Origin of the sequence: Psychromonas arctica DSM 14288, from assembly GCF_000482725.1 — a bacterium.
Classification (GTDB): domain Bacteria; phylum Pseudomonadota; class Gammaproteobacteria; order Enterobacterales; family Psychromonadaceae; genus Psychromonas; species Psychromonas arctica.
Map to the genome: position 1 here is coordinate 219,289 of NZ_KI519478.1, position 50,673 is coordinate 269,961.

47 protein-coding genes (1 of these 47 only partly in view) are annotated in these 50,673 nt (G+C 37.0%); 18 read left to right on the forward strand and 29 right to left on the reverse strand.

From position 1 onward, the window contains the following. Positions 1–1,093: the 3' portion of a 5-(carboxyamino)imidazole ribonucleotide synthase gene (locus H592_RS0114445; protein ID WP_028869386.1), read on the forward strand. It extends 56 nt beyond the left edge of the window; only the last 1,093 of its 1,149 coding nucleotides appear in the window; its start codon lies beyond the left edge, outside the window; it ends in the stop codon at positions 1,091–1,093. An 80-nt stretch (positions 1,094–1,173) separates the two neighbouring features. On the opposite strand, the gene H592_RS0114450 is transcribed toward H592_RS0114445, so the two are convergent. Beyond that, entirely contained in the window at positions 1,174–2,187 is a 1,014-nt protein-coding gene (locus H592_RS0114450) for a class I SAM-dependent rRNA methyltransferase (protein WP_028869387.1), read from the reverse strand. A gap of 257 nt (positions 2,188–2,444) precedes the next feature. On the opposite strand from H592_RS0114450, the gene aroE reads away from it, so the two are divergent. The 10 genes from aroE to coaA all read left to right on the forward strand — a co-directional run bounded on the left by aroE (position 2,445) and on the right by coaA (position 9,758). Beyond that, entirely contained in the window at positions 2,445–3,263 is an 819-nt protein-coding gene (gene aroE / locus H592_RS0114455; protein WP_028869388.1) for a shikimate dehydrogenase, read from the forward strand. A gap of 6 nt (positions 3,264–3,269) precedes the next feature. Then, a complete protein-coding gene (locus H592_RS0114460; protein WP_028869389.1) occupies positions 3,270–3,548 on the forward strand; it encodes a DUF1488 family protein in 279 nt (92 codons plus the stop codon). 34 nt (positions 3,549–3,582) lie between these two features. Next, positions 3,583–3,846: a YihD family protein gene (locus H592_RS0114465; RefSeq protein WP_028869390.1), complete on the forward strand. Its 264-nt coding sequence runs from the start codon at positions 3,583–3,585 to the stop codon at positions 3,844–3,846. A gap of 38 nt (positions 3,847–3,884) precedes the next feature. Then, on the forward strand, positions 3,885–4,085 hold the full coding sequence (locus H592_RS0114470) for a DUF4250 domain-containing protein (RefSeq protein ID WP_028869391.1): 201 nt from the start codon (positions 3,885–3,887) through the stop codon (positions 4,083–4,085). Between the two features lie 130 nt (positions 4,086–4,215). Then, complete coding sequence (locus H592_RS0114475) at positions 4,216–4,584, forward strand: hypothetical protein (protein WP_028869392.1); 369 nt, start codon at positions 4,216–4,218, stop codon at positions 4,582–4,584. Positions 4,585–4,920: 336 nt separating this feature from the next. After that, positions 4,921–6,324, forward strand: a complete 1,404-nt coding sequence (ccoG, locus tag H592_RS0114480; RefSeq protein ID WP_028869393.1) for a cytochrome c oxidase accessory protein CcoG — start codon at positions 4,921–4,923, stop codon at positions 6,322–6,324. 73 nt (positions 6,325–6,397) lie between these two features. Continuing rightward, on the forward strand, positions 6,398–7,387 hold the full coding sequence (locus H592_RS0114485) for a serine/threonine protein kinase (RefSeq protein ID WP_028869394.1): 990 nt from the start codon (positions 6,398–6,400) through the stop codon (positions 7,385–7,387). 51 nt (positions 7,388–7,438) lie between these two features. Further along, positions 7,439–8,047 (forward strand): thiol:disulfide interchange protein DsbA/DsbL, encoded by a 609-nt coding sequence (locus H592_RS0114490; protein ID WP_028869395.1) that lies wholly within the window; start codon positions 7,439–7,441, stop codon positions 8,045–8,047. Between the two features lie 108 nt (positions 8,048–8,155). Further along, entirely contained in the window at positions 8,156–8,800 is a 645-nt protein-coding gene (locus H592_RS0114495; protein ID WP_245600436.1) for a uridine kinase family protein, read from the forward strand. Continuing rightward, positions 8,793–9,758: a type I pantothenate kinase gene (gene coaA / locus H592_RS0114500; protein ID WP_028869397.1), complete on the forward strand. Its 966-nt coding sequence runs from the start codon at positions 8,793–8,795 to the stop codon at positions 9,756–9,758. The genes H592_RS0114495 and coaA overlap by 8 nt, the downstream gene beginning before the upstream one ends. 68 nt (positions 9,759–9,826) lie before the next feature. Here coaA and glpX read toward each other — a convergent pair whose 3' ends face one another. The 3 genes from glpX to H592_RS0114515 form a co-directional block, all read right to left on the reverse strand. Continuing rightward, positions 9,827–10,837, reverse strand: a complete 1,011-nt coding sequence (gene glpX, locus H592_RS0114505; RefSeq protein WP_028869398.1) for a class II fructose-bisphosphatase — start codon at positions 10,835–10,837, stop codon at positions 9,827–9,829. Between the two features lie 71 nt (positions 10,838–10,908). After that, a complete protein-coding gene (locus tag H592_RS0114510) occupies positions 10,909–12,129 on the reverse strand; it encodes an aspartate aminotransferase family protein (protein ID WP_028869399.1) in 1,221 nt (406 codons plus the stop codon). Positions 12,130–12,193: 64 nt separating this feature from the next. Then, positions 12,194–12,778, reverse strand: a complete 585-nt coding sequence (locus H592_RS0114515) for an anthranilate synthase component II (protein ID WP_028869400.1) — start codon at positions 12,776–12,778, stop codon at positions 12,194–12,196. Positions 12,779–12,857: 79 nt separating this feature from the next. Here H592_RS0114515 and H592_RS0114520 point away from each other — a divergent pair, with 79 nt between their 5' ends. Further along, positions 12,858–13,769: a TIGR01777 family oxidoreductase gene (locus H592_RS0114520; protein WP_051369193.1), complete on the forward strand. Its 912-nt coding sequence runs from the start codon at positions 12,858–12,860 to the stop codon at positions 13,767–13,769. A gap of 1,284 nt (positions 13,770–15,053) precedes the next feature. On the opposite strand, the gene H592_RS0114525 is transcribed toward H592_RS0114520, so the two are convergent. The 6 genes from H592_RS0114525 to rpmH all read right to left on the reverse strand — a co-directional run bounded on the left by H592_RS0114525 (position 15,054) and on the right by rpmH (position 20,136). Beyond that, positions 15,054–15,956 (reverse strand): porin, encoded by a 903-nt coding sequence (locus H592_RS0114525; protein WP_028869402.1) that lies wholly within the window; start codon positions 15,954–15,956, stop codon positions 15,054–15,056. Between the two features lie 268 nt (positions 15,957–16,224). Beyond that, positions 16,225–17,592: a tRNA uridine-5-carboxymethylaminomethyl(34) synthesis GTPase MnmE gene (gene mnmE, locus H592_RS0114530; protein WP_028869403.1), complete on the reverse strand. Its 1,368-nt coding sequence runs from the start codon at positions 17,590–17,592 to the stop codon at positions 16,225–16,227. Positions 17,593–17,722: 130 nt separating this feature from the next. Further along, the gene (gene yidC / locus H592_RS0114535) at positions 17,723–19,390 is read right to left on the reverse strand and encodes a membrane protein insertase YidC (protein WP_028869404.1); all 1,668 of its coding nucleotides are present in this window, start codon (positions 19,388–19,390) and stop codon (positions 17,723–17,725) included. A gap of 14 nt (positions 19,391–19,404) precedes the next feature. After that, on the reverse strand, positions 19,405–19,668 hold the full coding sequence (gene yidD, locus H592_RS0114540; protein ID WP_028869405.1) for a membrane protein insertion efficiency factor YidD: 264 nt from the start codon (positions 19,666–19,668) through the stop codon (positions 19,405–19,407). Further along, on the reverse strand, positions 19,635–19,991 hold the full coding sequence (gene rnpA / locus H592_RS0114545) for a ribonuclease P protein component (protein ID WP_028869406.1): 357 nt from the start codon (positions 19,989–19,991) through the stop codon (positions 19,635–19,637). The genes yidD and rnpA overlap by 34 nt, the downstream gene beginning before the upstream one ends. Before the next feature lie 10 nt (positions 19,992–20,001). Further along, positions 20,002–20,136: a 50S ribosomal protein L34 gene (gene rpmH / locus H592_RS0114550; protein ID WP_028869407.1), complete on the reverse strand. Its 135-nt coding sequence runs from the start codon at positions 20,134–20,136 to the stop codon at positions 20,002–20,004. Positions 20,137–20,650: 514 nt separating this feature from the next. Between rpmH and dnaA the strand changes: the two genes are divergently transcribed. The 5 genes from dnaA (at position 20,651) to H592_RS0114575 (ending at position 28,868) form a co-directional block, all read left to right on the forward strand. Further along, positions 20,651–22,027, forward strand: coding sequence for a chromosomal replication initiator protein DnaA (gene dnaA, locus H592_RS0114555; RefSeq protein ID WP_028869408.1), 1,377 nt, complete (start codon positions 20,651–20,653; stop codon positions 22,025–22,027). A gap of 14 nt (positions 22,028–22,041) precedes the next feature. Further along, positions 22,042–23,145: a DNA polymerase III subunit beta gene (gene dnaN / locus H592_RS0114560; protein WP_028869409.1), complete on the forward strand. Its 1,104-nt coding sequence runs from the start codon at positions 22,042–22,044 to the stop codon at positions 23,143–23,145. Positions 23,146–23,190: 45 nt separating this feature from the next. Next, positions 23,191–24,273: a DNA replication/repair protein RecF gene (gene recF, locus H592_RS0114565; RefSeq protein WP_028869410.1), complete on the forward strand. Its 1,083-nt coding sequence runs from the start codon at positions 23,191–23,193 to the stop codon at positions 24,271–24,273. Positions 24,274–24,280: 7 nt separating this feature from the next. Next, entirely contained in the window at positions 24,281–26,710 is a 2,430-nt protein-coding gene (gene gyrB / locus H592_RS0114570; RefSeq protein ID WP_028869411.1) for a DNA topoisomerase (ATP-hydrolyzing) subunit B, read from the forward strand. Positions 26,711–27,020: 310 nt separating this feature from the next. Continuing rightward, on the forward strand, positions 27,021–28,868 hold the full coding sequence (locus H592_RS0114575) for a methyl-accepting chemotaxis protein (RefSeq protein ID WP_169727665.1): 1,848 nt from the start codon (positions 27,021–27,023) through the stop codon (positions 28,866–28,868). A gap of 190 nt (positions 28,869–29,058) precedes the next feature. Here H592_RS0114575 and H592_RS0114580 read toward each other — a convergent pair whose 3' ends face one another. The 3 genes from H592_RS0114580 to glyQ all read right to left on the reverse strand — a co-directional run bounded on the left by H592_RS0114580 (position 29,059) and on the right by glyQ (position 33,629). Further along, positions 29,059–30,312, reverse strand: a complete 1,254-nt coding sequence (locus H592_RS0114580; RefSeq protein WP_028869413.1) for a valine--pyruvate transaminase — start codon at positions 30,310–30,312, stop codon at positions 29,059–29,061. Positions 30,313–30,642: 330 nt separating this feature from the next. Further along, the gene (gene glyS, locus H592_RS0114585; protein ID WP_028869414.1) at positions 30,643–32,709 is read right to left on the reverse strand and encodes a glycine--tRNA ligase subunit beta; all 2,067 of its coding nucleotides are present in this window, start codon (positions 32,707–32,709) and stop codon (positions 30,643–30,645) included. A gap of 14 nt (positions 32,710–32,723) precedes the next feature. After that, on the reverse strand, positions 32,724–33,629 hold the full coding sequence (gene glyQ / locus H592_RS0114590) for a glycine--tRNA ligase subunit alpha (RefSeq protein ID WP_028869415.1): 906 nt from the start codon (positions 33,627–33,629) through the stop codon (positions 32,724–32,726). A gap of 771 nt (positions 33,630–34,400) precedes the next feature. Here glyQ and H592_RS22455 point away from each other — a divergent pair. Beyond that, the gene (locus H592_RS22455) at positions 34,401–35,105 is read left to right on the forward strand and encodes a DUF2161 domain-containing phosphodiesterase (protein ID WP_037071887.1); all 705 of its coding nucleotides are present in this window, start codon (positions 34,401–34,403) and stop codon (positions 35,103–35,105) included. Positions 35,106–35,108: 3 nt separating this feature from the next. Here the strand turns inward: H592_RS22455 and H592_RS0114605 are convergent, their stop codons facing one another. The 16 genes from H592_RS0114605 to mioC form a co-directional block, all read right to left on the reverse strand. Then, positions 35,109–36,956, reverse strand: coding sequence for an Lnb N-terminal periplasmic domain-containing protein (locus H592_RS0114605; RefSeq protein WP_028869417.1), 1,848 nt, complete (start codon positions 36,954–36,956; stop codon positions 35,109–35,111). 57 nt (positions 36,957–37,013) lie between these two features. Next, on the reverse strand, positions 37,014–37,496 hold the full coding sequence (locus H592_RS0114610; protein ID WP_028869418.1) for a DUF3015 family protein: 483 nt from the start codon (positions 37,494–37,496) through the stop codon (positions 37,014–37,016). 491 nt (positions 37,497–37,987) lie between these two features. Continuing rightward, positions 37,988–38,407: a F0F1 ATP synthase subunit epsilon gene (locus H592_RS0114615; RefSeq protein WP_028869419.1), complete on the reverse strand. Its 420-nt coding sequence runs from the start codon at positions 38,405–38,407 to the stop codon at positions 37,988–37,990. Between the two features lie 15 nt (positions 38,408–38,422). Then, a complete protein-coding gene (gene atpD, locus H592_RS0114620) occupies positions 38,423–39,820 on the reverse strand; it encodes a F0F1 ATP synthase subunit beta (protein WP_025565305.1) in 1,398 nt (465 codons plus the stop codon). A gap of 30 nt (positions 39,821–39,850) precedes the next feature. Next, on the reverse strand, positions 39,851–40,717 hold the full coding sequence (gene atpG, locus H592_RS0114625; protein ID WP_028869420.1) for a F0F1 ATP synthase subunit gamma: 867 nt from the start codon (positions 40,715–40,717) through the stop codon (positions 39,851–39,853). A gap of 47 nt (positions 40,718–40,764) precedes the next feature. Continuing rightward, on the reverse strand, positions 40,765–42,306 hold the full coding sequence (gene atpA, locus H592_RS0114630) for a F0F1 ATP synthase subunit alpha (RefSeq protein ID WP_028869421.1): 1,542 nt from the start codon (positions 42,304–42,306) through the stop codon (positions 40,765–40,767). Between the two features lie 12 nt (positions 42,307–42,318). After that, on the reverse strand, positions 42,319–42,852 hold the full coding sequence (gene atpH / locus H592_RS24010; protein ID WP_028869422.1) for a F0F1 ATP synthase subunit delta: 534 nt from the start codon (positions 42,850–42,852) through the stop codon (positions 42,319–42,321). Positions 42,853–42,863: 11 nt separating this feature from the next. Beyond that, positions 42,864–43,334, reverse strand: a complete 471-nt coding sequence (atpF, locus tag H592_RS0114640) for a F0F1 ATP synthase subunit B (RefSeq protein ID WP_028869423.1) — start codon at positions 43,332–43,334, stop codon at positions 42,864–42,866. A gap of 38 nt (positions 43,335–43,372) precedes the next feature. Next, positions 43,373–43,630, reverse strand: coding sequence for a F0F1 ATP synthase subunit C (gene atpE / locus H592_RS0114645; protein WP_025565310.1), 258 nt, complete (start codon positions 43,628–43,630; stop codon positions 43,373–43,375). 87 nt (positions 43,631–43,717) lie between these two features. Continuing rightward, positions 43,718–44,518, reverse strand: a complete 801-nt coding sequence (gene atpB, locus H592_RS0114650) for a F0F1 ATP synthase subunit A (protein ID WP_028869424.1) — start codon at positions 44,516–44,518, stop codon at positions 43,718–43,720. Then, a complete protein-coding gene (locus H592_RS0114655; RefSeq protein ID WP_028869425.1) occupies positions 44,502–44,912 on the reverse strand; it encodes an ATP synthase subunit I in 411 nt (136 codons plus the stop codon). Before H592_RS0114655 ends, atpB begins: the two co-directional genes overlap by 17 nt. A gap of 229 nt (positions 44,913–45,141) precedes the next feature. After that, a complete protein-coding gene (locus H592_RS0114660; protein WP_028869426.1) occupies positions 45,142–46,050 on the reverse strand; it encodes a ParB/RepB/Spo0J family partition protein in 909 nt (302 codons plus the stop codon). 1 nt (position 46,051) lies between these two features. Beyond that, positions 46,052–46,846: a ParA family protein gene (locus H592_RS0114665; protein WP_028869427.1), complete on the reverse strand. Its 795-nt coding sequence runs from the start codon at positions 46,844–46,846 to the stop codon at positions 46,052–46,054. 29 nt (positions 46,847–46,875) lie between these two features. Continuing rightward, positions 46,876–47,502, reverse strand: coding sequence for a 16S rRNA (guanine(527)-N(7))-methyltransferase RsmG (gene rsmG, locus H592_RS0114670; RefSeq protein ID WP_028869428.1), 627 nt, complete (start codon positions 47,500–47,502; stop codon positions 46,876–46,878). Beyond that, positions 47,502–49,391 (reverse strand): tRNA uridine-5-carboxymethylaminomethyl(34) synthesis enzyme MnmG, encoded by a 1,890-nt coding sequence (gene mnmG, locus H592_RS0114675; RefSeq protein ID WP_028869429.1) that lies wholly within the window; start codon positions 49,389–49,391, stop codon positions 47,502–47,504. Before mnmG ends, rsmG begins: the two co-directional genes overlap by 1 nt. Before the next feature lie 370 nt (positions 49,392–49,761). Beyond that, complete coding sequence (gene mioC / locus H592_RS0114680) at positions 49,762–50,223, reverse strand: FMN-binding protein MioC (protein ID WP_028869430.1); 462 nt, start codon at positions 50,221–50,223, stop codon at positions 49,762–49,764. Positions 50,224–50,673: the final 450 nt, after the last annotated feature.

The window sequence follows — 50,673 nt, forward strand, 5'->3', positions numbered from 1 at the left end:
TGCCCCATTAAATTTGAATGTGCGCGCTTATGATGTGGGCTCAAAACAAGTTATTCATCCGCTAACGTTGCAATCATTTGAGCAAACACTTGAACAGGCTATCGCATTTGTTGATGTGATCACCTGTGAATTTGAGCATATTCCAGATGATGTACTCACACTTTGCTGCGCAAGTAGTAAGTTCTTTCCAGGTAAAGCCGCAATCAAAGCTGGTGGCGACCGCAGTATTGAAAAAGCCCTACTTGGTAATACTGGCGTTCCTTCTGCCCCTTATAAACTGATCACTGAAAAGCAACACTTGGCTGATTCAGTTTCATTACTTGGTTTACCGTTAGTCATTAAAACCTGCCAAGCGGGTTATGACGGAAAAGGCCAGTGGCGCTTAAAATCAGTCGACCAACTGGAGCTGATTTGGGCTGAAATGGCTGAGTTTATTGCTACGGGTACAGAAAGTTTTCCACATAGTATTATTGCAGAAAAGATGATCCCTTTTAATCGTGAAGTATCAGTAATTGGTGCGCGTGATAAAGCGGGAAACATTGCAATTTACCCTGTTACTGAAAATCAACATACGGATGGTGTATTAACCTTATCCTTGGCTATTGAGATGGATCTTAGCATCCAACAACAAGCGATTGATGCATTTAATAAATTATCAACAGAAATGGATTATATTGGTGTATTAGCAATTGAGTTCTTTGATGTAGATGGACAATTGATGGTCAATGAGATTGCTCCGCGTGTACATAACTCAGGTCATTGGACACAACAAGGTACGGCTTGTAGTCAGTTTGAAAACCACATGCGTGCGGTTGCCGGTTTACCATTAGGCGATACTCAGTTGCAAAAAGTCAGTGCGATGATCAATGTGTTAGGTCAGGCGAGTATCAGTGAGCAAGTACTTAGCATCAGTGATGTTAAAAGTCATTGGTATGGAAAAGCACAACGTGATGGTCGTAAGATGGGTCATATTAACGTCTCAGCAGAAAGCAATACAGCATTAGCTGGTAAATTGTTACAACTGGCTGATATTTTACCTGAACAAAATTATCCAGGTATAAAAAGTGCCGCACAACGTTTGTTAGAAAGTTAATACACTCTAATATTTGAAGAGAAAAGCCGAGTTTTACTCGGCTTTTTTGTGTCTACTGATATGCATAATAAGTATAATTATTATAAGGTTAAGGCCACTATTTTTAATGGATGATTATCATCAAACGATGGAAAATCTTGATGGCAATCTAACCATTCAACATGACTTACTTCTCTGCCCTGTTTTTCAACACAACGGACTAAACTTTTAAACCATGCTTCTTTATCAACTTTCGCTACATTGTTACAACACACAATGGTGCCGCCCTGTTTAGTCGTTAGCACTGCCGGTTTAAATAGACTTTGGTAATCATTGACCAAATCCACGGTACCAAATACACTTTTAGCAAAACGAGGTGGATCTAAAAAGACCAAATCAAACTGAGAAGCAGACATTTTAGGATAACTAGGCAGTTTTTTATTATTTCGGCTCGCGACTTTAAGCCCAGCTAACTGGCGTAATGCCGGAAAAGCATCACTTTGAATAAACTGGCAAACTAATTCAACTCCGTTCAACTGCGCATTTTTTTCTCCTGCCGCTAATGCAAAAGAGGAAAAATCAACATTAACCACCCGTTTTGCGCCACCTACCGCAGCAGCAGTGCCAATACCACAGGTATATGAAAACAGATTTAGTACCGTTTTTTTATGACTGTTTGCTTTAACAAACTCACGCCCAACACGCATATCTAAAAATAATAGCGGGTCCTGTCCTTCATGGCGTAGCTTGCTATTAAACAATATGCCATTTTCAGCGATCACTTGATCGGAATGTGCATAAGCATCAATGTCTACATCAAGTTCATTGATAACACGAGAGTTTTTATTAGACCGATCGTTATATACAACAGGTAAATCAGCTGCACTTAACAATACGTTATGGATTGATTGTAGTTCTTCCTCATTAAGTGTTTGATGGAAAGTCTGAATTAACCAAGCGTCACCATAACGATCAATATTAAGCCCGTTAACACCTTCAACCGTGCCATGAAAAACACGAAAACAATCTGTTTTTGGTAAATTAGCGTTTGATAAATTATTAATAAGGGTCTCGCGTTTTGCTAACGCAGTGGTTAATAAAGTAGTTATTGGCATAATCAAAAAACTCAGTAAAGGAAAGTAGCTATTTAGCAGAAAGATATGCCAGATAATGAACCACTATATTAACAAACTGCAAAGCTTAACAACACTAACTTGCTCGAAAATAAGTATGCTTGAGTTAGCAACCTTCAATTATTAAGAAACGCCTAATTTATTTATAATAAAGCGCTGAAAAGTACCTCATAAAATACCCTGAATAACACATACATGATAAATTAACCCTTACTAAATTTATTGAAATCGGAGCTCACATGGATCAGTACGCTGTATTTGGCAATCCAATCAAACATAGTAAATCGCCTTTTATCCACACTTTATTTGCTAATCAAACACAGCAACAGATGTCTTACGGTATTGTTGAAGCACCGGTTGAGGGGTTCACTGCAGCAGTTCAAGCCTTTTTTAATAGTAATGCAAAAGGCTGCAATATTACTGCCCCTTTTAAAGAAGAAGCTTTTCAGTTTGCACAGTCATTAACGGATCGTGCACGTTTAGCCGGTGCAGTAAATACACTAAAGAAAACTGATGACGGGTTAATTATTGGTGATAACACTGACGGTGCAGGGTTAGTTTTAGACTTAAAAAATAACCATGTAAACCTAACCGGCGCACGCATTTTATTATTAGGCGCTGGTGGCGCTGCACGTGGTGTATGTAGTTCGCTTTTAGCAGAAAATCCTGCACAGTTAACGATTGCAAACCGTACTTTTGAAAAGGCTGAAACCTTGGTCTCTATTTTCAAAGCATTAGGTAATATTAATGCCTCTGAATTTAGTGATTTATCAGGTCCATTTGATCTCATTATCAACTCTACCTCAGCAGGTTTACACGGTAGTTTACCAAATATATCCACGGCATTGATCACCCCAGAAACAGCCATATATGACATGACTTATAATGCTCAAGTAACGGCATTTAATGCATGGGCAAAAGAGAATGGTGCTCGCTTAACCATTGATGGTTTAGGTATGTTAGTTGGCCAAGCGGCAGAAAGCTTTGCTATTTGGCGCGGTGTCAAACCTGGCGCGAAACAAGTGTTAAATGAATTACGTCATAATTTAGCCGGTTAATTTAATATGAATCAAAGTATTATTTTTGCAGATAACGAATACTATAACGCTCAGTTACAACAAGTAGAGTTTCAAGCTCAATGCCAAGGGCACTTAATTAGATGTATTATCTCTTGGGAAACATTAAAAAAATTAAGTGAGCAATTTAGTATGCCAATAAAAGCTAATGAAAAATTAGCATTAATGTTATTTGATGGCGCTCGTTTTGATATTGAAGATCTCGCAGAAGAGTTAATTAATCAACAAGCTTTTAGTGAGTATGGAGAAATCCTGATCACGGCTTAATTAAGTTATGTATCCATTACAAGGAGTCTAATATATGCAAACTCATCGTATCAATGAAATTTTAGCGCTAATAAAGCCTTATTGGTTAAAAAATCAAGAATTGAGTTTATTAGAAGTATTACAGTTAATAGCAACTGAATCAGGGTTTGATAAATCGGTTGCAGAGTTAACAGATGAAGTGATTATTTATCATTTAAAAATGGATCAAACTGCAAAAGGTGACATGATTCCTGGCATAGCAAAAGATTGTGAAGATGACTTTCAAACTGCATTATTAAAAGCACGCGGTTTATTATAAAACGGACATAGACTTAATCAATAAAAAGGATGAAGGCAATGTTAGAAAATTATAAAAAAATGGATGTTAATATGCTGCTTAGCATCGTTAATATGAAATTAAGAAATGAAAGTGAAACACTTGAAGATCTCTGTGTTACCTATGAAATTGAAAAGTCACTACTAGTAGAAAGACTGGCAAAGCATGACTTTTTTTATGATCAGGAGCACCATCAGTTTAAACAACATTCCCCGCAATAAAGGTCATCAACAAAGCAATCCTAGTAAGTCGGTAATAGGATATTATATCAATAACATCCTATTACCTTATTGATTGTTTTCATTTTAAAAAATACACTTCTATTTCTTTAAACTATAAGTGAACTAAAAAATGAAAAAAATTGCTTTAATTTTATTAGGTGGCGCCCTACTAGCTGGTTGTCAAACTACTAGCTCAGACCTTACTTCAACAGCTAACTCAGCAGCGACCTCTGCCACTGACGGCGCTACTAGCTCTGTTAGCAGCTTAACAAGCAACTTACTTAATACAAACTTCCCTAGTCTAAGTTGCTCTGCAATCAAGCAAACTTTTGTTACTTACGAAGCACAAGCAGCCAACCTTGAGTCAGGTTCAAGCATGCTTACAGCAGCAGGTATCAGCACTGAAAGTACAAAAGTAAAACTAGACAGTGCTTACAACACAGCAAAAGCGACTGCAATACCAGTAATGAGTGCGAAAGGCTGTAGTGAAACACTATAAGCATTAGTATTAAATAAAGCTTTGTTTATTGCGAAGCTTTAATTACTTCAGCTCAAAATAAAGTAAACCATGCAATACCACGATTTTCTTCGTTAAATGATCTATCCCAAAGATTTAAATTTAATAATGATTTGTCTACTGTTAAACAAACTGCGAACTAATCTTCCAAATCAAGCTCATTCAGAGCAAAAATAAGTTAAACAATAATCATTACTATTTATAGCTAAGTATTTATTATAAAGCAGTAATTTGAGCATAGTTTTTGTTTTATCTGTTGCATTTATTCACTCATAATTCCTTTATAATCGCGGTATTATTTACAGCAGGTGTTTACAAATGACGCAGAAAATTAAAATTAAAGAGATCAAGACAACTCATAAAGAAAGTGCCGATCGTTTTAATCCAAGCAATCGTATTTATGTGCGTGCAGCTTACGGCCTTTTTCAGAAAATTCGTAAATTAACAGGTTGGGGTTTAATTCTATTATTCCTCACCATTCCTATGATCCGTTGGGATGGACATCAAGCTGTTTTATTTGATGTTGATAAGCAACAATTTCATCTTTTTAACATGCTTCTATTTCCTCAAGATCTAACCTTGCTGGCATGGGTATTTATAATAGCCGCCTTTGCCCTGTTCTTCTTCACCACTTATTTAGGGCGAGTTTGGTGTGGTTACACTTGCCCACAAACAGTTTGGACCTTTATTTTTATATGGTTCGAAGAACGCTTTGAAGGCACGGCTAATAAACGTAAACGACTTGATCAAATGCCGTGGAGTTTTAATAAAATATGGCGAAAAACAGCGAAGCACACCGGTTGGTTAATAGTTTCATTATTTACTGCCCTTGCTTTTTGCTCTTATTTTGTTCCTGTTGAAACGCTTTATCGTGATTTTTTCACCGGTCAAAGTAGCATGCTTGTTTTATTAATGGTGTTTATATTTACTTTCTCAACCTATGCAAATGCGGGTTGGATGCGTTCTATTTTCTGTATTCATATGTGTCCATATTCACGCTTTCAATCTGCCATGTTTGATAAGAACACTTATAGTGTTGGCTATGATGCGACACGTGGTGAAAAGCGCGGCCCTCGTTCACGTAAAATAGACCGTTCAGAAACTGAGTTGGGTGACTGTGTTGATTGTGATTTATGCGTGCAAGTATGTCCTTCAGGCATAGATATTCGTGACGGCTTACAATATGAATGCATTAACTGTGGTGCCTGTGTTGATGCCTGTGATGAAACCATGGATAAAATGGGTTATCCAAGGGGTTTGATTTCATACACATCAGAACAAATATTGGAAGGTAAAAAAACCAAGCTAATGCGCCCTAAAATCATTGGGTATGGGTTGATGTTGGTTGTCATGCTTGTCTTGTTTTTTGTTAATATAGCCACATTAACCAAAGTAGAGATGGAAATTTTACGTGATAGAACTTCTTTATATCGTGAAAACGTTGATGGTTTAATAGAAAATACTTATACCTTAAAAGTACTCAATAAAACGATTCAAGCACAGACCTACAATATTACTTTTTCAGGGTTAAAAGATGCGACCATGATAGGGCCGAAGCAAGTAACTATAAGCTCTGGAGAAATTTTTACTCAACCAATTTCCATTGCTGTTGACCCTTATGATATTAAAGAGAAAAAAAGAACTATTACTATCAAACTAACTAACGTAGATGATAGCGACGAAGTAATCCAACAAGATGCTTCATTCTTTCTTGGCTTGTAAGTAAATACTGTTAAATTAACCTTATTAAGGCGCGCTAATTGTTAGTTGCGCCTTTTTTTTGTTGGAGAAAAGAATGCAAAACGAACCTTTAAGCTATCGAAAGTTGACACCCGAGTGTCAGTTGGACGCCTTAGCAAGCATTGGAATTTATCCTGAAACAGGTTTATTAGCGTTAAATTCTTATGAGAACCGCGTTTACTCATTTAGTGATGAGAATAAACAGCGTTATGTGGTTAAATTCTATCGTCCAAGACGTTGGAACGAGCAACAATTATTAGAAGACCATGCATTTAGTCAACGCTTATTAGCATCGGGTTTAAATCTCTCTGTACCACTTATGTTTGATGACAAAACCTTACACTCGTTTGCAGGCTATCATTTTGCCTTATTTAATAACCTCTCTGCTCGCACTCTAGCAGTTGATAATATTGATAGTTTATATGATGTAGGTATAGCTTTAGGAAAATTACATAAAATCGGCTCTCAGCATCAATTTACCACTCGACCAAATTTCGATATGGTCACCACCATTGAACAAGCCTTAAATGACTTAAAAAGCTGTGAATATATACCGAATACTGTTAAATCCCCTCTTTTCACTGTCATTGAGCAAATTCAACAAAAAATAAAAGCGACTAATCCTACTAAATTAAAATTGATTGCCATTCATGGTGATGCACATGCGAGTAATATATTGCTAAAAGAAGATCTGCCTTATTGGGTCGACTTTGATGATTGTAAAATGGGCCCTGCAATACAAGATATTTGGATGTTACTAAATGGAGACCGTAGTGAACAACAACTACAGTTATCAATGATTTTAGAAGGATACCAAGAAGAATTTGACTTCGATACCAAACAATTGCCGTATATTGAGGCGTTACGCACAATGCGCATCATCAATTATGTGAGCTGGATCAACAATAGGTGGACAGATCCGGCATTTTCTCGAAACTTTCCATGGTTTATAACTGACCAATACTGGAAAGACTTGCTACAATCCTTGCAACAACAGTTATTATTATTGGATGAAGCACCTTTAACACTTCAACCACAGTACTAATTAAAAATAATAAATACTAATTACGACTCTAAATACAATAAAGGAACAAATATGAAAAAGGTTTTTGCTCTATTAATCGGCTTATTCTTATTACCGTTAAGTGTAAACGCGGCTGATTTCAAAGAAGGCACGCATTATGATGTTATTAAACAAACAGCCACAGAAAAGCCTGAAGTTTTAGAGTTTTTCTCTTTTTATTGCCCACATTGTTTTAAATTTGAACCCCTAATGAAAACATTACAAAGCGAATTACCAGCTGATGTAGCGGTTAAGAAAAATCACGTTAACTTCTTAGGTGGTAACATGGGTCCAGAAGTAACTAAAGCCTTCGCTGCAGCTGATCTATTAGATGTTAAAGAAGAAGTGACTAGTATTATCTTTGATCAAATACATACACAACGTAAACCTATTAATGGTGAAAAAGATATCCTAGCTATTTTTGATAAAGCCGGTGTATCTGAAGAGGAAGCAAAAGGTGCTTTAGCTAGTTTCCCCGTTAACGGCCTTGCTTCACAAATGAAACGTAATACTGAAAACTTTAAAGTTCGCGGTGTACCAACACTGATTGTTAATGGTAAATATAAAGTAAATACAGGATCAGTGAGAAGCACTGCTGAGTTCGTTGAATTAGTGACATTTTTAACTAAAAAAACTGATTAAATCAGGCACTAAAGTATCCTTATCTAAAATTAAAAGCCACTTTAGTGGCTTTTTTCATTTTTGTGGCATAATAGCGCCGTCTAGATAGGGAGATGATCGTTGAAAACCATGTTTAATAATGCGGCACAAATGAAAAGTGCTATTAAAGAACTACACAACCATAAAGAATCCACCAAAGCACAAGTTGTTGCTATTAGTGGTATTGAAGGCAGTGGCAAACGTGCATTAACCGAAAAAATAGCCGCAGCCCTAAGATTAGATGGTTTAAATGTAGCGGTTATTCATACTGATGATTGGGAAGCGAGTAAAAGCATTCGCTTTAACGTCATGAACAGCCCCGAAGAATATTATTTAAATGCTTATCGCTTTGACGAAATGTTTGAAGAGTTAGTACTACCTTTGAAATTATTTGGTAGCATTAAAACATCAGTCAACTTAGACGATGCAGAATGCCCGCGTAAAGTAGATTATAACTTTGATAATATAGATATCATCTTGATCGAAGGTGTTTATCTATTACAAGAGGCGTATTTAGATCTCTATGATTATAGTTGTTGGGTAAAAAGTAATTTTGATACAGCTCTTAAACGCCTACATGAACAAGCTAATATTGAAGAGTCTCAAGAGGCACTGGTTAATCTATTTGAGTTACTAATTAAGCCTGCAGGGCAATACCACCTTTATGCCGATGACCCAATTGGTAACAGCAAATCTATTTATTTCGAAGAAACAAGCGCAGTACCTAATGAGTAATCATGCGGCATTCAACCAACAAAGCTTGCTTAGCGCTTATATGCACTTTGAGCGTAATGAATGGGCGCATTTACGAGACAATGTTAAATTAACGCTGTCAGAAGAGGATATCACCCAATTACAAGGTATCAATGAGTCCTTATCAATGCAGGAAGTGATAGATATCTATTTACCACTTTCTCGTTTATTAAACTTATATGTGGGTGCACGCCAATATCGACATACTGTACGTGATAAATTCCTTGATGCGCATAATGAAAAAGTACCTTATATTATCGGTATTGCTGGGAGTGTTGCCGTTGGAAAAAGTACTTCGGCACGTATTTTACAGGCCTTATTATCACGTTGGCCAGAGCATCCTAAAGTTGCCCTCGTAACAACTGATGGTTTTTTACGCCCTAATAAAGATTTAGTGGCTCGTAATTTAATGCATCGTAAAGGTTTTCCTGAAAGCTTTGATATTAAAGCGTTAATCGAATTTGTCTCAGCGATTAAATCGGGTAAAAAGAAAATAACTGCACCAATTTATTCACACTTAACCTACGATATTATTCCGGATCAGTCATTGCAATTTGAACAGCCTGATATTGTTATTTTAGAGGGTTTGAATGTATTGCAAACTGCGGCATTAAACGATCCAGAACAATCTCATCGAGTATTTGTCTCTGATTTTGTTGATTTTTCTATCTTCGTTGATGCTGATACAGAGCTCTTAAAAACTTGGTATATTCAACGTTTTCTGAAATTTAGAGAAGGTGCATTTACTGATCCAAATGCTTATTTTCATAGCTATTCAAAAATGACTGAACGTGAAGCTATCTCAATAGCAGGCAAAATTTGGGATGAAATTAACGGGATTAATTTAGAAGAAAATATTCGCCCCACCCGTGACCGAGCTAATTTAATTCTAAAAAAATCGATTAATCATCAAGTGAGCCAGGTTAAGTTACGAAAATAATATTTATTATAAATACGATAGATACAAAAAAGGCACACTAGGCGCCTTTTTTATTAAGTAACAAACCGTTAAAGGATAATATCTTTTAAGTTTGGATCTTTACGGTCTAAATAATGTGTTGAATGAATACGGCGCACTGTACGTGATTTACCACGTACCAATAATGTTTCAGTCGTCGCTAAACGTCCGTTAACAGAAACACCTTCTACTAAATCGCCTTTAGTAATACCCGTTGCCGAGAAAATAACGTTATCATTTTTCACTAAGTCTTCAAGTTTTAAGACTTTATTAACTTCAATGCCTACAGCTTCACAACGAGCAACTTCTTCTTTACCAATGCGAATATTCTCTTCTGTCGGCTCTTTAACCATTGGACGAGGAATAAGGCGTGCTTGCATATTACCATCCAGAGCACGTACTACAGCCGCTGAAATAACACCTTCAGGGGCTCCGCCAATACAATACAACACATCAACTTGGTTATCTGGCATACAGGCCAATACAGAGATCGCTACATCACCATCAGGAATTGCGAATACACGTACACCCATACCCTGCATATCTTTGATGATACGATCATGGCGTGGTTTTGCTAACGTAGCGACGGTTAATTCAGATAATGATTTACCTAGGGCAAATGCAATCGCTTTTAAGTTTTGCTCTAGTGAGCGCTCTAAATCAATCGCATCTTTAGCATTAGGACCAACAATAAGCTTTTCCATATACATATCTGGTGCACGTAAGAAGCTACCCTTTTCACCAACGGCAAGTACTGCTAATGCGTTTGATTGTCCCATTGCAGTCATTCGAGTGCCTTCAATCGGATCTACAGCAATATCAACCGCATCACCTACACCAGTACCCACATGTTCACCAATATATAACATTGGCGCTTCATCGATTTCGCCTTCACCAATAACAATTTCACCGTCAATATCTATTTGGTTAAATATAAGGCGCATTGCCTCTACAGCAGCACCATCGGCGGTGTTTTTATCACCTCGGCCTAACCATTTGTATCCTGCTAATGCAGCCGCTTCCGTTACTCGAGAAAATTCTATTGCTAATTCGCGTCTCATCTTATGAGCTCCCAGTTTTTAAATCTAATTGAAGCAAAACGTCATTCATTTACAGAATGACAACCTTGCTCTTAAGTATCTTTATTGACGATATTTTTTACTGCTTGTTTTAATTTCAGCATTGCTTGCTCGATTAAGTCATCTGAAATATTTAAAGCTGGTACAAAACGCAGTACATTTGCCCCCGCCACTAAAATAAGTAGACCTTGCTTAGCAGCCTCTAAAAAGAAAACTTTAGCTTGATCTTGATATTGTTCATTTAATACGGCACCTAACAATAAACCTGCACCACGAACTTCTTTAAAGATAGAAAACTCATCGTTAATGGCTTGTAGGTGTTGACGTATTAGTTTTTCTTTGTGTTTTACACCCGTTAACATTGTTTCTGTGTTAATAAGGTCAAAGGCCTTGCCGGCAACGGCACAAGCAAGTGGATTACCACCAAATGTTGTACCATGAGTACCAGCGGTTAAGTGTTCTGCAAAACAGGTTTTAGTTAGCATTGCTGCTATAGGAAAGCCTGAGCCCAGTGCTTTAGCTGACGTCAATACATCAGGAGTGACACCTAACCCCATATAAGCAAACAAGTTACCAGTTCTACCCATACCTGTTTGCACTTCATCAAAAATCATTAACGCATTATGTTTATCACACAATGCTCTTACCCTTTGTGCAAATTCAGGCGTGATCGGTAAAACACCACCTTCACCTTGCAATGGCTCTAAAATAACCGCACAAGTTTTATCTGAAATGACTTTTTCAAGTGCATTTATATCATTGTATTCAAGGTGCGTAATAGCGGCAGGTTTAGGACCAAAACCATCGGAATAAGAGGCTTGTCCACCAGCAGTAACGGTAAAGAATGTACGACCATGAAAACCTTGGTAAAAAGCGATGATTTCAGTTTTATCTATGCCATATTTATCAAATGCAACTCGACGAGCCAATTTTAATGCAGCTTCATTCGCTTCAGCACCGGAGTTTGCAAAAAACACCTTTTCGGCAAACGTATTATCCACTAATTTTTGTGCCAAGCTTAGCGCTGGCTCATTTGTATATATATTACTGACATGCCATAACTTTTTCGCTTGCTCAGTCAAAGCTTGTATCAATTCAGGGTGGGCATGACCTAAAGCATTAACAGCGATACCACCAGTTAAATCAATATATTCATTATCTTGTTGATCCCACACTCGCGAACCTTCACCGCGCACAGGGATCATTTCTAACGGAGCATAGTTTGGCACCATAACTTGATCAAATAGCGAACGTGTAATGTGAGTGTTTGACATAAAGAGTTCCTTTAACTGGCTAAAACATGAATAAAATGACCTAATAAATGGTTAATATACGCACTTATTTTGACAATCCAAGATCTTGATTAATAAAATTATTAAGCAGCATTAAACCTTGCTCAGATCGAATACTTTCAGGATGGAATTGTACCCCCTCTAAGGCAAACTCTTTATGACGAATCGCCATAATTTCCTGACTCTGGATAACTCTTGCAGAAACATCAAAACAAGCGGGCAAACTCCCTTCCTGCACAATTAAGCTATGGTAGCGAGTGACATCTAATGGGTTATTCAATCCTTTAAATACCCCTCTATTATCATGTTTAATCAATGAATTTTTACCATGCATTACTTTATTTGCACGAATCACATTAGCACCAAAAACCTGCGCAATACTTTGATGCCCTAAACACACCCCTAGGATTGGAATTTGCCCTGCAAAACGCTCAATGGTTGCTAACGACACTCCCGCTTCATTAGGTGTACAAGGCCCTGGGGAAATAACGATATGCTCAGGGTTTAGGTCAGCAATTTCCTGTAAACTAATTTGGTCATTGCGTTTAATGATCACTTTCTGCTGTAGCTCACCAAAATACTGAACTAAGTTATAAGTAAAGGAGTCATAATTATCGATCATTAACAGCATAATTCTGGTTCATCTAAAAAATAAAGATCCATTTTATCATTACTAACGTATGTAGTCCTAATAAGATTAAGGAGTGACTATGAGTAAAGTAACTGAAAATAAAATAAATGTACTGATCACTGGCTCATCAGGTTTAATCGGTAGTTCATTAGTCTCGCTTTTAAACACTCATGGTTACAATGTTTATACCTTAACTCGTACTCCTAATACCTCTTCACCTTATTGGAATATTCAAGCCCAAGAAATACAGCTAAACGGACACCCTAATCCAGACATCATTATTCATTTAGCTGGAGAGAATATAGCGAAGTCACGTTGGACCGATAAAGTTAAAGAAAAAATAAGCAAAAGCCGCTTACAATCAACTCAATTAATGGTCGATTACATCAATAATTCTGCCACACCTCCCACCTTATTTATTTGTGCTTCTGCGATTGGATTTTACGGTAATAGTGGTCAACAACCCGTCGATGAGAAATCAGTTAAAGGTACCGACTTTGTCAGCCAATTAGCATCACAATGGGAATGTGTTAGTCAACAAGTCGATCAAACTAAGACTCGTGTTGTTAATATACGTACTGGTATCGTTTTGAGTAAAAAAGACGGAGCATTAGCTAAAATGCTAACACCTTTTAAAATGGGAGTGGGAGGGAGAATAGGTAGTGGTAAACAAATGATGAGCTGGATAGACTTACAAGACGAGTTGAATGCCATTTTATTTATTATGCAACATCATTCTTTGTCAGGGCCTGTTAATCTAGTTGCTCCAAACCCCGTTGATAACCAAACTTTTTCAGTCATATTGGCCAACACTTTAAAACGACCTTGTATATTCCCATTACCAGCATTGATGGTAAAGATTTTATTTGCACAAATGGGAGAAGAATTATTATTATCGAGCACTAATGTTCGACCAACAAAATTGATAAAAGCAGGGTTTAAATTTAAGTATGAGTTATTAGAAGATAGCTTGAAAAGCCAGTTAGCGTGAATTAAAAAGCAGAAAAAGGAAAGGGCAGCCGAAGCTGCCCTTAATTTAGTCTCTCTATCGAATCCGTGATAGTTGATGCTCCATGCGTTACATCCTTTTGACCATGCCATACTAGGCGTCCACTTCCCAACTCCTTTGGGCTCGTCCTTGTAACATCCGTATTAGATAACATCCTGTTTATCCATCATCTCCCTTTCCTTAGGAGGTGTCCTTCTTTGTCATCTTGACTTAATATCCACAATCCTAGTAGATACTAAAAACTCTATCCTAGAGTGTCCTTTTCTTCCATGACTATAAAACATCCTGTTTTATAAACTCTCATCCTGAGAGGTCCTATTGTCATCCTGACAATGCGATGGTTTGATGTCTACATCCTGTAAATCAACTCCCCGTTTGCGAGATGAATATTACGTCTTTGTTAATTAATAATTGCAGTTTTATTTGCATTAATTATTGGCTTACACGAACAAAAAACAATCAAAAGATTATAAATCAATACCTTAACGTTATTTTTATTTGTATGACTAGCTAAATAAACCTAATAAATAGTGCTATTTCCCCTACTTGCAATGGTCAATGTCTCACAAAAAAATAGTAGAAGAAAAACAGTAAAGCTAAGTAATGCGGACTATTTGATTAAAAAATCATTGCAAATGGGTGAATAGGATCAATTTTTGTTGCTTTATTATGCAGTTAAATCGAAAAATAAGGAGTGCTTATGCAGGTTATACTTCTTCATTTAACACTCTAATTTTGTCAAAATTGCCCTTAAAGGGGCAGAAATACCTCCAATCATCCCAATCGATAAAAACTCAAAAATTGAGAAATCGTGAAGTAATGTAAACTGAAGGGCTAACTAGTCTAAAAAAATAAAGTCATAAAATATGATATTTGATTGTCCCGTTATATATTCGACCGAATTAAATGAACAATCACGAAGAGAGAAAAAGTAGCACCAAGGGGATGTTTGAATAATCGCTAGCTATTAATACTGAATGAAAAACAGAAATACTCTTTTTAATACTTATCTGGATAAATAAATGGTCTATTTAGGCGTTAGGGAAAATGAATGATAGCAAGGCACTGATTGCAGCAACTAGTTATTCTCATTACAAAATCAACAACGAACCTAGGATTCATTTTAACAAGCATAAATGACTAGATAATTTCTTAGATTGGTATAATTAGTAAAAAAATAGTATTGCTACACAGATTGCAATCCTCCTTAAAATAAAACAATCTCGGCAGTGCCGAGATTGTTTATGAATGCTGTTGTAGTTGTCATTAAAAATTATAACGAACACCTGCAATTAATGAATCGTCACTGTCATCGAGGTTGTTGAGTGCGTAGGAAACATAAGTTCGAATGGATTTATTAAATCGGTATTGTGCTTCTATTGCGTAAAAGTCTTCTGTATCTACATCCGCTTCTTCTGCCTGCCCAATAATACCTATCATGCGAAACTCTTTGGTAAATTTATATTGAACGGCTGCTTCTATCGATCTGAAATCATTATCAGCATCAATATCCCCCATCGCGTAGGTAACAGCAACATATAGATTATCTAGTGTATATGCAGCACCTAATGTTGCTTGGTTTTGGTCTGCTTCTGTATCAGTGTAAGAAGCAGCAAGCGCTAAACCAAAATCGAACTCATACAGACCAGAGATAGCATATGAATCACTATCATCAACATCACTCGCCGTATAGTTAGCTTGTAGCGTTAATTGATCCGTTAACTTGTTCGAGTAAAGAAAAGTATTATCTTCTTTATCCGATGAAGCATCAAATACTTGCTGAATACCGGAATGATAAGAAGCAATATCAGTCATGTCAGATACTTGTACATTCGCTGTATCTTGACGACCGTAAGAAAATTTACCAAATTCAGTTGCGAAACCGGCGAATAAATAACGGTTTTTAGCTTCTTCACCTGGTTTAATCTCATATTCCATGAAACCAAAACCTGTTAATGATTCTGAAATTTTAGTTTCACCACCAAAGTTAATGCGAGCGCGACTTTCATCAGTAATCGAGCCTTCATCATTATCAATAAACTCAGCACGTACTTCAGCACGACCACCTACTTTTAGCGTTGTACCGTCTTTGTCATATACTGTTGCAGAGTTTGCCGTTGCTGACACTACGGTTGCTAGAATTGCTGTTGCTAATAATGTTTTTTTCATGATTCATCCGTGTTTTATTTAAAATAATATCTAAGGAATATAATTTTTGTTCAACAGCTAAGTGCTGTTCACGGAGAAGCAGTCTAGGGATTTTGTATGACAAAAATATTACTAATATTAATGATTTTTAAAAAAGTTCAATTTATTTTAAATAATATTTAGGCTTGTTAGAATCAAGTCGCGAGTATTTGTCTTACTTCAAGGCATTAAAATTTTTAAGATAAAAAAACCGCCAGATAGGCGGTTTAATAAAATAGATTTTAAACCTTTATTTACCAATACAGAAACTAGAAAAAATACGTCCTAATAAATCATCAGAAGTAAATTCCCCTGTGATTTCGCTTAAATGTTGCTGTGTTAAACGTAACTCTTCTGCTAATAATTCACCGGCTTGGTATTCTTCAAGCTGCACTTTACCTTCTAATAAATGTTGTTCAGCTCGGTCAATGGCTTCTAAATGGCGTCTTCTTGCCATAAACCCACCTCCAGTATTACCTTGATACCCCATAATATCTTTAAGGTGTTGTTTTAAATCATCGACACCCAAACCAGTTTTAGCCGAAATACGGTAAACAGGATGATTATCATGCTCTGTTGTGACCAATGTTTCACCTGTTAGATCGGCTTTATTGCGCACCACGGTTAAGCCTACATTATTCGGTAAACGATCAATAAAATCAGGCCAGATTTCGCGTGGATCCTCTGCGTCTGTCGTGGTGGCATCCAGCATAAACAAAATACGATCGGCATTATTAATTTCAGTCCACGCTCGTTCAATACCGATACGTTCCACTTCATCAGCACCTTCACGCAAGCCAGCAGTGTCAATTATATGCAATGGCATACCATCGATATGAATATGCTCTCGCATCACGTCTCGTGTTGTACCGGCAATATCTGTCACAATCGCACTTTCTTTGCCCACTAAGGTATTTAATAGGCTTGATTTACCAGCATTAGGTCGCCCAGCAATCACCACCTTCATTCCATCACGTAAAATAGCACCTTGCTTAGCTTGTTCTTTAACGGCGCTTAGGTTGTCTATAATTTTGTATAAATCGCTAGCAATTTTTCCATCACTTAAAAAATCAACTTCCTCTTCGGGAAAATCAATGGAAGCTTCCACATAAATTCGCAAATAGATAAGGCTTTCAACCAGTTCATTTACTTTATTGGAAAACTCCCCCTGTAATGAATGTAAAGCACTTCTAGCAGCTTGCTCTGAGCTAGCTTCAATTAAGTCTGAAATCGCTTCTGCTTGTGCTAAATCAAGCTTGTCATTCATAAATGCTCGCTCTGAGAACTCACCAGGGTTAGCGCTACGAAGATTTTTAATAGTTAAAACAGCTTTGATCAGCATATCCATCACCACTGGGCCACCATGACCTTGTAATTCTAAGACATCTTCACCGGTAAATGAATTCGGTCCTTTAAATAATAATGCAATACCTTGGTCTAGGACTTCATTATTTTGATCGTGAAAAGGCAGGTATTCCGCGTAACGTACTTTAGGTAGTTTACCTAAAACAATCTGTGCAACCGCTTCTGCATCAGGCCCAGAAACACGCACAATGCCAACGCCGCCACGGCCAGGTGCAGTTGCTTGTGCAACAATAGTATCAGTCGCTTTTATCATGTTCTGTTCCTAAAAATAAAGGCAATAAAAAAGGCGACTATTATAGTCGCCTTTTCTCAATGATTAAATAATATAATTATTTATGATGCTTTATGCAAAAGTTAAATAGTTAAATAGTTAAATAGTTAAACTATTTTTTATGTCCTAAACCTTGCTTTTCAAACTGACGGTAAATAATAGTTTGCTGTACTAATGTCACGATGTTACTCATTAGCCAGTAAAGTACTAGACCTGCAGGGAACCACAAGAAGAAGAAAGTAAAGACAACAGGCATAAACTTCATTATTTTCTGCTGCATTGGGTCTTGAACCGTAGCAGGAGACATTTTTTGAATGAAGAACATACTTACACCCATTAGAATTGGCAGTATGTAGAATGGGTCTTGTACTGACAAATCTTGGATCCAGAACATAAATGGTGCATGGCGTAATTCAACCGCTTCCATTAATGACCAGTATAAAGCGATGAATATTGGCATTTGTAATAAGATAGGGAAACAACCGCCTAATGGGTTCACTTTCTCTTCTTTATACATTTCCATCATTGCTTTTGATACTTTTTGACGGTCTTCACCGTAACGATCACGTAATGCTTGGATTTTAGGTTGTAGTAAACGCATTTTAGCCATTGACGTATATTGCGCTTTAGTCAGTGGGTATAACACACCTTTAACTGTAAAGGTGATCAAAATAATTGCCACACCCCAGTTACCAACAATACCTTGGAAGAATAACAACAATTTAAATAACGGTTGTGCAAGCCACCATAACCAACCGTAATCTACAGTTAAGTCTAAGTTCTCACCAACTTGTGCCATTTCTTCTTGTAATTTAGGACCTATCCAAAGGTTAGTAGCAAATTTTTCAGTGCTGTTAGGTGCGATAGTTTTAATTGGAGATTTAAAACCAATGGCCGCATCTTTATTCTGGATAATATTACTGTACAACAAATTATTGTCTGTTGGAGACGGGATCCAAGCAGAAACAAAATAGTGCTGTAACATTGCAACCCAACCACCTTCAGTTGATTTGTTCAGGTTACGTTCAACCATTTCGTCATATTTGTATTTACTGTATTTAGTATCAGTTGTGGAGTAAGCACCACCACGATAAACCGGCATCATTAGATTTGTAGAATGCTCTTCTAATGATTCTTTTAACTGCCCGTATAACTGAACATTGATTTCACTATCTGATTTATTTTCAATAGTATAATCTACATGTACATTGAATTCGCCACGGTTTAATGTGAACGTTTTAATAAATACGTTACCAGCTTGATCTACATAGCGTAATGCAGTAGAAACCGAGTCTTGGCCTTCAGAGATAACATTTTCAGTCTTATCAACGCTATAGAAAGGGCGTCCTTTAGGATTTGCATCCGGGCCTTGCTTTCCAATTAGACCGCTTTGCGCGATGTAGGTAAAGCCATTATCATTTTCTAATAAACGAAATGGAACACCTGAATCTAATGAATCATCATGACCGATTAAATCAGCAACAATGACATCACCACCTACTAAAGTAATTTCTAAACGTAATTGATCGTTAGCTAAAACAGCAATCGCGTTAGTTGATGCTTGTGTTGGTACTTGTACAGAAGCAGTATCATCTGATGAAGTTGGTATATCAGCACTATGATTACTAGTCGATGGAACTGATGATTGTGTTGTAGTGCTTTGTTCAGTCGTTTGCGCAGCAGCAATTGGCTGAGGGTTTTGCTCAACAACCCAGGCTTGATATAGCAAGAAGCTAACAAACAAGAGTGCGAGGAAAAGTAAATTGCGTTGTGATTCCATAACGTATTTTATCTCTAAGGTTTAGGTTTATTTTTAGTAGCGCAACAAGGAGGTACAGGATCATATCCCCCTTCATGAAAAGGATGACATTTTACAAGACGACAAGCCGCTAGCCAACATCCTTTTATCATACCATGACTCTTAATTGCTTCTATCGCATAATGTGAACAAGTTGGCGTAAATCGGCAACGAGGTCCAATCATAGGACTAATAACTAACTGATAACCACGAATACATTTAATTGCTATCCATTGCAACGCTGCACTAATTTTCGCCATAACTTATCCAATACTTTATGAAGTTCTTGATTTGATAAATCAGCAATACCAGCTTTGGCAACGACGACGATATCGATGTTTGGAAGCTCATGTTGTTGAAGGCGGAAATGATCTCTTACAATGCGACGGATACGATTACGTCCTACAGCATGTTTAATGTGCTTTTTAGGAATAGCCATACCAATACGAGGGTGTTCTAGGGTATTTTTTCTAGCAAGAAGAGTTAAGTGTGGAGATACTGCCGGAATAGCATTTTTAAATACAGGTTGAAAATCTTCGGGAGTTAACAAACGTAACTCCCGAGAAAACGAATAATTCACCACGTCTGGTAAATTATGCGCTTAAGCTAGCGCGGCCTTTAGCACGACGACGAGCTAATACGGCACGACCGTTCTTAGTCGCCATACGAGTTCTAAAACCGTGTGAACGCTTACGCTTGATGTTGCTTGGTTGAAAAGTACGTTTCATGCTCTTTTCCACTTATTGTTAAGTACTGTACAGTAGCTAGTTTTTTTAAAAAATAAGCTTAATTACTTCGAAAAGTAACCAGGCAAGAATAATTAAAAGCATTAGCCGATTAAAAAGAGAGCGAATTCTATTGATTGATCGACTAAAAGTCAATCAGAGATGCTTCTTTCTGGCAGATTAAATTCATACTCCTTAGAAATTGATACTAAGAAGATAAATTATCTCTACGAGCCAAACTCAAAAGTTAGGGTGGCAAGATTATATATAAGCAGCGCTAATTAGCAAGGATCTTCCGCGATCTTGTCAAGCTTTATTTCTGAATGGCTAAACTATCTTGTTGTGGATAAAGTACGAGATGCCAGATGCTACCTAGTTACATGCTTGTGGATGCTTTAAACATTGAATGCAACAAAATACAAGGATCTTTTTTTTCTTTTTGTTAACAGATCTTATGGCGTAATGCCGCTCTTGTCGGTAGAATTATCCGCCCTAATGTATCTACTGGAGTTCGACGATGTCCCTCGCTATTTGGCAAGAATGTTTAGCACAATTAAAAGATGAGCTATCAGCAGGAGACTTTAGCACTTGGTTACGTCCTCTACAGGCAGAATATGATAATAATGTACTGTCATTATACTCACCAAATAAATATACCAGTGAGTGGGTACGTGAAAAGTATATGGATATCATTGAGACTAAATTACAAACATTAATCCACGCAATAGATGCCAATCAAACTATAAAGATACGTTTATTAGTCGGTACTGCAAATGCTGCAGCTAATAAACCAGCGGCACAAAAAGCAGCGCCTGTTTTAAATACTAACCAACCGTGGGAAGGTGAGTCAAAGTCACCAACTGTTGCGCATAAAAGCAATTTAATTAAAAAATATACATTTGATAACTTTGTAGAAGGTAAATCAAATAATTTTGCAATTGCAACAACACAACAAATTGCAGAAAATCCTGGTGATGTTTATAACCCATTATTTTTATATGCACATCCAGGTTTAGGTAAAACACATTTATTACATGCCGTGGGTAATGCCATTGTGGCAGAAAATCCTGACAGCAAAGTTGTGTATATTCGTTCAGAACGTTTTGTTCAAGATATGATCAATTCAATCCGTAATAATACCATTGAGCAATTTAAAGAATATTACGCGTCGTTAGATGCACTATTAATCGATGATATTCATTTTTTCGCAGGTAAAGACCGATCTCAAGAAGTATTATTCCAAACATTTAACTCAATGTTAGATGCGCATCAACAAGTAATTTTAACCAGTGACCGTTTCCCTAAAGAAATTGAAGGGATTGATGAACGACTACGTACACGTTTTGGTTGGGGATTATCAATTCCAATTGATCCGCCAGAATTAGAAACGCGTGTTGCAATCTTAATTACTAAAGCGGAAGAGCGTGGTTTACATTTACCCGATGATGTTGCCTTCTTTATCGCAAAACGATTAACTATTACCGATGTACGTGTTTTAGAAGGGGCGATTGCGAATATTTCAGCAAAAGCACAATTTACAGGGCAGGATATTACTATTCCGCTAGTACAAGATGCACTGCGTGATATGTTAGCAGTTCATACCAAACAAACTACGGTTGATAACATTCAAAAAGTCGTCGCTGAGCACTATCGTATAAAAATTTCTGATATGTCCTCAAAACGTCGTACTCGTACGGTCGCTCGTCCACGTCAAATAGCCATGGCATTAGCAAAAGAGTTAACCCAACATAGCTTACCTGAAATTGGTGAAGCATTTGGCGGTCGAGACCATACCACGGTATTGCATGCTTGCCGCAAAGTAGAAGAATTGCGTCGTGAAAATAATGATATTCAAGAAGACTACAAAATACTTATCCGCACATTGTCCATGTAAGAAAAGGTTATCTGATGAAATTTACTATCTCTCGTGAAGTTTTATTACGCCCACTACAATTAGTAGTCGGCTCAGTTGCGGGCGGGCGCCCAGCTTTACCTATTATGGGTAACATACTGATTGAAGTAAAAGATAACTTTTTAAACCTAACGGGTACAGATTTAGAAGTAGAATTAATGGCACAAATTCCATTAGATCTAGCATCTGAAGATGGTGCAATTACTGTACCAGCGCGTAAATTATTAGATATTTGTCGCGGATTAGCCGATCCCTGTGAAGTCACTTTTGAAGTAAAAAATGAACGGGTAACTGTTCGATCTGGTCGAAGCCGTTATTTACTTTCAACCTTACCTTCGATTGACTTTCCAAATATTGAAACATGGCAAAGTTTGATCGAATTAACCGTACCGCAAAATGAATTTAAAAAGCTCATTGAATTCACGCAGTTTGCAATGGCTAGCCAAGATGTCCGTTATTACTTGAATGGTATGTTCTTTGAAGTGTCAGGTAATACTTTACGTAGTGTTTCTACTGATGGGCATCGCTTAGCATCCTGTTCTATTAATATTGACCAAGCGATTGAAGAGCAATCCGTTATTGTGCCTCGAAAAGGGGTCTTAGAACTGGTTAAGCTATTAGATAAAGAGCAAGCTAACGTTACCATTCAATTAGGTAAAAACAACTTACGTGCTGTGATTGATGGATTTGTATTCACCACTAAATTAGTCGATGGACGTTTTCCTGATTACCGACGTGTTATTCCGCGAAATGGTGATAAAGAATTAATATCTAGTCGTGAAACGCTAAAACAAGCTTTCACTCGCGCAGCCATTTTATCCAATGAAAAATTCCGCGGTGTGCGCTTAACACTATCTGAAAACTTATTAAAAATTACCGCCAATAATCCAGAACGAGAAGAAGCAGAAGAGTATATCGATGTAGATTATCATTCTGCAGAGTTAGAAATAGGTTTTAATGTAAGTTATGTATTGGATGTATTAAACACCTTGAAAAGCGAACAAGTAAAAATCACCTTCAGTACATCTGATCACAGTGCTTTGATAGAATCTCTTGATAGTGATGACTCACTATACGTATTAATGCCAATGCGCCTTTAACGATTAACAATTGCACCTATCACGTTTTATTTAAGGAATTGATTAATGTCATTACAGAAATTAATCATTAACCAATTCCGTAATATCGACTCCGCTACACTCATCTTTGACTGCAAAATTAATTTAATTGTTGGTGAAAATGGTAGTGGCAAATCGTCATTACTGGAAGCTATCTACCTACTTGGATTAGGCCGTTCTTTTCGAACTCATTTAACCAATAGAGTTATTCAACACGACCAAGCTCATTTTACACTTTATAGCGAAATCAATTTCCAGCAGCGCGTTTTTCCAATCGGTTTACAAAAGTCGAGAGGCGGTGAAACTACCCTTAAAATCGATGGTCAGATAGTTAAGAAGTTAGCGTCATTAACACAATACATTCCGATGCAATTAATCACGCCTGAAAGCTATTCTTTATTATCAGGAAGTCCTAAAAATCGCCGTGCTTATTTAGATTGGGGCGTTTTTTATCATGATCCTTTGTTTTATAGTAACTGGTCTCGCATAAAGCGACTTTTAAAACAAAGGAATGCCGCTTTAAAGCAATGTAACGCTTACAAAGAGCTTCAAGTATGGGATAATGAACTTTGTGTCTTGAGTGAGCAAATAAGCGCACAGAGAGCCGATTACTTTGCGAAATTAGAGCCTTTAATAGTACAAACTATTGCAGATTTTCTGCCCGAGTTTACTATCAAGAGTCAATTTTTTTGTGGTTGGGACAAAAACAATAAGCCGTTAGCACAATATTTATCCGACAATTTTCATCGAGATAAGCAATTAGGTTATACAAGTATTGGTCCACAAAAGGCGGATTTAAAATTAAAAATCAATAACTTACCTGTTTCTGATGTTTTATCGAGAGGGCAGTTAAAGCTACTTGTTTATGCATTACGTTTAGCACAAGGGTTGTTTTTAAATTCCATCGACAATAAGCAGTGTGTTTTTTTAATTGATGACTTCAGTTCTGAACTCGATAGCAACAAGCAAACACTATTAGCAAAACATATTATAGAGTCCGATGCTCAGGTGTTTATTAGCGCTATTTCAGCGCAGAGCATCGGAGATTTATTTACGCAAGAACGCACTCTGTTTCACGTGAAACAGGGTAAAATTACAGTAGAAAGGTGAAAGTTTTATGGCTGAGAATAGTTATGATTCGTCAAGTATTAAAGTACTAAAAGGGTTAGATGCGGTTCGCAAACGCCCTGGCATGTATATCGGTGATACCGATGACGGTACGGGTCTACACCACATGGTTTTTGAGGTATTAGATAACTCAATCGATGAAGCTCTAGCAGGCCACTGTAGCGATATTATTTGTACTATCCATACTGACGGCAGTGTATCAGTACGTGATGATGGCCGTGGTATTCCAGTTGATATGCACGAAGAAGAAGGTGTTTCTGCAGCTGAAGTAATAATGACCGTGTTACACGCCGGTGGTAAATTCGATGATAACTCTTATAAAGTATCTGGTGGATTACACGGTGTAGGTGTATCGGTAGTAAATGCATTATCTGACAAACTACGTTTGACGGTTAAGCGTAGCGGTAATATTCACCAACAAACTTACGCAAAAGGTGAGCCAGAAGCGCCAATCGCGGTTATCGGTGATACAGATCAAACCGGTACAGAGATTCGTTTTTGGCCTAGCCCATCGACCTTCTCAAATGTGACATTTCAATATGACATTTTAGCTAAACGCTTACGTGAATTATCATTTTTGAATTCTGGTGTATCTATTAAATTAATAGATAAACGTGAAGAAGATAAAGCAGATCATTTCCATTATGAAGGTGGTATACACGCTTTTGTTGAATATTTAAATAAGAACAAAACACCAGTACATAATAAAATATTCCACTTTAATACAGAACATGAAGATGGCACTGCAGTTGAAGTTGCAATGCAATGGAATGATGGTTTCCAAGAAAATATTTACTGTTTCACCAACAATATTCCTCAACGTGATGGTGGTTCTCACTTAACGGGTTTCCGCGGTGCATTAACGCGTACCTTAAACTCGTACATTGAGAAAGAACTAGCAAAAGTTAAAAACAATAAGAACAAAACCTCGACTGAAGGTGGTGATTCACGTGAAGGTTTAACAGCGGTTATTTCTGTTAAAGTGCCCGATCCAAAATTCTCTTCACAAACAAAAGACCGTTTAGTGTCATCTGAAGTAAGACCAATTGTTGAAGGTGCAATGAATGAACGCTTGCAAGAGTTCTTACTAGAGAACCCAACGGAAGCAAAAATCATTGTTGGTAAAATTGTTGATGCCGCACGCGCACGTGAAGCAGCTCGTAAAGCACGTGATATGACTCGTCGTAAAGGCGCATTAGATCTAGCAGGTTTACCGGGTAAATTGGCAGATTGTCAAGAAAAAGACCCTGCACTTTCTGAACTATATATAGTGGAAGGGGACTCGGCTGGCGGAAGTGCGAAACAAGGCCGATCTCGTAAGAACCAAGCTATTTTACCGCTTAAGGGTAAAATTCTTAACGTTGAAAAAGCACGCTTTGATAAGATGTTATCTTCACAAGAAGTAGCAACGCTAATTACAGCATTAGGTTGTGGTATTGGCCGCGACGAATATAACCCAGAGAAAACCCGTTATCATCGCATCATCATCATGACCGATGCCGACGTCGATGGTTCTCACATTCGTACGCTATTATTAACGTTCTTCTATCGTCAAATGCCTGAGTTAATTGAAAATGGTTACATTTACATTGCTCAACCACCGCTTTATAAAGTGAAAAAAGGCAAGCAAGAGCAATACCTAAAAGATGATCCAGCGTTACAAGCTTACTTAACTGCTCTCGCAATGGAAGGCGCATCTTTACACGTAAGTGCTGATGCACCTGGTATCACCGGCTTATTTTTACAAGGTATGATTGAACGTTATCGTACTGCACAAGAAACGATTGTTCGCTTAACACGTCGTTACCCAAATGTTGTATTGGATAAACTGATCTATCAGCCTGAATTAAAAGCTGAAGATCTAGTGAATGCAGATAAAGTAACAACATGGATGGAAACTATTATTGAGGTGTTAAACCGCCAAGATTTAGAAGGGACCATCTATAAAGCTAATGTCGTTAAGTCAGAAGATGAATTAACCAACAAAATTTTGTTTACTGTACGTAAACATGGTGTTGATACTATTTATACTTTTGATGAAGAGTTCTTTGGTTCAATTGAATACAAATCATTAGTTGCTTTAGGTGTAGAAATACAGAACCTATTAGAAGAAGGTGCTTATATTCAACGTGGTGAACGTACTAAACCAGTGGAAAACTTTATTGAAGCAGTAAACTGGTTAATGCATGAATCAAAACGTGGTTTATATATTCAACGATATAAAGGTCTGGGAGAGATGAACCCAAGTCAACTATGGGAAACAACGATGGATCCTAGTACGCGTCACATGCTTCAAGTGACGGTTGATGATGCTGTTGGTGCGGACCAATTATTTACAACCTTAATGGGTGACCATGTTGAGCCTCGTCGTGCATTTATCGAGAAAAATGCACTACGTGTCGGAAATATTGATATCTAAGCTTCATATAATTAGCAACTTTTAAAGGTTGTTAAAATTGAAGAATATAAAAATCCAGCCTAGCAGCTGGATTTTTTATGCCATTGATAAATATATCTAAATAAACTCTACACTTTCTAGAGAACTCATTTACACCTCTAAATGGTTATTTTTTGCAATATAACTGCAATATTCAAGTTGTATGCTCTGCTTTTAACTTTTTTATAAGCATCGCATAATGTCAATTAACTTACTTACAAAATTTATTTCTTGTTGTATTGCCTTATTACTTATTCTCATCAGTGCTTTTATAATATGGGCATGGCATGAGATGGATAAGCCATATCAAATCAATCAGTCTTACCATGCTATAAAATCGGAATTAGCCTCTGATGTAGCACTTTCTTTACAACATTACCTTGCTTCAGGTGATGCTAATAAATTACTTGATGCAAGTAATAAACTAGAAAAACTACGTGATACACCTATAGACTGGCTTGAACAAAGGCAATCAGACTCAGTCATTATACTAATTACAAAATTACAGAAAGCGATTCAACAGGCAAGAGCAGCAGGGAAATTGGCTGCAAATCCAGAAATTTTATTAATAAATAACGAAGTAGAACGACATGATCTAATATCTGATTTAATTGCTTTAACTAAAAAATCCGACGTTAGCATGATAGTTAAAACACAATATCTGCAACAATTATTAACTTTAAGTCAACAGTTACAAAAAATTGCGTTATTAAGACAACGCTATTTACAACTAAATAATTCACAAACAAAACAACAACTGTTAACAGAAAATGAAATAGTTCAAAGTAATATTGATCAACTCGATGCTTTACCTAGTTTACTTTTATATACCACAGAAGAAGTCGACGGATTTAGTTTTGATGAGCCAGAGACTGTTGATTTAACGAAGCAAAGCATTAATGATTTAAGCAGTTTAACTAGGCGTTATCCCAAAGAACTAACCAACACAACTAAAATATTAACGGCCATAGTGAGCAGCCAAGAACAAATAACACTCGCGTTAAATAATTTAGTTCGAAGTTTTACCTTATATTCAAATGTGGTCGATCAACAAAAACAGGAAATAACCAAAAAAGTAAAATTAATTGGCACCTTTACGTTACTAATATTTATTTTGATCCTAACAATATCTGCATGGCTACAGTTCAAAAGCTTACATTTTATTCGCCAGCTTTTGCCATTTTTTGATGCATTAACAACGGGAAATTTTAGTAAAAAATTCACTATCAAAAGCCAACTATCAGAATTCACTTCAGTGACTCTCCGTTGCGAGCAATTACAAAGATATTTGATGGACCTTACAAGTGCCTTAAAGGCACAATCAGAACAATCCTTAATAGAGAGTAACTTATTACAAGAACGTACTCTACAAGCCGCAGAGAGCGGTCAACAGCAACAAAAGCAAACAGAGTTAGTAACGTACTCCATTTTAGCTCTATCAAATTCATTTACTGATGTTACCGAGAGTGCAGCAGAAACTTGTCAGCAGACAAATAAAGCCGTTAAACTAGTTGATATGGCAAGTACAACATTAGCGTTACAAGTAAATAGAACTCAAAAACTATCTGATAATATTTTATCGTTAAGTAAAGTAGTAACAAAATTAACTGCCGACACTGCCTCTATTAATAATGTATTAGAAGTGATTAATAACGTATCTAAACAAACTAACTTATTAGCTTTAAATGCAGCTATCGAAGCGGCTAGGGCAGGAGAGCAAGGCCGAGGCTTTGCTGTAGTAGCTGATGAAGTACGTGCTTTAGCAATTAGAACATCACATTCCACAAAAGAAATACAAACCATCATTGATCATTTACTATCAACAACGACTGAAGCAAACGAGATGGTGTTATTACAAAGTAATGCAGCAATTGATTGTGCAAACCATAGTTTATCAGTACAAGAAGAACTAAATTCAGTTTCCCATATTATTGATAGTATATATGAACATAACAATACTATAGCAACCGCAACAGAGCAGCAGTCAATCACTATTAATGAGGTTGCAATAAACACGAAAACGATTGAAAAGCACACTCATCAAGTCAGTACACATCTACAAAAAATTAATCAATCAAGTGCCAGCATTAAAACAATCAGCGAAGTATTAAACTCATTGATAGTAAAATTAAAACACTAAGAATATTAATAAGAAATAGAGGGAAAGAGGAAGAGAGTATTTATAAAGAAAAGGTTAGTGAATTGGTCTTCACCTTGATTCGAGTTTATTGATTTGAGTTTATATTTTAATTCTTTCCTTTAAAAATACTCTTTGCTTTAAAAGTCGCTATAGGTTGTTTCACGTGAAACAACCTATCCAAAGTTTATTATCATTTCTGTTGATATAACTCATTCACAACCGACGCTAAAATATCAACACCACGTTCAACAACATCACTTTCTTGTGCATAATTGAGACGAATACATTCATGTGTATGCTTCCAATCCTGATCAAGTCCAGGGAAAAAATAATGCCCAGAAACAACAATCAAACCTTTCTCTTTTAATCTCTTATAAAGTTCATTCGAGCTAATCGGTAAATCTTTAAACCAAAGCCAAAGAAATAATGCACCTTCAGCTTTATGAATTCTGAAGTTTTTATTAGTTATTTTTTTCAATAATAACGACATAGCTATTTGAGATTTTTGTTGATAAAAAGGTTTAATTACATTATCACTCAACGTAATAATTTCTTTTGTTTTTACGAGAGGCAATACAATTTCAGGGCCAATTCCCCCAGGGGATAGTGCCATAATGCCCGATAGATTAGACATGGCTTTAATAATACTTTGATTGGCAATCACAATACCGCAACGTGCACCAGGTAAACCGAATTTAGACAAGCTCATACATAAAATAGTATTGTTATTAAAATGAGGCTTAACATTCTCGAAAATAATATTAGGGAAAGGAGTACCGTAAGCATTATCAATAATAAGCGGAATATTATGCTGTTTAGCTAGCTTATCTAACTTATCTATTTCACTATCAGTTAAAACATTACCCGTTGGATTAGTAGGACGAGATACGCAAATAGCACCAATATCATCAGTTATTTCTAACGCATCAAAATCAACATGATATTTAAATTGTTGATTTTCTAATTCCGTAATTTTAGGTCGAACAGCAACAAATGATGCTTCTGAAACGCTGGCATCAGCATAACCAATATATTCAGGTGCTAATGGAAATAATATTTTACGTTTTTTTCCATTGCTAAAATCACCCGCTAATAAATTAAATAGGTAGAAAAATGCATTTTGACTACCATTAGTTAACATTATATTTTCAGAAGATAAATTCCAATCATATAAGTCATTAAATAGTTCTGCCAGTGCAGTAATAAAACTATCTTTCCCTTGAGGCCCATCATAATTAGCGAGCGTATCAACTAACTTCCCTTCATTTAATAAGTCTTGCATTAGGTCAGTGAATCGTTTTTGAATAGCCGGAATAGAGGCGGGATTACCACCACCTAGCATTAAAATATCATCACCGCCTTTTACGCCTTTATTTAGATCATCCATTAACTCTGTTATGCCTGAGTGCTGTGTAAATTTATTTCCAAATGTTGAATAGGGCATGCAAAAATCCTGAATATAAAATGAGAATTAAAATAAAATATTAATTTAAAAAACAATTGTTTCATGTGAAACAATTACAGACAACAACGATTAAATTTGAGTAGTGTTTAAGCAATCTGTCTAGTTTACGATCTAACATATTAAATGATAGGACCGATAATGATAGGTAATATGCTTGAGTCTTAAAAGTGATCTCGCTATTTCAAACTTAAATAGCCTTTTAAATAATTAAGATTGCGAGTATTGTTTCACGTGAAACAAAAAAGCTCAGTATAAACTGAGCTTTTTATAACAACGATTAACCGTTTTCGTATTAATCGTTAATATTATTTATAGCACCGACACATCAGCAACTTGTAAAAATAAGTTACGTAAACGATTTAGTAAGGCTAAACGGTTATTTTTTACAGCTAAATCATCCGCCATTACCATCACATTATCGAAAAAAGCGTCTACAGGCGTCTGTAAGCTAGCTAACTCAAACAAGGCTGACTCGTAGTCTCCGACTAAAAATAAAGGGCTTAGCTTGTTTTCTAGAGCGCCTAAAATTTCAACAAGTGCGATTTCGGCATCTTCTTGAAGCAAATCTTGACTAACTTCGTTGTTAATTTCTTCAGTCACTTTAGCAAGAATGTTGCTAATACGTTTATTAGCAGCAGCGATTGGTGCCGCTTCAGGTAACGTTTGGAACTTAGCAACCGCTTTAATACGCTTTTCAAAATCAACCGGTTTTGTTGGACGACGCTCTAAAACAGATTGAATTAACTCAACTGAATAACCATTTGCTTGATAAGTTGCACGGAAACGAGCAAATAAGAAATCAACCACATCGTTAACAACATTATCATTTGTTAATTTATCTGCGTACACTGTTTTAGCTATTTCAACTAGATCAACAATATCTAAGTCTAAGTTTTTATCTGTAATGATACGCAATAGACCGATAGCAGCTCGACGCAATGCAAATGGGTCTTTGTCACCTTTAGGTGCTTGTCCAATACCAAATATTCCCACCAGCGTATCTAATTTATCTGCTAATGAAACGGCACAAGCAACTAAAGAAGTAGGTAGTTTATCACCAGCAAAACGTGGTAAATATTGCTCATTCAAAGCCACTGCAACATCTTCATGTTCGCCATCAAAGCGAGCATAATACATCCCCATTACACCTTGAACATCAGGGAACTCCATTACCATCTCAGACATTAAGTCTGCTTTTGATAATAAACCAGCGCGCTTTGCGTGCTCTGGATTGGCTTGAATACTAGTCGCTATTTTTTCAGCAACGACGCTGATACGTTCAGATTTCTCTTTTAACGTGCCTAATTGCTTTTGGAACAATACAGTTGATAGCGATGCTAAACGGCTTTCTAATGTTTTCTTTTTATCCGTTTCAAAGAAAAATTCTGCATCCGCTAAACGAGGGCGCACTACTTTTTCATTACCAGAAACAACTTGCTTAGGATCTCGACTTACAATATTTGAGACAAAGATAAAGCGTGGTAATAAATTGCCTTCTTTATCTAATACTGGGAAGTATTTTTGATTATCTTTCATCGTGTAAATAAGCGCTTCAGAAGGAACTGCTAAGAACTTTTCTTCAAACGATCCCACTAATGTTACTGGCCATTCAACTAAAGAAGTAACCTCTTCTAATAGTTCATCATCAATTGCAGCAACACCATTTTCATGGGCAGCAAGGGCTTCTACTTGTTCACGAATGATCGCTTTACGACGTTCATAATCAACAATAACTTTACCCGAATCATCTAATAACGATTCATATTGATCCGCATGTGATAGCGTTAGCTCTGCTTCCCCCATGAAACGATGTCCACGAATAGTGCGATCTGAAGCAACACCTAATAATTCACCTTGAATTAATTCACTACCAAATAACATAGTTACGGTATGCACAGGGCGAATAAATTGTGTACTTGCACTTCCCCAACGCATTGGTTTTGCAATCGGTAATTTAGCTAATGCCGACTCCGCAATAGCAGGGATAAGACTGTTAATATGTTGGCCTTTCACCGCAGACTTAAATAATAGCCATTCACCTTTATCAGTGACTAAACGTTCAGCCTCTTCAACGGTAATGCCATTAGAACGTGCCCAACCTTGTGCCGCTTTGGTCGCAACACCATTTTCATCAAATGCTACGTTTACTGCTGGACCACGCTTTTCAACTATTTTATCTGCTTGAGTCGCGACTAGATTAGTGACGACTACAGCTAAACGTCTTGGAGATGCTAACCAATTAACTTTTTCAAATGTTAATTCAGCTTTATTTAGTTCAGCTTCGATATTGCTAGCAAATGACTCAGCAAGTTTGCGAAGTGATTTTGGTGGTAACTCTTCGGTTCCCAACTCAATCAATAAATTTTCTTGTGACATTAAACTTGCCTCTATTAATTTAAATTTTTACAAAGTGGGAAACCAAGTGCTTCACGCTTAGCGTAATAAGCCTCTGCAACAGCTTTTGATAACGAACGCACACGTAATATATAACGTTGGCGCTCAGTAACAGAGATTGCATGACGAGCATCTAACAAGTTAAAAACATGCGATGCTTTCATTACTTGCTCATAAGCAGGTAACGGCAAGCTAGCTTCAATTAATTTTTGGCTATCTTTTTCACATTGATCAAACTGTGTAAATAATGCATCAACATCGGCATATTCAAAATTGTAGGTCGATTGTTCTACTTCATTTTGATGGAAAATATCACCGTAAGTCACTTTACCCATTGGGCCATCTGTCCATACGAGATCGTAGATACTATCCACACCTTGAACATACATAGCAAGACGCTCTAAACCATAGGTAATTTCACCGGTAACAGGAGAGCACTCAAGTCCCCCCACTTGCTGGAAGTAAGTAAACTGTGTCACTTCCATCCCGTTTAACCAGATTTCCCAGCCTAGTCCCCAAGCACCTAACGTTGGTGATTCCCAGTTATCTTCTACAAAACGAATATCATGGATAGAGGTATCGATACCAATTTCTTCAAGCGATTGTAAATACAACTCTTGAATATTTTTAGGAGATGGTTTTAATACGACTTGGAATTGATAGTAGTGTTGTAAGCGATTTGGGTTTTCACCATAACGACCATCAGTAGGACGGCGACAAGGTTGTACATAAGCGCTGCTCATTGGCTCAGGACCAATCGAACGTAAAAAGGTTTGTGGGTGGAATGTTCCAGCTCCAACTTCCATATCAAGCGGTTGAACTATTGCACAACCTTGGCGAGCCCAGAAGTCTTGCAATGCAAGAATCAGCCCTTGGAATGTTTTTGTATCGAATTTTTGCATGATTTAGGCTTCGAGTTGATTGAAAAAAATGAAATCTATTATACCTATTGGAGCCAATTATACCAATGGCAATAGCGGTATAGACTAACTTTACAAGCGAATAGCAGAGAAGTAGATCAAACAAAATCGAATAATTTTAATACTATATAGATCTACTATCAGACTGAGTGTAAAAATAATACTAATTATAGTTAAGTGACTAGCTATTTAAACCATACCTAACTACCAACAACATAGAACATAAACAACCAATTCAATATGAAAAATACTTAAAAAAATAATAAGAAGTAAGTACTCACTTTCAGCCGTCAGCTTTAATAAATGATAAATCAATTTTAATCTTACTTGCTGTATCAACTTACTAATCACAACAATAACGATGGCAGCGATCAAAACATGGGTCACTAAGAAACTCTAATTTTGCGCAGATAACATAATTAATATTGTGGTACCCCACCGGCTAAAGTGTCGTTTTAGTTAACGCATCGCGCTCACACTTAAACCTGTCGCGATGTCTAATTATGATGGGGAGATCACTCCTGCTTATCTCTGCAACGATAAAAGCATAAAGTTAATAATGATTACCGCCTAGATCACCGGGACATAGTTAATCTGGTGTAATTAGCGGTAAATGATCAAAACAATAATCACAGTAAGAACGGCTATTTAACACATAGATACGGAAAATAACGGCACACCATCGATTTGCTTATCAGGGATTGAGGTAACATACTAATCAAACTATATAATTTAAGCGAAATACTATTAAGAATGCCTAATAAAATAAAAGAAAGTGATTTATATCTGCCGATTAAGAACTATCTACAATGTTTAGACTATGAAGTTAAGGGTGAGATAAAAAATTGCGATATCGTCGCTAAAAAGAATGACCAGATTATTATTGTAGAATTAAAATTAAATTTAAACATCACTTTGTTATTACAAGCGGTAGATAGATTTAGTTTGTCTGATATCGTTTATATTGCAGTACCCAAACAATGCACTGTTTATAAAAAACAAAATAAACAGGTTAAAAAGCTAATTAAACGACTAGCAATCGGTTTAATTGTCGTAGATATCCAACAAGAGCAACAATATGTGGAGGTGGTATTTGATCCTCAAGACTACATGCCACGCAAAAATAAACGTAAACAGTCCGGATTATTAAAAGAGTTTAACCAACGAGTAGGTGACACGCAAAAAGGCGGCTCTACACGCTCTAAAGCAGGATTAACTGCATACAGACAACGTTGCATTCGCGTTGCAGAGTTTTTTCTAGCACAACCAATAGCTAAAGGCGCGGATATCAATAAAGCCATCACTGAACCACAGGCAACACGATTTTTAAGTGACGATTATTATGGTTGGTTTGAAAAAATAGAAAGAGGAACTTACCAATTATCAGAACAAGGTAAAAAAGAACTACCAGAGTGGCTACTAAAAGCGAAAGAGTTCACCACAACTGAGTCGCTATAAAACTTAAAAATAATGATATAACGTTAATTTAACCATCGACTCTTGAGCACGCCACTTTTGATGACGCAACTTACTGCGTAGCGCCCAATTGCGCTCAAAAGCCCAATTCCAGTCGAGATCAACCTGATAATGATAATCTACATCGGAGTCAGGTAAATACATTATATTCGCCATTAAAGCGGCCTTATTGGATGTATTCACTTGCCAAATAGCACCTAATTCAGAGCCTACTCCAGCCTTTAAATCATTATCGGTGATGTCACCGCCGTTTAGTTCAAAAGAACCTAATAAATAAGCTTGTAATTGGTTTGGATCACCAATTGATTTGCCGTAACCACCTTGTGTGAACCAATGCCCACTTTGCGTTTTTTTATCAGCTTGTCGATCAAATCCCATGCGTATATTCCAAGACCAGCTATCAAAAATTCTATTATCAACAGGCAATGCCATTGCATCAATAAAATACAGTTTTTCCAAGCGGCTATTATTTGCATTATTAATGCTCGCTTCAATATCAAAAAAACTAATCTGGGCGCCAGGGATAAAACCAGCAGATTGATCTAATAAGTCATGGTAAGCCAGCCTATAAGATATACTATAACGAGCTTGATCACTGTCAGTATCGGCAATAGACACACCAAAACGTGATGAACCATGCCCTTGCTCTGGCGATATACTAGGTTTCAGTGGTTGAGTGAAAGGTGATGGTAACTTTATTTTACTTCGCGCCATTAATAAACGATTAGTACGTGGTGCAACGATGTCACGGTCTAACCCTAGATCATAAAATTCAAAATTTAACCATTCATAAGCCATTTCTAAAATGGCTGCTTTCTGTTGAATAGTATATGCGCTTTCATCTAGCTCGCCGCCTTCCATCAAAGAACGCGCGGCTTTTAATTCAGTATCAGAAAGTTGTTGTGAATAATGGAATAACTTAGTGCCAAAAGCTGGTCTATAATTAGGCTCTTGTAATAATTGATTATCTCTCAATACTGCAACAGTATCAGAGGGAATAGCTTGCATCGTGAACGAAGAAGTTAAATCAATATTTTCACGTGCAAGTTGTAACAAAGAAAGTAACTGATAAGAGCAGTTTTCATCAATAAAGTAATAATCGAAGTGAGTTGATTGTAATTCCCATAAATGCAACAACACACGCTCAACTTCAATAGGTGTTAAATTCAGTTTATATTCCCAAATATCTCGAGATTCTAAATCGTTGTATTCTCGTACTTTACGATAATAGGGCATTAAAGAAAAACGCCCAGGATAAGACCCAACTAACCCTTTATAAGCGTAGGTAGCCGCATTATCATGTAAATCTGGATCTGCGGCAAAATTAACAGCAAATGCTACTAATTCTTTATTTCGGGTTTGATCTTTGGCATCGATTCTTAATAAAGTATGGCCAAACATTGAAGAAGGATTATTCATAAAAGCAGTTGGGAAGACTAAGGTAATACCAGCAGGGTCAATAACCGTTTTCCATCGCTGCAATTCAGGGCAATCTAACTCACCCCAATCATTATCAACTTTAGTTTTTAACCAGTTAAAACGAGCGGGAAAGCGACAGATCATTACGTTAGTTTCTTCACTATTTAAGTTTTTACCATTAAACGCATCAATGGTTGCGAGTAATTCAGCTTTAGGGTTTGTTTTTCCCTGTGTCGCAATAAAGAAAGAAGACTCATCGACTTCACTCTTCCAATCACTTGTAACAGCGGTTCTATAATGTCCAAGCTGTAACCAATAACTATCTTGTGATAATTTTGCTAAAGAAGAATCTGCCAGTAATGGGATAGAGAAGAAAGCCAAGATGCAGAAGAGTATTTTACTTTTTTTATTCATAGCCACTAAACAAAAAGCCCCAATAGGGGCTTTTATTATAAGTATATAAAGAAATGCTTAAGAGAGAGTGTATGCAGAAAGATCTGCATTATTAGACATCAATGCATTCAAATTCTCTAATACTGCTTGAGAAGTTACATTTTCAGAAGTGAAAACATCAGAGAAGTTTGCTTGTGCAAGTTGATTAAATGTCACTTGATCTTCAGCTGATAAACCCCAAACTTCTGCAAGTGTTGATAATGTTTCACCTTCACCTTTAGACATGTCACGTGCTAAGTTATCCATATTTCCATCAATAAATAGAGATACTTTAGCTGTTGAAGTCACTGTATCAGTACCATCACAACCTAATGTACCAAAAGTAATACCGAAAGTTTGGTTACCAGAAGTACCATTTGTCGTTGCACCCAACACTTTAAATACTTTACCTTCTTGGCCTGCCATAACCATTGAACCCAGACCACAACCAATATCTTGGTCAGCCATCGCACTTGTAAATGGTAATAAAGATAGCGCTGCAACTGCAATTAACTTTTTCATATATAAATCCTTTAATAATATATCGAAGAGTGATTAATACTTTATTTTGACACCTGTTCACATTAAGTTGTCATGTAAACAATATGTTAACAATAGCATAATAAATATATTACAACTACCAACTAATTAAACACTGAAAAAATATTCTAGAAGAATATTTATTAAAAGAAAACAAAGAATTATAGACAATAATAGTATTTAATACGATTGTGATCTGAATCTAAAAGCACATATAAAAATATCAAAATTTGTTGCATATTAGTATTTTTATTCAAGCACTTTAATCAACAATCAATAGGTGAATTTTAGACGAGAGAAGAAAATCGTTGAGAACAAGCCTGCAAGGTATGTTATAGACTTGACCTATAAAAATGGCTTTTTGAAAATATAAATTTCACTTTTATTACTATTAGCCTCGTTAGTTACCCAAAATTAACAGCAATAAAAAAGGCGACCATAAGGTCGCCTTTTTTTAACGAAAGTTTAAATATCTACTTACGTGTTAACTTAATAGCACGTAACTGCGCAACTGCTTGCGCAAGTTGTGCAGTAACCAGTGCAAAATCAATATCCTTAGAAGGATTTGACATTTGTGCTTCTGCTGCACGTTTAGCTTCTTCTGCTTTCGCTTTGTCAAGATCTTGACCACGAATTGCAGTATCGGCTAATACCGTAACACCACCTGGCTGTACTTCAAGAAAACCGCCTGAGATATAAATGACTTCTTCGCCACCATTTTGCTTAACTAATTGAACCATTCCTGGTTTAATTGGTGTCAGAAGTGGTGTGTGACCATGCATAATGCCTAGTTCACCTTCTTGACCAGATACTGATAAATGTGAAACTAATCCTTTAAATAAAGATTTTTCAGCACTTACAACATCTAAATGTGTGGTCATTGCTTTAGCCATAGTAACCTCCAGCTGTTACATTTTTTTAGCGTTTTCGACAGCTTCTTCAATTGCACCTACGTATAGGAACGCTTGCTCAGGAATGTCGTCGTATTCACCAGCAATTAAACCTTTAAAGCCAGCTAATGTGTCTTTAAGTGGTACGTAAATACCTGGGTCACCTGTAAATACTTCAGCTACGTGGTAAGGCTGAGTAAGGAATTTCTCAACTTTACGTGCACGAGATACGATTTGCTTATCTTCTTCAGAAAGCTCATCCATACCTAGGATAGCAATGATATCTTTCAGCTCTTTATAACGCTGTAAAATACCTTGTACACCACGTGCAATATCGTAATGCTCTTGGCCAACAACTAATGGATCAAGTTGACGTGAAGTTGAATCTAACGGGTCAATCGCAGGGTATAGACCCATTGATGCGATATTACGGTTAAGTACAACTGTTGCGTCTAAGTGAGCAAAGGTTGTTGCAGGAGATGGATCCGTTAAATCATCCGCAGGTACGTATACCGCTTGGATAGAAGTGATAGAACCCGTTTTAGTAGAGGTAATACGCTCTTGTAAAACACCCATCTCTTCAGCAAGTGTTGGTTGGTAACCAACGGCTGATGGCATACGACCTAGTAGAGCTGATACTTCAGTTCCTGCTAGTGTATAGCGGTAGATGTTATCAATGAATAGAAGTACGTCTTTACCTTCATCACGGAAGCGCTCAGCCATTGTAAGGCCAGTCAGGGCAACACGTAAACGGTTTCCTGGTGGCTCATTCATTTGACCGTAAACCATTGCCACTTTTGATAATTCAGGTTTTTCAACGTTTACAACGCCAGCTTCCTGCATTTCAAAGTAGAAATCGTTACCTTCTCGAGTACGCTCACCAACACCAGCAAAAACAGACAAACCTGAATGTTTCAGTGCGATGTTATTGATAAGCTCCATCATGTTAACTGTTTTACCAACACCAGCACCACCGAACAGGCCGATTTTACCACCTCTTGCGAATGGGCAGATTAGGTCGATAACTTTAATACCTACTTCCAGTGTTTCATTTGATGCTGACTGCTCTTCATAAGAAGGAGCTGCACGGTGAATCTCGTATTGTTCATCAGAAACAACAGGACCACATTCATCAATCGGCTCACCCAATACATTCATAATACGGCCTAATGTAGCCGTACCAACAGGTACTGTGATTGCATGTTTAGTATCAGTAACTTCTAAACCACGACTCAAACCTTCAGAAGCACCCATAGCGATACAACGTACAACGCCGCCGCCAATTTGTTGCTGCACTTCCATTGTTAGGTTTTTCTCAGTCACGATCAGTGCACTGTATATATTCGGAACGCTTTCTTGTGGGAATTCAACATCCACAACAGCACCGATAATCTGTACGATTTTACCTGAACTCATTTCTGATCCTCTAAAATCTTTATTTTAAAATTATACCGCAGCCGCACCACCACAAATCTCAGATAGTTCCTGAGTAATTGCAGCTTGACGTGCTTTGTTGGCAACAAGTTGTAAATCTTCAATTAAGTCACTTGCGTTATCGGTTGCTGCTTTCATTGCAACCATACGTGAAACTTGCTCACACGCTAAGTTTTCCACTACTGCTTGATACACTTGAGATTCAACATAACGAACTAATAATGAATCTAAAATATCTTTAGCATCACCTTCGTAGATGTAATCCCAGTGATGGGCAGCAACTTCGTTATCACTTTCTGCTTTTGGCAGAGGTAATAACTGACTGATTGTAGGTACTTGTACCATGGTACTAACGAATTTATTGTTCACTATATACAAACGATCAAGGTCACCTGCATCATAAGCATCTAACATTACTTTTACCGAACCGATCAAGTCATCAATCGACGGTGCATCACCCAAAGCCGTAGCTTGAGCAACAATGTTAGCGCCTAAATTACCAAAGAAACTTTTTGCTTTAGAACCGACAATGGCTAAATCAACTTCAACACCAGCTTCGCTGTGTTTTTTCATTTCTTGGATAACCGGTTTAAACAAATTAATGTTTAAACCGCCACATAAACCACGATCACTTGAAATGACAATATAACCAACACGCTTAATATCTCTTTCTTCAAGATAAGGGTGGTGGTATTCCAAGTTACCTAGTGCGATATGACCAATCACTTTGCGCATAGTAGTTGCATAAGAAAGACTGCTTTGCATGCGTTGTTGCGCACGACGCATCTTTGATGCTGCAACCATTTCCATGGCACCAGTGATTTTTTGAGTGTTTTTCACACTCGCGATCTTATTTCTAATTTCTTTATCGCCGGCCATTTCTTACTCCTAATTAATGCTAACTAACGACTTTCGCCGTTAATTAATTACCAGGTTTGCGTCGCAACAAAAGATTCTAAAAGAGACTTAAATTGCCCTTCGATTTCTTTGTTGTAATCACCAGATGCATTAATTTGAGCATAAAACTCAGCATGCTCATTTTTAGCGTAAGAGATTAAAGATGCTTCAAAGTCTAATACTTTTTCAACATCGACATCATTTAAGAAGCCTTTCTCTGCAGCAAATAGTGATAACGCTTGTTCAACAACTGACATAGGAGCATATTGTTTCTGCTTCATTAATTCAGTTACTTTTTTACCATGCTCAAGCTGTTTACGCGTAGCTTCATCTAAATCAGATGCAAACTGTGCAAACGCTGCTAATTCACGGTATTGCGCTAAAGCAGTACGAATACCACCAGAAAGCTTTTTAATCACCTTACACTGAGCAGCACCACCAACACGTGATACAGAGATACCTGGATCAACCGCTGGACGTACACCACTATTAAAGAGTTCAGTTGTTAAGAAGATCTGACCATCGGTAATAGATATTACGTTAGTCGGTACGAATGCAGATACATCGCCCGCTTGTGTTTCAATGATTGGTAATGCTGTTAATGAACCAGTTTTACCTTTCACTGCACCTTTAGTAAAGGTTTCAACGTAATGCTCGCTTACACGAGATGCACGCTCTAGAAGACGAGAGTGAAGGTAGAAAACATCACCAGGATATGCTTCACGGCCCGGTGGACGTTTAAGCAATAGTGAAATTTGACGGTAAGCAACAGCTTGCTTAGAAAGATCATCATATACAATCAGTGCATCTTCACCGCGGTCACGGAAGTATTCACCCATTGAACAACCTGCATATGGAGCAAGGTATTGTAATGCAGCAGCTTCAGAAGCAGATGCTACAACAACGATAGTATTTTCTAACGCGCCATGCTGTTCAAGTTTACGTACTACGTTTGCAATTGTTGACGCTTTTTGGCCAATCGCAACATAGATAGAGTATAAACCTGTAGATTTTTGGTTAATGATTGCATCGATTGCAATAGCAGTTTTACCTACTTGACGGTCACCGATGATAAGTTCACGTTGACCACGACCGATTGGAATCATTGAATCGATTGATTTCCAACCAGTTTGTACTGGTTGATCAACTGATTTACGATCGATTACACCAGGTGCGATCACTTCAATTGGAGAGAAACCATCGTTTTCGATAGGTCCTTTTCCATCAATCGGCTCACCCATTGTGTTAACAACTCGACCAAGAAGACCTTTACCTACTGGTACTTCAAGAATACGACCAGTTGATTTTACCTTTTCACCTTCTTTAAGGTCACGGTAAGGTCCCATTACAACAGCACCTACCGAGTCACGCTCAAGGTTAAGTGCCATAGCAAAGCTACCATTTGGTAGTTCGATCATCTCACCTTGCATACATTCAGCAAGGCCGTTGATGCGAATAATACCATCGCTTACAGAAACGATTGTACCTTCATTTCGCGCTTCGCTTACCGCTTCGAATTTTCCAATTCGTTGCTTGATAAGATCGCTAATTTCAGTGGAATTCAGTTGCATGCTAACTTCCCATTAAGATTGTAAAGTATGTGATAAACGAGATAGTTGACCGCTAGCGGTGCTATCAATCACTAAATCACCGGCGGTAATAACCATCCCAGCAATTAACGATTTATCAATACTACAATTTAGGTTTACTTTTCGTGCGAGGCGTTTTTCCAACGATATACTCAACTCTTTCAACTGAACTTTAGACAGTGCATAAGCAGAGACAACATCAGCGTCGATCTCTTTTTTATACTCAGTTTCTAAATCAGAAAAAAGTTGTTTAATGCGTGGCAAAACACTCAAACGTCCATTTTCAGCTAATACTTTAATAAAGTTTTGACCATTCTCATCGAGTTGGTCTCCACAAACATTAATAAACAGATCAGCTAACTCTTTTGGTGCTTTATCGCGTGTTAGTATCTTTGCCATGGTTGCATCTTGTGCAACTTCAGCGGCAAAAAACAGCATCGTAGACCAAGCTTCGATTTTGTTATTACTAACTGCAAATTCAAAAGCGGCTCTTGCATAAGGACGAGCTACAGTAGTCAATTCAGACATAACTTCGCTCCTTATAGTTCAGCAACTAATTTATCAATAATGTCGCTATTCGCTTCTTTATCAATAGTACGCTTAATGATTTTTTCAGCACCCGCAATAGCTAGAACAGCAACTTGTTGACGTAACTCTTCACGAGCACGGTTACGTTCAGCTTCAACTTCCGCTTCACCTTGAGCAATAATTTTACTGCGCTCAGTTTCAGCTTCATTTTTAGCTTCTTCAACAATTTGTGTACGACGCTTATTAGCTTGATCGATAATTTCTGCCGCTTGTGCTTTAGCTTGTTTCAACTTATCAGTTGCTTTAGCTTGCGCAAGTTCAAGATCTTTTCCTGCACGTTCAGCTTGCGTTAAACCATCCGCAATTTTCTTTTGACGCGCTTCAATTGCGTCTAAAAGTGGTGGCCACACATACTTCATGCAGAACCAAACAAATATCGCAAATGCGATAGCTTGGCCAATTAGGGTTGCATTAATATTCATAACAGCTCCTTAGTAATTAAGTAAATTAGGATCCGTTATTAGCCCGCTAGTTGAGCTACAAATGGGTTTGCAAATGTGAAGAATAATGCAATACCAACACCGATCATTGCGATTGCATCGATAAGACCAGCAACGATGAACATTTTAACTTGTAACATAGGTGCCATTTCTGGTTGACGTGCAGCACCTTCTAGGAATTTACCACCTAAGATACCAAAACCGATAGCTGTGCCAGCAGCGCCTAAACCAATTAGAAGTGCTACAGCGATTGCAGTAAAACCTAATACTGTTTCCATGAAAAATTCTCCAAATAAAATTAAATTGTTTTATGTTTAAAAGTAATTACTTAAAAAGTAAAAATTAATGTCATACCTAAAAATTAATTAATGATCTTCGTGTGCCATGCTGAGATATACAATGGTCAGCATCATAAAGATAAAGGCTTGTAGAACAATAATTAAAATATGGAATACGGCCCACGGGAAGTAAAGTGGTAATTGCCAGTAACCCAGTAGTGCTATCAAAATAAATATCAACTCACCAGCATATAAGTTTCCAAATAAACGTAGTCCTAATGAAACAGGCTTCGCTAATAGCGTTACAGATTCAAGTAAGAAGTTTACCGGGATGAATGCCCAATGGTTAAATGGTTGCATAGTCAGTTCTTTAACGAACCCACCGAAACCTTTTACTTTGACAGTGTAGTAAATGATTAAAGCGAACACACTCAATGACATACCAAGTGTTACGTTTAAATCAGTTGTAGGTACAACTTTAAGATAAGGTACTCCGATAGTTTGCGCAGCATGAGGTAGCAAATCTACAGGTACTAAATCCATTAGGTTCATTAAGAATACCCAAACGAAAATAGTTAATGCTAAAGGTGCTATCAAGGCATTTTTGCCATGAAAAGTATCTTTTACATTCTCATCTACAAAATCAATCACCATTTCGATGAAACACTGTAACTTACCAGGTACACCAACTGTTGAATGTTTTGCTACACTACGAAACAACCAAAGAAATAATACACCGAGGCCTACTGCAACCAGTAGAGAATCGACGTGAAAAGTCCAAAAACCAGCATCATGCGCATTCCAACCACCATCAACACTCCATGTAAGGTTTGTTAAATGATGTTGAATATAACTTGATGATGTTAGAGCTTCACCTTGACCAGCCATGTTTTATCCCATCGTTGTTATAAAAAAAGAAAGGCGCTAACCACTGTGAGGCAACCAGCAATGAGAATGAAATATAGAAAGCTGTTAGTGATAACAACACGTATTTCAAAAACACAACAAACAGCAGCACAGTTAAAAAGAGTTTAATAGCCTCCCCTGCGTAAAACCCCCTAAGTACTTTTTTAGTTTGTCTCGCACCTGCGTGTGCAAATGCCATCAAAACAAAAATAAGGTTAGGAAGCAAAAAAGTGACTCCTCCAGCTAAGGCTGAATAACCAGACTTAATCGAAAAAAACACTGTTGAAACCAATGCAATAATTAGCATTAATAATAATTGAAAAGCCACCAATTTCAGCCCTGAAACCTGACCTTTTTTTGCTAGTTTATCAACCACTCTGATTTCCTTTTACTAGCTAATTCAAAGCATGAATAAATGATAAAAAATAATCAATTATTCGCCCAAATTAAAACTTGAGCAAATTATACCGACAAAAAATGTCAATGCAATATGGAGCGATGCGTTGAGGTAGTAGAATCGGGAAACTTTCATGATTATTTAATATAAAGCAGAGGAAACTGCATATGATCTAAAACAATAAAGTAACGAAAACCTTCGCTTTTCTTTATTTATTTTCTATTAATGTGATCAATGCATCTAAGTCTGTTATAGAACTGTAATCTATGACTAATTTACCAGATCCATTTTTACTATTTTTAGCTGTTACTTTTAGACCAAATTTATTTTCTAAAGTTGTAACAAATAACTCAGTTTTTTCACAAAAAAGAGGGGGCGTTTTAACTTTCTCTGGTGCTTGCGATTTTTTAACTAATTTTTCAGTTTCACGCACACTTAATGCTTTACTTACAACTATTTTAGCAAGATCAGATTGTAGTGTTCCTTCACACACTAATAAAGCGCGTGCGTGGCCCATCTCTAGATCGCCATGTTCTAATAATGTTTGAACATCTTCGTTAAGATTATTTAAACGTAGTAGGTTACTAACAGCAGTACGTGATTTTCCAACGGCTTGAGCAACTTCTTGGTGGGTTAATTCGAATTCATCAACAATGCGCTTTAAAGCAATCGCTTCTTCCATTGCATTAAGATTTTCACGTTGAATATTTTCAATCAAGGCGATTGCAATAGCGGCATCATCTTCCACATTTTTTATTAAACAAGGAATCGATTCAAGTCCAACTATTTTTGCTGCTCGCCAACGACGTTCGCCGGCAATAATCTCAAATTTTTGATGACCGGTCTCACGAACTACAAGGGGCTGAATAATGCCTTGTGCATGAATTGAGTTAGCTAATTCTTGTAATGCATCCGATGACATATCTCGACGAGGTTGGTATTTACCAACTTGCAACAGATTGATATCAATGTCTTGTAAGGCTCCTTGATCTTGATTAATACGCTGCTGTGTTTGTTCTGCATTCGCATCATGTGAGACTTGCTTATTACGCGTGACGGTACTGCTGCTTAATAATGAATCCAGTCCCTTACCTAAGCCTCTTTTTTTGCCTAACATATTAAATAACTTCCTGTTCTGTACTGATAGATTGTTCTTCTCGCCTTAAAATTTCACCCGCTAATGATAAATATGCTCTTGCTCCGGTAGAGTTTTTATCATAATACATCACTGGCTTACTAAAGCTTGGTGCTTCAGCTAAGCGAATATTACGAGGAATAATAGTGCGGTAAACTTTATCACCAAAATGCTTCTTTAATTGATCTGATACATCTGTAGATAATCGATTACGAGGATCGTACATAGTGCGCAAAATACCTTCGATCTTTAGATCTGCATTAACCACGGCTGCGAGTTTGCTAATCGTATCAACTAATGCAGTTAAACCTTCTAACGCATAATATTCACACTGCATAGGTACCAACACTGAATCAGCAGCTGTCATAGCATTAACTGTTAACATATTGAGCGAAGGAGGGCAGTCTATAAAGATGTAATCATAAACATCCCTAGCGCCTTCTAGAGCAGTTCTTAAACGTGTCTCGCGTGAGAAAAAGCTCATTAATTTAACTTCAGCTGCAGTAACATCACTATTAGCAGCGACTAAATCAAATCCCCCCGTCGTTTCAGACTCAATGACTTGAGCAAGGGGAAGCTCATCAATTAACAGGTCATATGCGGTATGAGCAACTTCATATTTATCAATCCCGCTACCCATGGTTGCATTACCCTGAGGATCAAGATCAATAATCAAAACTTTACGTTTAGTGGCCGCCATTGAAGCCGCTAAGTTAACACAAGTAGTCGTTTTACCAACGCCACCTTTTTGATTTGCAATCGCTATTATTTTACCCACAAAAACCTACTTAATATGTATTTGAGTGATTACGAGACACGCTTAACTTTCACTAAACAGCGTTCACCATCTAATTGTGGGACTTGTAATGTAACCGACTCAATAAATTTAAATTTAGAATCTAAATTATTAACTTCAGATTCAGGATATTGCCCTTTAAGCGCTAAGAAGTGACCACTTGTATTCGGTAAGTGATAACACCAAGATAACATATCTTCTAATGATGCAAAGGCACGGCTCAAGACACAGTCAAAACCAGTTTCAGGTTGATATTCTTCAACTCGGCTTTGTACTATCTCAACATTTTTTAACCCTAAACTGAGGATAGCTTGTCGAATAAAACGTAAACGTTTTCCTAAACTGTCTAATAAAACAAAATGTTTATCAGGATTTAAAATTGCTAACGGTAGACCTGGTAAGCCAGGTCCAGTTCCAACATCAATAAAGCTATCTCCCTGCAAATGAGGTGATACGACTATACTGTCCATAATATGTTTGACAAGCATTTGTGATGGATCGCGTACAGAAGTGAGATTATACGCTTTATTCCACTTAGCTAACAACTCAACTAACTGTACTAATTGAGATACTTGTTGATCTGTAATGACAAGATCCGTTTGCGCAATAAGCGCATCTAACTGAAGTCGTAAACTCATTAACCAGCCTTACGACGAACGCCGCTTTTCTTTAAGTGTATTAATAAAATCGAAATAGCAGCAGGGGTGATCCCTGATACACGCGATGCTTGACCAATACTTTCTGGTTTTAAATCATTTAGCTTCGCGGTCACTTCGTTAGATAAACCCTTGATTTCTGAGTAATCTAATTCTTTCGGTAAAAGCGTATCTTCATGACGTTTCAATTTTTCAATTTCATCTAACTGACGATCGATATAACCTTGGTATTTTATATTTATTTCAACTTGCTCTGCAGCGATAGGGTCAGCAATTGCAGGACCTAAACCTTCGATTTTCATCAAGCTTTCATAAGTCACTTCAGGTCGACGAATCATTGCTTCCAATGTACTTTCTCGTTGCATAGGTTTTTTCAATAATTCATTAATTTTGTCAGCATTAATAGAATTAGGGTTAACCCATTGCCCTTTTAAACGTTTTAATTCAGTTTCTACAAGCTCTTGTTTTTTACTAAAAGCTTCCCAGCGTACGTCATCAACTAAGCCTAGCTCTCTGCCTTTTTCTGTTAAACGCGTATCAGCATTATCTTCACGCAATAATAATCGATATTCAGCACGGCTAGTAAACATACGGTAAGGTTCTTTTGTACCTAGTGTCGATAAATCATCAACTAATACACCAATATAAGCTTGATCTCGTCGAGGAGCCCAACCTTCTTTGTCTTGTACTTGTAAGCCAGCATTCATACCTGCTAATAAACCTTGAGCAGCAGCTTCCTCATAACCCGTTGTGCCATTGATTTGTCCGGCAAAGAATAAACCATCAATGTATTTGCTTTCTAACGTAGATTTAAGATCTCGGGGATCAAAATAATCGTATTCAATCGCATAGCCAGGACGTGTTACAAATGCATTTTCAAAACCTTTCATCGATTGAATGAAAGCAAGTTGAACATCGAAAGGTAAACTTGTAGAAATACCATTTGGGTAAACTTCATGCGTTGTTAAACCTTCAGGCTCTACAAATATTTGGTGTGAATTTTTATCAGCAAAACGCATGATCTTATCTTCGATAGAAGGGCAGTAGCGAGGCCCTACACCTTCAATCACACCTGAATACATTGGACTTCGATCTAAATTAGCACGAATAATATCATGCGTTTTTTCATTGGTGTGAGTGATATAACAAGGGATCTGACGTGGATGTTCAGAACGATTACCTAAAAAAGAAAATACAGGTGTTGGATTATCACCGTGTTGAACCTCTAATTCAGAAAAGTCGATACTTCGTGCGTCAATACGAGCAGGTGTACCTGTTTTTAGACGACCCATGCGTAATGGCATTTCTTTTAATCGATCAGATAAAGTGATCGAAGCTGGATCGCCTGCACGACCACCACTGTAATTTTTTAAACCAATATGAATTAAACCGTTTAAGAAAGTACCTACGGTTAATACAACTGATTTAGCAGAAAACCGAACGCCCATTTTAGTAATAACACCAACAACGCGATCATTTTCAATAATCAGATCTTCAACTTCTTGTTGAAAAATTTGTAAATTTTCTTGATTCTCTAATTTTTCACGAATAGCTGCTTTGTACAAAAGACGATCTGCTTGAGCACGAGTAGCACGAACAGCTGGCCCTTTACTTGAATTAAGCGTTCTGAATTGAATACCACCTTTGTCGATAGCCGATGCCATTAAACCACCTAAGGCATCAATCTCTTTAACTAAGTGTCCTTTACCAATCCCACCAATTGCAGGATTACATGACATTTGACCTAATGTTTCAATATTGTGAGTCAATAATAGGGTTTTTAATCCCATTCTAGCAGGTGCAGCAGCAGCTTCAGTTCCTGCATGGCCACCGCCAATAACGATAACGTCAAATTGTTCATGGTAAATCATAATATTCCAAATACAGCTATATAAAATTAAAGTTAGATTTTACCCGTTTAAAAAATAAAGGAAAGCAACAAGGTTGTTTTAACAGAAAACAATAGTATTAGTATTATATATAGATCTTTAAAGATCTTTTATTACTATACTTATTAAGCAATTGAATTTCTGTGTAAAACAACTTTAATCGATTAAAGATCAGGATCTTAAAAGAGATCCGATCGTGTGCATAATAAGGGATCTTAATGCGATCAACCTGAGTATAGAAAAGTACTTTATCAACAGCCCAATTTATGCACATTTTTATAAAGTGATTACGCAAAACTAATTCAGTAGTTATAAATGAATTATGCACAGAAACTTGTGGGTAACTTATCAATTAAATAGCTAAATAATTAAGATCTTTTATAAAGAAAGGGATCCAATCTTCAACTTGGTCCTCTGGGATCGGTGATTCAACAACATCAATATTGAATATATTACCTAACCGATGCGCTCCTTTTTCACGTAACAGAAGATCGAATTGTTTTGCAGCATAACAATAAGTGTCGTAATTCGAGTCACCAACACCGATTAAGCCAAAATGAATGTTAGACAAATCACCCTGCATTTTATTAATCTGTTCTACTATTTGTTTAAAGTTATCAGGGTAGTCACCTGCACCATGTGTAGCTAAACAAATTAACCATATGTTTTTTTCTTCTATATTCAACATGGTTAAATCAGGAGAGAAGTGAACTTGAGTGCTAAAACCTGCTTTTTCTAAAAAAGGTTGGGTAGCTTCCGCAACATACTCTGTTCCACCCAATGTACTACCTACTAATATATCTATATTAATCACAATATTTTCTCTCTCTATGTAGGAACAAAACAACAAACAATGAATTTATAAAAACAGCATCTCATTATAACGCGTAAATATGTTCAATATAGTGCGTAATTAGTATGAAAATAAAGCAAGTTGTTCGCTAAATAATCATTCAATTTAATAATCACAAAAAACACTAATTAATACTTGCTAATGTGATCTGAGTCCCTATAATGCGACCCCACAGACACGGGATGTAGCGCAAGTTACTAACCAAGTCCGAACCAACAAACTCCTAGAGTTTGAGCCAACAAAAACTTTTAAAGTAATTTAAAATAAGATGTTGACAAGGTTCAAGGTTAGCGTAGTATACGCCGCCTAGCCGCAAGGCACGCTCTTTAACAATTTAATCAAACAATCTGTGTGAGCACTTGTTGTTGATGTGATTTCAAAAAAATCAAAAATGTAATTCTTCTGCTTGCA

Bases quoted from the DNA above. Each gene is read 5' to 3' on its own strand.
- H592_RS0114450 (WP_028869387.1), bottom strand. From the start codon at position 2,187: ATGCCAATAACTACTTTATTAACCACTGCGTTAGCAAAACGCGAGACC.
- aroE (WP_028869388.1), top strand. From the start codon at position 2,445: ATGGATCAGTACGCTGTATTTGGCAATCCAATCAAACATAGTAAATCG.
- H592_RS0114460 (WP_028869389.1), top strand. From the start codon at position 3,270: ATGAATCAAAGTATTATTTTTGCAGATAACGAATACTATAACGCTCAG.
- H592_RS0114465 (WP_028869390.1), top strand. From the start codon at position 3,583: ATGCAAACTCATCGTATCAATGAAATTTTAGCGCTAATAAAGCCTTAT.
- H592_RS0114470 (WP_028869391.1), top strand. From the start codon at position 3,885: ATGTTAGAAAATTATAAAAAAATGGATGTTAATATGCTGCTTAGCATC.
- H592_RS0114475 (WP_028869392.1), top strand. From the start codon at position 4,216: ATGAAAAAAATTGCTTTAATTTTATTAGGTGGCGCCCTACTAGCTGGT.
- ccoG (WP_028869393.1), top strand. From the start codon at position 4,921: ATGACGCAGAAAATTAAAATTAAAGAGATCAAGACAACTCATAAAGAA.
- H592_RS0114485 (WP_028869394.1), top strand. From the start codon at position 6,398: ATGCAAAACGAACCTTTAAGCTATCGAAAGTTGACACCCGAGTGTCAG.
- H592_RS0114490 (WP_028869395.1), top strand. From the start codon at position 7,439: ATGAAAAAGGTTTTTGCTCTATTAATCGGCTTATTCTTATTACCGTTA.
- H592_RS0114495 (WP_245600436.1), top strand. From the start codon at position 8,156: ATGTTTAATAATGCGGCACAAATGAAAAGTGCTATTAAAGAACTACAC.
- coaA (WP_028869397.1), top strand. From the start codon at position 8,793: ATGAGTAATCATGCGGCATTCAACCAACAAAGCTTGCTTAGCGCTTAT.
- glpX (WP_028869398.1), bottom strand. From the start codon at position 10,837: ATGAGACGCGAATTAGCAATAGAATTTTCTCGAGTAACGGAAGCGGCT.
- H592_RS0114510 (WP_028869399.1), bottom strand. From the start codon at position 12,129: ATGTCAAACACTCACATTACACGTTCGCTATTTGATCAAGTTATGGTG.
- H592_RS0114515 (WP_028869400.1), bottom strand. From the start codon at position 12,778: ATGCTGTTAATGATCGATAATTATGACTCCTTTACTTATAACTTAGTT.
- H592_RS0114520 (WP_051369193.1), top strand. From the start codon at position 12,858: ATGAGTAAAGTAACTGAAAATAAAATAAATGTACTGATCACTGGCTCA.
- H592_RS0114525 (WP_028869402.1), bottom strand. From the start codon at position 15,956: ATGAAAAAAACATTATTAGCAACAGCAATTCTAGCAACCGTAGTGTCA.
- mnmE (WP_028869403.1), bottom strand. From the start codon at position 17,592: ATGATAAAAGCGACTGATACTATTGTTGCACAAGCAACTGCACCTGGC.
- yidC (WP_028869404.1), bottom strand. From the start codon at position 19,390: ATGGAATCACAACGCAATTTACTTTTCCTCGCACTCTTGTTTGTTAGC.
- yidD (WP_028869405.1), bottom strand. From the start codon at position 19,668: ATGGCGAAAATTAGTGCAGCGTTGCAATGGATAGCAATTAAATGTATT.
- rpmH (WP_028869407.1), bottom strand. From the start codon at position 20,136: ATGAAACGTACTTTTCAACCAAGCAACATCAAGCGTAAGCGTTCACAC.
- dnaA (WP_028869408.1), top strand. From the start codon at position 20,651: ATGTCCCTCGCTATTTGGCAAGAATGTTTAGCACAATTAAAAGATGAG.
- dnaN (WP_028869409.1), top strand. From the start codon at position 22,042: ATGAAATTTACTATCTCTCGTGAAGTTTTATTACGCCCACTACAATTA.
- recF (WP_028869410.1), top strand. From the start codon at position 23,191: ATGTCATTACAGAAATTAATCATTAACCAATTCCGTAATATCGACTCC.
- gyrB (WP_028869411.1), top strand. From the start codon at position 24,281: ATGGCTGAGAATAGTTATGATTCGTCAAGTATTAAAGTACTAAAAGGG.
- H592_RS0114575 (WP_169727665.1), top strand. From the start codon at position 27,021: ATGGATAAGCCATATCAAATCAATCAGTCTTACCATGCTATAAAATCG.
- H592_RS0114580 (WP_028869413.1), bottom strand. From the start codon at position 30,312: ATGCCCTATTCAACATTTGGAAATAAATTTACACAGCACTCAGGCATA.
- glyS (WP_028869414.1), bottom strand. From the start codon at position 32,709: ATGTCACAAGAAAATTTATTGATTGAGTTGGGAACCGAAGAGTTACCA.
- glyQ (WP_028869415.1), bottom strand. From the start codon at position 33,629: ATGCAAAAATTCGATACAAAAACATTCCAAGGGCTGATTCTTGCATTG.
- H592_RS22455 (WP_037071887.1), top strand. From the start codon at position 34,401: ATGCCTAATAAAATAAAAGAAAGTGATTTATATCTGCCGATTAAGAAC.
- H592_RS0114605 (WP_028869417.1), bottom strand. From the start codon at position 36,956: ATGAATAAAAAAAGTAAAATACTCTTCTGCATCTTGGCTTTCTTCTCT.
- H592_RS0114610 (WP_028869418.1), bottom strand. From the start codon at position 37,496: ATGAAAAAGTTAATTGCAGTTGCAGCGCTATCTTTATTACCATTTACA.
- H592_RS0114615 (WP_028869419.1), bottom strand. From the start codon at position 38,407: ATGGCTAAAGCAATGACCACACATTTAGATGTTGTAAGTGCTGAAAAA.
- atpD (WP_025565305.1), bottom strand. From the start codon at position 39,820: ATGAGTTCAGGTAAAATCGTACAGATTATCGGTGCTGTTGTGGATGTT.
- atpG (WP_028869420.1), bottom strand. From the start codon at position 40,717: ATGGCCGGCGATAAAGAAATTAGAAATAAGATCGCGAGTGTGAAAAAC.
- atpA (WP_028869421.1), bottom strand. From the start codon at position 42,306: ATGCAACTGAATTCCACTGAAATTAGCGATCTTATCAAGCAACGAATT.
- atpH (WP_028869422.1), bottom strand. From the start codon at position 42,852: ATGTCTGAATTGACTACTGTAGCTCGTCCTTATGCAAGAGCCGCTTTT.
- atpF (WP_028869423.1), bottom strand. From the start codon at position 43,334: ATGAATATTAATGCAACCCTAATTGGCCAAGCTATCGCATTTGCGATA.
- atpE (WP_025565310.1), bottom strand. From the start codon at position 43,630: ATGGAAACAGTATTAGGTTTTACTGCAATCGCTGTAGCACTTCTAATT.
- atpB (WP_028869424.1), bottom strand. From the start codon at position 44,518: ATGGCTGGTCAAGGTGAAGCTCTAACATCATCAAGTTATATTCAACAT.
- H592_RS0114660 (WP_028869426.1), bottom strand. From the start codon at position 46,050: ATGTTAGGCAAAAAAAGAGGCTTAGGTAAGGGACTGGATTCATTATTA.
- rsmG (WP_028869428.1), bottom strand. From the start codon at position 47,502: ATGAGTTTACGACTTCAGTTAGATGCGCTTATTGCGCAAACGGATCTT.
- mnmG (WP_028869429.1), bottom strand. From the start codon at position 49,391: ATGATTTACCATGAACAATTTGACGTTATCGTTATTGGCGGTGGCCAT.